Annotated in this window: 58 protein-coding genes, 1 tRNA gene and 1 riboswitch (2 of these 60 cut by a window edge); of the genes, 6 read left to right on the plus strand and 53 right to left on the minus strand. The window is 41.5% G+C overall.

From position 1 onward, the window contains the following. From ACPW7N_RS05240 to hpf, 5 genes are all read right to left on the minus strand, one after another. Nucleotides 1-245 carry the 5' portion of a FadR/GntR family transcriptional regulator gene (locus ACPW7N_RS05240; protein WP_425649972.1) on the minus strand. The gene continues 544 nt to the left of window position 1, outside the view, so 245 of the gene's 789 nt are visible here — the first part of the coding sequence; it begins with the start codon at nt 243-245; the stop codon falls past the left edge of the window. Between the two features lie 186 nt (nt 246-431). Beyond that, nucleotides 432-514: transfer RNA gene (locus ACPW7N_RS05245), tRNA-Leu, on the minus strand. 138 nt (nt 515-652) lie between these two features. Continuing rightward, a protein-coding gene (gene prfB / locus ACPW7N_RS05250; RefSeq protein ID WP_425649973.1) for a peptide chain release factor 2 occupies nt 653-1,772 on the minus strand; the annotation gives its coding sequence in 2 pieces (ribosomal slippage) (nt 653-1,690 and nt 1,692-1,772; 1,119 coding nt in all). A gap of 168 nt (nt 1,773-1,940) precedes the next feature. Continuing rightward, nucleotides 1,941-4,466, minus strand: a complete 2,526-nt coding sequence (gene secA, locus ACPW7N_RS05255) for a preprotein translocase subunit SecA (protein WP_425649974.1) — start codon at nt 4,464-4,466, stop codon at nt 1,941-1,943. A gap of 164 nt (nt 4,467-4,630) precedes the next feature. Then, a complete protein-coding gene (gene hpf, locus ACPW7N_RS05260; RefSeq protein ID WP_425649975.1) occupies nt 4,631-5,179 on the minus strand; it encodes a ribosome hibernation-promoting factor, HPF/YfiA family in 549 nt (182 codons plus the stop codon). A gap of 230 nt (nt 5,180-5,409) precedes the next feature. Between hpf and ACPW7N_RS05265 the strand changes: the two genes are divergently transcribed. Beyond that, nucleotides 5,410-6,504 (plus strand): HD-GYP domain-containing protein, encoded by a 1,095-nt coding sequence (locus tag ACPW7N_RS05265; RefSeq protein ID WP_425649976.1) that lies wholly within the window; start codon nt 5,410-5,412, stop codon nt 6,502-6,504. Nucleotides 6,505-6,585: 81 nt separating this feature from the next. Here ACPW7N_RS05265 and ACPW7N_RS05270 read toward each other — a convergent pair whose 3' ends face one another. The 5 genes from ACPW7N_RS05270 to ACPW7N_RS05290 all read right to left on the minus strand — a co-directional run bounded on the left by ACPW7N_RS05270 (nt 6,586) and on the right by ACPW7N_RS05290 (nt 10,481). Then, complete coding sequence (locus ACPW7N_RS05270) at nt 6,586-6,783, minus strand: cold shock domain-containing protein (RefSeq protein WP_425649977.1); 198 nt, start codon at nt 6,781-6,783, stop codon at nt 6,586-6,588. Between the two features lie 94 nt (nt 6,784-6,877). Continuing rightward, nucleotides 6,878-7,552, minus strand: a complete 675-nt coding sequence (locus ACPW7N_RS05275) for an amino acid ABC transporter permease (RefSeq protein ID WP_425649978.1) — start codon at nt 7,550-7,552, stop codon at nt 6,878-6,880. Between the two features lie 98 nt (nt 7,553-7,650). Beyond that, nucleotides 7,651-8,451 carry a basic amino acid ABC transporter substrate-binding protein gene (locus ACPW7N_RS05280; protein WP_425649979.1) on the minus strand — a complete coding sequence of 267 codons (801 nt, stop codon included), beginning with the start codon at nt 8,449-8,451 and terminating at the stop codon, nt 7,651-7,653. Nucleotides 8,452-8,899: 448 nt separating this feature from the next. Beyond that, nucleotides 8,900-9,661 carry an OmpA/MotB family protein gene (locus ACPW7N_RS05285; protein ID WP_425649981.1) on the minus strand — a complete coding sequence of 254 codons (762 nt, stop codon included), beginning with the start codon at nt 9,659-9,661 and terminating at the stop codon, nt 8,900-8,902. After that, on the minus strand, nt 9,651-10,481 hold the full coding sequence (locus tag ACPW7N_RS05290; RefSeq protein WP_425649982.1) for a motility protein A: 831 nt from the start codon (nt 10,479-10,481) through the stop codon (nt 9,651-9,653). The genes ACPW7N_RS05285 and ACPW7N_RS05290 overlap by 11 nt, the downstream gene beginning before the upstream one ends. 418 nt (nt 10,482-10,899) lie before the next feature. Between ACPW7N_RS05290 and ACPW7N_RS05295 the strand changes: the two genes are divergently transcribed. Beyond that, nucleotides 10,900-11,094, plus strand: a complete 195-nt coding sequence (locus ACPW7N_RS05295; protein ID WP_425649983.1) for a polyribonucleotide nucleotidyltransferase — start codon at nt 10,900-10,902, stop codon at nt 11,092-11,094. Between the two features lie 71 nt (nt 11,095-11,165). Here ACPW7N_RS05295 and ACPW7N_RS05300 read toward each other — a convergent pair whose 3' ends face one another. The 34 genes from ACPW7N_RS05300 to ACPW7N_RS05465 all read right to left on the minus strand — a co-directional run bounded on the left by ACPW7N_RS05300 (nt 11,166) and on the right by ACPW7N_RS05465 (nt 43,365). Beyond that, nucleotides 11,166-12,599 carry a flagellin N-terminal helical domain-containing protein gene (locus ACPW7N_RS05300; protein WP_425649984.1) on the minus strand — a complete coding sequence of 478 codons (1,434 nt, stop codon included), beginning with the start codon at nt 12,597-12,599 and terminating at the stop codon, nt 11,166-11,168. Between the two features lie 130 nt (nt 12,600-12,729). Then, the gene (locus ACPW7N_RS05305; RefSeq protein ID WP_425649985.1) at nt 12,730-13,092 is read right to left on the minus strand and encodes a flagellar protein FliT; all 363 of its coding nucleotides are present in this window, start codon (nt 13,090-13,092) and stop codon (nt 12,730-12,732) included. Nucleotides 13,093-13,158: 66 nt separating this feature from the next. Then, entirely contained in the window at nt 13,159-13,533 is a 375-nt protein-coding gene (gene fliS / locus ACPW7N_RS05310) for a flagellar export chaperone FliS (RefSeq protein ID WP_425649986.1), read from the minus strand. Nucleotides 13,534-13,555: 22 nt separating this feature from the next. Continuing rightward, a complete protein-coding gene (gene fliD, locus ACPW7N_RS05315) occupies nt 13,556-15,079 on the minus strand; it encodes a flagellar filament capping protein FliD (RefSeq protein ID WP_425649987.1) in 1,524 nt (507 codons plus the stop codon). Nucleotides 15,080-15,091: 12 nt separating this feature from the next. Next, nucleotides 15,092-15,466, minus strand: a complete 375-nt coding sequence (gene flaG, locus ACPW7N_RS05320) for a flagellar protein FlaG (RefSeq protein WP_425649988.1) — start codon at nt 15,464-15,466, stop codon at nt 15,092-15,094. A 124-nt stretch (nt 15,467-15,590) separates the two neighbouring features. Then, complete coding sequence (locus tag ACPW7N_RS05325) at nt 15,591-16,295, minus strand: acylneuraminate cytidylyltransferase family protein (protein WP_425649989.1); 705 nt, start codon at nt 16,293-16,295, stop codon at nt 15,591-15,593. Next, complete coding sequence (locus tag ACPW7N_RS05330) at nt 16,292-17,341, minus strand: nucleotidyltransferase family protein (protein WP_425649990.1); 1,050 nt, start codon at nt 17,339-17,341, stop codon at nt 16,292-16,294. Before ACPW7N_RS05330 ends, ACPW7N_RS05325 begins: the two co-directional genes overlap by 4 nt. Before the next feature lie 2 nt (nt 17,342-17,343). After that, a complete protein-coding gene (locus ACPW7N_RS05335; RefSeq protein ID WP_425649991.1) occupies nt 17,344-17,970 on the minus strand; it encodes an acetyltransferase in 627 nt (208 codons plus the stop codon). After that, nucleotides 17,967-19,061: an N-acetylneuraminate synthase gene (gene neuB / locus ACPW7N_RS05340; RefSeq protein WP_425649992.1), complete on the minus strand. Its 1,095-nt coding sequence runs from the start codon at nt 19,059-19,061 to the stop codon at nt 17,967-17,969. Before neuB ends, ACPW7N_RS05335 begins: the two co-directional genes overlap by 4 nt. Before the next feature lie 40 nt (nt 19,062-19,101). Further along, nucleotides 19,102-20,271: a UDP-N-acetylglucosamine 2-epimerase gene (neuC, locus tag ACPW7N_RS05345; RefSeq protein ID WP_425649993.1), complete on the minus strand. Its 1,170-nt coding sequence runs from the start codon at nt 20,269-20,271 to the stop codon at nt 19,102-19,104. Further along, complete coding sequence (locus tag ACPW7N_RS05350; protein ID WP_425649994.1) at nt 20,258-21,442, minus strand: LegC family aminotransferase; 1,185 nt, start codon at nt 21,440-21,442, stop codon at nt 20,258-20,260. Before ACPW7N_RS05350 ends, neuC begins: the two co-directional genes overlap by 14 nt. Next, on the minus strand, nt 21,439-22,446 hold the full coding sequence (locus ACPW7N_RS05355) for an NAD-dependent 4,6-dehydratase LegB (RefSeq protein ID WP_425649995.1): 1,008 nt from the start codon (nt 22,444-22,446) through the stop codon (nt 21,439-21,441). Before ACPW7N_RS05355 ends, ACPW7N_RS05350 begins: the two co-directional genes overlap by 4 nt. Before the next feature lie 31 nt (nt 22,447-22,477). Then, the gene (locus ACPW7N_RS05360; protein ID WP_425649996.1) at nt 22,478-24,181 is read right to left on the minus strand and encodes a motility associated factor glycosyltransferase family protein; all 1,704 of its coding nucleotides are present in this window, start codon (nt 24,179-24,181) and stop codon (nt 22,478-22,480) included. Beyond that, complete coding sequence (locus ACPW7N_RS05365; RefSeq protein WP_425649997.1) at nt 24,181-24,699, minus strand: hypothetical protein; 519 nt, start codon at nt 24,697-24,699, stop codon at nt 24,181-24,183. The genes ACPW7N_RS05360 and ACPW7N_RS05365 overlap by 1 nt, the downstream gene beginning before the upstream one ends. An 86-nt stretch (nt 24,700-24,785) precedes the next feature. Further along, the gene (gene hag, locus ACPW7N_RS05370; RefSeq protein ID WP_425649998.1) at nt 24,786-25,598 is read right to left on the minus strand and encodes a flagellin Hag; all 813 of its coding nucleotides are present in this window, start codon (nt 25,596-25,598) and stop codon (nt 24,786-24,788) included. A gap of 242 nt (nt 25,599-25,840) precedes the next feature. Beyond that, nucleotides 25,841-26,092 carry a carbon storage regulator CsrA gene (csrA, locus tag ACPW7N_RS05375; protein ID WP_425649999.1) on the minus strand — a complete coding sequence of 84 codons (252 nt, stop codon included), beginning with the start codon at nt 26,090-26,092 and terminating at the stop codon, nt 25,841-25,843. A gap of 8 nt (nt 26,093-26,100) precedes the next feature. Further along, nucleotides 26,101-26,517: a flagellar assembly protein FliW gene (locus ACPW7N_RS05380; RefSeq protein WP_425650000.1), complete on the minus strand. Its 417-nt coding sequence runs from the start codon at nt 26,515-26,517 to the stop codon at nt 26,101-26,103. Nucleotides 26,518-26,531: 14 nt separating this feature from the next. Then, a complete protein-coding gene (locus tag ACPW7N_RS05385) occupies nt 26,532-27,113 on the minus strand; it encodes a DUF6470 family protein (RefSeq protein ID WP_425650001.1) in 582 nt (193 codons plus the stop codon). Between the two features lie 40 nt (nt 27,114-27,153). Beyond that, the gene (flgL, locus tag ACPW7N_RS05390) at nt 27,154-28,044 is read right to left on the minus strand and encodes a flagellar hook-associated protein FlgL (RefSeq protein WP_425650002.1); all 891 of its coding nucleotides are present in this window, start codon (nt 28,042-28,044) and stop codon (nt 27,154-27,156) included. Between the two features lie 21 nt (nt 28,045-28,065). Next, nucleotides 28,066-29,649, minus strand: coding sequence for a flagellar hook-associated protein FlgK (flgK, locus tag ACPW7N_RS05395; RefSeq protein ID WP_425650003.1), 1,584 nt, complete (start codon nt 29,647-29,649; stop codon nt 28,066-28,068). A gap of 14 nt (nt 29,650-29,663) precedes the next feature. Beyond that, a complete protein-coding gene (locus tag ACPW7N_RS05400; RefSeq protein WP_425650004.1) occupies nt 29,664-30,167 on the minus strand; it encodes a flagellar protein FlgN in 504 nt (167 codons plus the stop codon). 18 nt (nt 30,168-30,185) lie between these two features. Beyond that, nucleotides 30,186-30,464, minus strand: a complete 279-nt coding sequence (flgM, locus tag ACPW7N_RS05405; RefSeq protein WP_425650005.1) for a flagellar biosynthesis anti-sigma factor FlgM — start codon at nt 30,462-30,464, stop codon at nt 30,186-30,188. Between the two features lie 146 nt (nt 30,465-30,610). Further along, nucleotides 30,611-31,033, minus strand: coding sequence for a TIGR03826 family flagellar region protein (locus ACPW7N_RS05410; protein ID WP_425650006.1), 423 nt, complete (start codon nt 31,031-31,033; stop codon nt 30,611-30,613). A gap of 99 nt (nt 31,034-31,132) precedes the next feature. After that, nucleotides 31,133-31,945: a ComF family protein gene (locus ACPW7N_RS05415; RefSeq protein ID WP_425650007.1), complete on the minus strand. Its 813-nt coding sequence runs from the start codon at nt 31,943-31,945 to the stop codon at nt 31,133-31,135. Continuing rightward, a complete protein-coding gene (locus tag ACPW7N_RS05420) occupies nt 31,935-33,767 on the minus strand; it encodes an ATP-dependent helicase ComFA (RefSeq protein ID WP_425650008.1) in 1,833 nt (610 codons plus the stop codon). Before ACPW7N_RS05420 ends, ACPW7N_RS05415 begins: the two co-directional genes overlap by 11 nt. A gap of 111 nt (nt 33,768-33,878) precedes the next feature. After that, nucleotides 33,879-34,232: a glycosyltransferase family protein gene (locus tag ACPW7N_RS05425; protein WP_425650009.1), complete on the minus strand. Its 354-nt coding sequence runs from the start codon at nt 34,230-34,232 to the stop codon at nt 33,879-33,881. Nucleotides 34,233-34,291: 59 nt separating this feature from the next. Then, nucleotides 34,292-34,999 carry a response regulator gene (locus tag ACPW7N_RS05430; protein WP_425650010.1) on the minus strand — a complete coding sequence of 236 codons (708 nt, stop codon included), beginning with the start codon at nt 34,997-34,999 and terminating at the stop codon, nt 34,292-34,294. Nucleotides 35,000-35,045: 46 nt separating this feature from the next. Further along, a complete protein-coding gene (locus ACPW7N_RS05435) occupies nt 35,046-36,188 on the minus strand; it encodes a sensor histidine kinase (protein WP_425650011.1) in 1,143 nt (380 codons plus the stop codon). Between the two features lie 11 nt (nt 36,189-36,199). Next, nucleotides 36,200-37,207, minus strand: coding sequence for a polysaccharide deacetylase family protein (locus ACPW7N_RS05440; protein WP_425650012.1), 1,008 nt, complete (start codon nt 37,205-37,207; stop codon nt 36,200-36,202). Between the two features lie 141 nt (nt 37,208-37,348). After that, nucleotides 37,349-38,560, minus strand: a complete 1,212-nt coding sequence (gene metK / locus ACPW7N_RS05445; protein WP_425650013.1) for a methionine adenosyltransferase — start codon at nt 38,558-38,560, stop codon at nt 37,349-37,351. Nucleotides 38,561-38,686: 126 nt separating this feature from the next. Then, a riboswitch (SAM riboswitch) is annotated at nt 38,687-38,787 on the minus strand. A 121-nt stretch (nt 38,788-38,908) separates the two neighbouring features. Continuing rightward, nucleotides 38,909-39,364: a hypothetical protein gene (locus ACPW7N_RS05450; protein WP_425650014.1), complete on the minus strand. Its 456-nt coding sequence runs from the start codon at nt 39,362-39,364 to the stop codon at nt 38,909-38,911. 20 nt (nt 39,365-39,384) lie between these two features. After that, the gene (locus tag ACPW7N_RS05455; RefSeq protein ID WP_425650015.1) at nt 39,385-41,940 is read right to left on the minus strand and encodes a S8 family peptidase; all 2,556 of its coding nucleotides are present in this window, start codon (nt 41,938-41,940) and stop codon (nt 39,385-39,387) included. A gap of 82 nt (nt 41,941-42,022) precedes the next feature. Beyond that, the gene (locus ACPW7N_RS05460) at nt 42,023-42,922 is read right to left on the minus strand and encodes a hypothetical protein (protein ID WP_425650016.1); all 900 of its coding nucleotides are present in this window, start codon (nt 42,920-42,922) and stop codon (nt 42,023-42,025) included. Nucleotides 42,923-42,969: 47 nt separating this feature from the next. Continuing rightward, nucleotides 42,970-43,365 carry a hypothetical protein gene (locus tag ACPW7N_RS05465; RefSeq protein ID WP_425650017.1) on the minus strand — a complete coding sequence of 132 codons (396 nt, stop codon included), beginning with the start codon at nt 43,363-43,365 and terminating at the stop codon, nt 42,970-42,972. 261 nt (nt 43,366-43,626) lie between these two features. Here ACPW7N_RS05465 and ACPW7N_RS05470 point away from each other — a divergent pair, with 261 nt between their 5' ends. Further along, nucleotides 43,627-45,177 (plus strand): S8 family peptidase, encoded by a 1,551-nt coding sequence (locus ACPW7N_RS05470; protein ID WP_425650018.1) that lies wholly within the window; start codon nt 43,627-43,629, stop codon nt 45,175-45,177. Nucleotides 45,178-45,241: 64 nt separating this feature from the next. Here ACPW7N_RS05470 and ACPW7N_RS05475 read toward each other — a convergent pair whose 3' ends face one another. From ACPW7N_RS05475 to ACPW7N_RS05515, 9 genes are all read right to left on the minus strand, one after another. Further along, nucleotides 45,242-45,937, minus strand: coding sequence for an Ig-like domain-containing domain (locus ACPW7N_RS05475; RefSeq protein WP_425650019.1), 696 nt, complete (start codon nt 45,935-45,937; stop codon nt 45,242-45,244). 1 nt (nt 45,938) lies between these two features. Beyond that, nucleotides 45,939-46,913 (minus strand): SLAP domain-containing protein, encoded by a 975-nt coding sequence (locus ACPW7N_RS05480; RefSeq protein ID WP_425650020.1) that lies wholly within the window; start codon nt 46,911-46,913, stop codon nt 45,939-45,941. Between the two features lie 24 nt (nt 46,914-46,937). Continuing rightward, nucleotides 46,938-47,888: an SLAP domain-containing protein gene (locus ACPW7N_RS05485; protein ID WP_425650021.1), complete on the minus strand. Its 951-nt coding sequence runs from the start codon at nt 47,886-47,888 to the stop codon at nt 46,938-46,940. Nucleotides 47,889-47,959: 71 nt separating this feature from the next. Beyond that, nucleotides 47,960-48,910 (minus strand): accessory Sec system S-layer assembly protein, encoded by a 951-nt coding sequence (locus ACPW7N_RS05490; RefSeq protein ID WP_425650022.1) that lies wholly within the window; start codon nt 48,908-48,910, stop codon nt 47,960-47,962. 101 nt (nt 48,911-49,011) lie between these two features. Then, complete coding sequence (locus ACPW7N_RS05495; RefSeq protein WP_425650023.1) at nt 49,012-49,968, minus strand: NAD-dependent epimerase/dehydratase family protein; 957 nt, start codon at nt 49,966-49,968, stop codon at nt 49,012-49,014. An 88-nt stretch (nt 49,969-50,056) separates the two neighbouring features. Next, nucleotides 50,057-50,638 carry a TetR/AcrR family transcriptional regulator gene (locus ACPW7N_RS05500; protein WP_425650024.1) on the minus strand — a complete coding sequence of 194 codons (582 nt, stop codon included), beginning with the start codon at nt 50,636-50,638 and terminating at the stop codon, nt 50,057-50,059. Between the two features lie 167 nt (nt 50,639-50,805). Next, nucleotides 50,806-51,960: an Ig-like domain-containing protein gene (locus ACPW7N_RS05505; protein ID WP_425650025.1), complete on the minus strand. Its 1,155-nt coding sequence runs from the start codon at nt 51,958-51,960 to the stop codon at nt 50,806-50,808. 138 nt (nt 51,961-52,098) lie between these two features. Next, nucleotides 52,099-54,252 (minus strand): Ig-like domain-containing protein, encoded by a 2,154-nt coding sequence (locus ACPW7N_RS05510; protein ID WP_425650026.1) that lies wholly within the window; start codon nt 54,250-54,252, stop codon nt 52,099-52,101. 194 nt (nt 54,253-54,446) lie between these two features. Then, a complete protein-coding gene (locus tag ACPW7N_RS05515; protein WP_425650027.1) occupies nt 54,447-55,811 on the minus strand; it encodes a hypothetical protein in 1,365 nt (454 codons plus the stop codon). A gap of 197 nt (nt 55,812-56,008) precedes the next feature. Between ACPW7N_RS05515 and ACPW7N_RS05520 the strand changes: the two genes are divergently transcribed. The 3 genes from ACPW7N_RS05520 to ACPW7N_RS05530 all read left to right on the plus strand — a co-directional run. Further along, on the plus strand, nt 56,009-56,134 hold the full coding sequence (locus tag ACPW7N_RS05520) for a hypothetical protein (RefSeq protein ID WP_425650028.1): 126 nt from the start codon (nt 56,009-56,011) through the stop codon (nt 56,132-56,134). An 86-nt stretch (nt 56,135-56,220) separates the two neighbouring features. After that, a complete protein-coding gene (locus ACPW7N_RS05525) occupies nt 56,221-56,817 on the plus strand; it encodes an accessory gene regulator B family protein (protein WP_425650029.1) in 597 nt (198 codons plus the stop codon). A 30-nt stretch (nt 56,818-56,847) separates the two neighbouring features. Next, on the plus strand, nt 56,848-57,671 hold the 5' portion of the coding sequence (locus ACPW7N_RS05530) for a sensor histidine kinase (protein WP_425650030.1). The gene runs 538 nt beyond the window's last position; 824 of the gene's 1,362 nt are visible here — the first part of the coding sequence; its start codon is at nt 56,848-56,850; its stop codon lies beyond the right edge, outside the window.

The raw sequence follows: 57,671 nt of genomic DNA on the forward strand, positions 1-57,671 counted from the left end.
CTCACGGTCGATTGCCCTACTCCAAGTGTTTCACCCAGCTCACGAAGAGAAGGTAAACGGTCTCCTGGTTGATAGACCCCTGAAACAATCTGATTCTTTAAGTATTCTGCTACTTCTTCATATGTCTTGCGAACTTTAAAACGTGGAATCGCTTTCATAAGTACCTCACAAGCTTTCATACTCTTGTGGTCATCAGATGACTTGTTCATGAAGCTATCATACAAGCTGTCGTAGTTTTCTGTCAATAACCTGCTCCCAGCAAAGAGAGAAATCGTCAAGTACAATTCTTGACTGATAACTGAAATGATTGTATCAGATTTGTGACGATCCGGGATGTGATGTTCCTCACTTGCACTAAAAAAATTTTAATATCCATAAAATAACAAAAACCTTCGACTGCACTCAGCAATCAAAGGTTACTTTTTTATGTATGGTGCGGGTGGAGGGACTTGAACCCCCACGGTCGCCCGCCAGATCCTAAGTCTGGTGCGTCTGCCAATTCCGCCACACCCGCTTGGCAGGGTAAGAATACCCTGACGAGTTCTAAGTCTAACAGAAACCTTCACTGGAATCAAGTAATTGATTTGAACATGTCAACAAAAATAATTGAGAGGGAGCACACCTAGTAGCTCCCTCTGTTTATTACGAACACTTATTCACCTGTATTCAAGCGCGAACGCAAATAAGCATCAATAAATGAATCCAGCTCCCCGTCCATCACGGCTTGCACATTACCCACCTCCATGTTGGTCCGATGGTCCTTTACGAGGGAGTACGGGTGAAATACATAGGAGCGAATTTGACTGCCCCAGGCAATGTCCTTTTGTTCCCCTTGAATGGCTTGCAGTGTCTTCTCCTGTTCCTCTCGTTTGCGCTCAAACAGTTTTGCCGCAAGCATCTTCATGGCCCGCTCACGGTTTTTAATCTGAGAACGTTCTGTTTGACATGTTACCACAATTCCGGATGGCAGATGTGTAATGCGTACAGCGGAGTCTGTGGTGTTGATGTGCTGTCCCCCCGCTCCACTTGAACGGTACGTATCAATCTTCAGATCCTCTGTACGGATATCGACATCGAGGTCGTCTTCGATTTCAGGCAGTACGTTGCAGGATACGAAAGAAGTATGCCTTCTACCCGAGGCGTCAAACGGCGAGATGCGCACCAGACGATGAACGCCTTTCTCTGCTTTCAAATAACCGTATGCGTTATGGCCTTTGATTAAAAGCGTAACACTCTTTACACCCGCTTCATCCCCAGGCAAATAGTCGAGAGTCTCCACCTTGAAGCCCTTCTTTTCTGCCCAACGTGTATACATTCTGAGAAGCATCTCAGCCCAGTCTTGTGATTCGGTACCGCCTGCGCCAGGATGCAATTCTAGGATTGCGTTATTTTTGTCATACTGATCACTTAGCAAGAGCTCCAGTTCAAAACTCTCAAAGCTCTTCTTTAGTTCCTGCGTCCCTTCGTACAACTCAGGGATAAGGGAATCCTCACCTTCTTCGATTGCTAGCTCCAGCATCACTTGCAAATCTTCGTATGCGGTATCAAGCTTCCCCATCGTTTCTACGAGGCCCTTGAGCACATTCAACTCGCTAATCGTCTTTTGTGCTGCATCGTTATCATCCCAGAAATCTGGGGCGATCATCCGCTCTTCTAATTCTCCAATTCGTTCTTGCTTCACAGGCAGGTCAAAGAGACCCCCTGATATCCGCTAATCGTTTAGCCATGGTGCTCATTTCCTGTTTGACATCTGCCACGTCAATCAGAGCCATTTTCCAAAACCACCTCTGCATATGATATGAAAAACGTGATGGCGTTTTTCTTAACCTTTTTTTGCTATTGTTTTATTGTATCTGATTTTAAGGGGAGTGCAACCAGTTGAATCACAAAACACCATCTTCCTTTGCGGACCGATGGTGCTTTGCTTTCAAATCCCTATTTTAACGACGTTTATCCTGACGGCGTTTCTCTTGCTCCGCAGCACGTCTTTGCGCACGGTTCAACGGCTCAGAGTCAGCATCTCCCGAAGTGGAGCTGACTGGACGCTCGGATGGCCCTGATGTCTTCAGTTGCTCTTGATGAGCTGCCTGGCCTTTGATTACTTCCTGGCGCTCGAGATTCTGGCTAACTTCAGCCTTCATGATGTACATCGCAACTTCTTCCTCGATGTTGGCAATCATCGCCTGGAACATCTCATACCCCTCGAATTGATACTCACGGAGAGGATCATTTTGTGCATAAGCACGTAAATGAATACCTTGACGCAATTGTTCCATCGCATCGATGTGATCCATCCACTTGCTGTCCACTGCACGCAGAACAACCACTTTCTCAAATTCACGCATCATTTCGCCAATCTCTTCTTCACGTTTTGCGTATTGACGGTCTACTTCAGCGGTCAGGAACTCAGCAATCTCTTCGGCTTCTTTTCCTTTGAGATCTTTCAATTGTACAGCTTCATCATTTATGAAAATGTTATTAGCAGAGTCCAGCAGTCCTTGCAAATCCCATTCTTCCGGAACTTCCTCTTTTGGACAATAGGCTTCCACTGTACGTTCGATGACGCTGTAGATCATCTTGATAGCAATATCCTGCAAGTCTTCTTTTTCAAGAATATCACGACGTTGTTTGTAGATAACTTCACGCTGTTGATTCATCACGTCGTCGTATTGGAGAACTACTTTACGAGCATCGAAGTTGGAGCCCTCAACTCGTTTTTGTGCAGATTCTACCGCACGAGTAACGAGACGGCTCTCAATTGGCATGTCTTCTTCCATGCCCAAACGATCCATCATATTCATGATGTTCTCCGCACCAAAACGACGCATGAGCTCATCTTGCAACGACAAGAAGAATTGCGAAGAACCCGGGTCCCCTTGACGACCAGAACGACCACGCAACTGGTTATCGATACGACGGCTCTCATGGCGCTCGGTACCGATGATGTGAAGTCCACCTACGTCAGGAACTCTCTCTCCCAGTTGAATGTCAGTACCACGACCTGCCATGTTTGTTGCAATAGTTACAGCAGCATATTGACCAGCACGAGCAACAATCTCGGCCTCACGAGCGTGTTGTTTCGCATTGAGGACGTTATGTGGTACTCCTTTTTGCTTCAACATCTTCGAAAGACGCTCAGAGTTTTCAATGGAAATCGTACCAACCAGTACAGGTTGCCCTTCTTTGTGCTTTTCTACGATTTCATTTACAACTGCACGGTATTTGGCGGCTTCCGTCTTGAAGATCAGGTCCGGATTGTCTTTACGAATTACTGGACGATTGGTCGGAATCACTACAACATCCAAGCCATAGATGTTTTTGAACTCTTCTTCTTCCGTTTTCGCTGTACCAGTCATACCAGCAAGCTTTTGGTACATACGGAAGTAGTTTTGCAACGTAATGGTCGCAAGCGTCATGCTCTCACTTTGAACACGGAGGCCTTCTTTCGCCTCAATCGCCTGATGCAATCCATCGCTGTAACGACGACCCACCATGAGACGACCAGTGAATTCGTCTACGATAACAACTTCGCCCTCTTGAACTACATAGTCTACATCTCGTTTGAAAAGCACTTGAGCCTTCAATGAAGATGTAATGTGATGGTTCAGCATCATGTGGTTTGTATCGTAGAGATTGTCGATGTTGAAGGCTTTCTCAACCTTCTCAACACCCTCATCGGTAAGGCTGACGATTTTTAACTTCTCATCAATAGTAAAATCTTCCTCTTCTTTGAGGCGTTTCACAAAATGAGCACAAATATGATACAGCTCAGTGGACTTATTGGCTGAACCCGAAATAATCAACGGCGTACGTGCTTCGTCGATCAAGATACTGTCAACCTCGTCAATAATTGCATAAAACAGTGGGCGCTGTACCATCTGCTCTTTGTACAGAACCATGTTGTCACGCAAGTAATCGAAGCCAAATTCATTATTTGTACCATAAGTAATATCGCAATGATAAGCTTCGCGTTTTTCTTCGGCACTTAAACCGTTTTTGTTGATTCCAACAGTCAAGCCAAGGAAGTTATACAGCTTACCCATCGTCGTCGAGTCACGTTCTGCCAAGTACTCGTTCACTGTTACAACGTGGACGCCCTTGCCCTGAAGTGCGTTTAGGTAGGTTGCCAGAGTCGCAACGAGGGTTTTCCCTTCCCCTGTCTTCATTTCGGCAATACGTCCCTCTTGCAGGACCATACCACCAATTAACTGTACATCAAAATGACGCATGCCCAGTACACGCCAAGACGCTTCACGTACTACAGCGAAAGCTTCGTTAAGAATATGATCGAGCTTTTCACCGTTTTGCAGGCGTTGTTTGAACTCGGCCGTTTTTTGTTTCAACTGCTCATCAGATAACGCTTTGACCTCGGTTTCCAGAGCATTGATTTTCTCCACTCGTTTAAACATCTTTTTGACTTCACGTTCGCTTGTATCACCGAACAGTTTTTTCACAAGCCCTAGCATAGGGACACCCCTTCCACGGTTCCCCTACCCGGGAAAGCCGCCTCTATCTCAAAGTAAAGTTCATTCATCTAAAAACTAATTGTAGCAAAAGAGAACGAACAAACACAAGTAAAGGGAGTAGCCAATTAGCTACTCCCTGTGTCGATTTTTGAAAGTTACTTCAATTATTTCGGTTCAATCAACCCGAAACGTCCATCATTCCGACGATACACAACGTTTACCTCATTGGTAGAGCTGTTTTGGAATACGAAGAAGTTATGTCCCAAAAGATCCATTTGGAGTACTGCTTCCTCAGCGTCCATCGGTTTAAGATTAAAGCGTTTGGTACGAACGATATCAATATCAATATCTTCTTCATAATCCAGAGTTGCTACGGGAGCTGCCTCACGGAAAAACACTTTATTATCAGCATCATGTCGTAATTTGCGATTCACTTTTGTTTTATGCTTACGAATTTGGCGTTCCAATTTTTCACTAATCAAATCAATTGCTGCGTACATGTCTGTGTGCGTTTCTTCAGCGCGAAGGATTACGCCAGTCATCGGAATTGTAACCTCAATTGTAGATTCACCACGAATGACTCTCATCGTTACATTCACATCAGTTTTTTGTTCTGTGTCGAAATAACGGTCCAAACGACCAACTTTTTTCTCCACATAATCTCGGAGGGCCTCAGTAACAGGGATATTTTCACCACGAATATTAAAGTTCATTTGCCCTTACCTCCTTACCTTTCTATGTATTATATATTCCTTACACATTGTTAAAATCCTTCTATTTACCTTAATTATTTTTTTAGTCATTTTTTACAAATTCACAAAATAACACGAAAAATCTTAATAAAATATGCACAATTTGACAAAAAAGAATGTTGATTTTTGTTATAATAATCCTATTCAGATACATTTTTCCTAAAACTAACCGACCAACGGAGGTCCAAAGCATGCCTCACTCAAAAGTAGACTTATCTTTAGTAGGAAAATTACTTGCTGATGACGTCTATAATCGCAATGGCTTATTGCTTCTATCCCGCGGTAGCTTGTTGAATCATTCTGATGTTTTCTTACTTCAAGCTCACGGAATTGATGAGGTTAGTCTCGATGTGATTACGGAACTCAAAGTTCTCGGACCCGTTGGAAATGAATCCTTAGACGAACCATTTCATGTACAAATCAAAAAACTGTTAGCCCACACACCAGAAGCATCTCAACGCTACAGTGAGGCAATGGAGCGGACCAAGTCCCTTTTTGGAAAGATTACAGAAGTGTATATTCCGCCGCTGGAACAGTTTACAGATGCCTTCTTTCCCCTGCTTGACCAAGTTTTGAAGCAAACCGGAATCTTTCATCCGCTTTACCTTGTAGAGGGGTCAGAAGATTATACTTACCGCCATTCCATCAATGTAGGAATCTTGTGTGCGCTGATCGCCAAGCTAATGAAAAGAACTCGTGATGAGATCATTTTGTTGGGACAGGCTGGGCTCCTCCACGATGTTGGTAAAATGCTAATACCCCAGGAGATACTGATGAAACCTGGAAAGCTTACGGAGGAAGAATTCAATCTGATGAAACTCCATACAACTTACGGCTTTAAGCTGCTTCAACAGATGGAAGGGACCCACGATTTATTGGCACAGGTTGCCTTGTTGCACCATGAACGCCGTGATGGGTCTGGCTATCCGGAAGGACGCTCTGGGGTATTCATCCCCATTGAAGCACAGATTGTTGCCGTAGCAGACACTTTTGACGCTATCTGTTCGGACCGTATATACAAGACACGCAGGTCACCGTACGAGGCTGCCCAAATTCTTTGGAAAGCGACTTGCCGTGGACAGCTTAATGTTGAAATTGTCACTCGGTTTATTAATTACATCGCTCTCCTATACGTGGGTCGCCGTGCAATACTTAGCAATGGAGACATTGTAGAAGTGGTGTTGATTCATACCGATGAGCCGATGAGACCACTTGTGCGTAAAAACGAGCAGTACATTGATCTGAGGAAGTATCGTGGAGTTTCCATAGAGAAGATGATCGGATAATCGATGCATAGGCTAGATAAAGTAAAACCCCCTGATGATTCAGGGGGGTTGTTGGCATTATTAGGGAAATCGTTTTCAGGCTTACAGCTTTGTTACGTTAGCTGCTTGAGGACCACGATCGCCTTCAACGATATCAAATTCAACAGCTTGACCTTCTTCAAGTGTTTTGAAACCTTCAGATTTGATTGCGGAGAAGTGTACAAATACGTCGCCACCGTCTTCACGCTCGAGGAAACCATAACCTTTTTCTGCATTAAACCATTTTACTTTACCTTGCATGTAAAACATTCCTTTCTGTTTGAAAACTAATATGAGTGTTATGTCTCACTTTTCGAATATATCACTTGCAATCTGGTGAAGTCAAATTGCGAACTTAGCGCGGTGTGTAGCGCTTTTCCAACCCTCTAACCACTACTCTGGACAAGAATAATGTCATAATTAAATAGCATGCCGCAGCCGTTAAATAGGCAGGGTAACGCTCGAATGTATTTTTGGCGACATTGCTTGCAGCATAGGTTAATTCAGTGGCAGCAATTGATGCTACCAAGGAAGAATCTTTTAACAAGGCAATAAATTCATTACCAAGTGCTGGAAGCATTCTTGTAAAAGCCTGAGGGACAATAATTAGACGCATGGCCATACTTCTGGTCATCCCCAAACTGCGTGCAGCTTCCATCTGACCGGGATCGATGGATTGAATACCCGCACGGAATATTTCTGCAATATAAGCTGCTGCGTTTAGTGATAACGCTACAAAGCCGGAGAAGAGAGCCTCAGGAGGAACATCATTTGGGAAAAAGGTCTTCCAGATAGAAGGAATGACTGCAAAATGAATAATTAAAATCTGCACATATAAAGGTGTTCCTCGAAACAGTTCAACAAAGATAGCACTTGGAACCTTAAAAATTTTGTTGTCTGACATCTTCCCTAATCCGATAAACAGCCCCAGGAAGGTCCCGATTAAGGTTGCGACACTGGTCAGAATAATTGTATAGAAAATACCTCTAATAAACAGCTCTCTGTAATCGTAAATAACGCTCCAATCCATGAGCCCTTCCCTCCTTCTAGCCAGTTAATGTCCAAACAATTTGCAGAAAAAATGGGTACGCCACGAGACGCACCCACCTCTACGCTTCTGCAGATTACCTATTCGTTAAAGTATTTTTTGTGAATTTCCTGGAGCTTGCCATTTTCTTTGATTGTTTTGAGACCTTGGTTGATTTTGTTCAAGAGATCCGTGTTCCCCTTTTTCACCATAATTCCGTAGTGCTCTGCTTCAAATGAATCATCTTTGACGAGTTTGAACTTCTTGCCTTCAATCTTGTTTGCAAAGTAAGCTACTACACCATTGTCTGCTACCACGGCATCAACACGGCCATTGAAGAAATCGTCAACTGCAGATGGTGTATCATCATAGCCTTTGATTCCTTCATAGGTATCGCCGAAAGCCTTTTTCACAACTTCTTCACCTGTTGTCGCTGTTTGCACACCAATCTTTTTGCCTTTCAATTCTGCTAATTTTGTAACTGTAGAATCTTCAGGTAAAAGAATCAGTTGGTTTGCATCGAAATACGGATCAGAGAAATCGTATGACTGTTTGCGTTTCTCAGTAATTGTAATAGAAGAGATTCCTGCATCAACAGTACCTTTATCGACTCCGTCAAACAGCGGGTCCCAACCAGTATTTTTGACTTCAATTTTAAATCCGGCGGCATCTGCAACAGCCTGAATCACATCAATACTAAATCCAGTGATTTTGTCCGCTTCCATCTTCTCGAATGGAGGGTATGCTGCGTCAGTACCAATCACATATACCTTGTCTGCCGCACCGCCAGTTTGGCCACCACCAGCCTGTGGCTGTCCGCCTCCACAGCCAACCGCAAGTAGGCTTACACTTGCAGCCAACGCAAGCGTTGCAAGCCATTTCTTACCAATTCCGATCTTCATACAGATTGCCCCCTTCTTTTCTTTCCATCTTCTCTTTACGTATTTTTTCTGCTTTTCAGTTTTTCCCCATACCTGTCCACATGAAAAGGTTCTTTATTTAGCCTTTCCACAGACTTATCCACATTATCCACAATGAGTTGTGCACAACATTAACTATGGGGGAAAACCATGTCTCTACAAGTATACCAAAACCTCTTCTTGAATTCTCTAATTTTACAGAAAATCCTGCAAATTCAAAATTATTTTATCGAACAATTATATTTATTTGTAATTTTGTTTATTTATGCATTATTGTTAATCATACAACAATCAGATAATTCAAGCAATCATCGGATTCTTTGAAGAAAAATATTGTTTAATCAACACGGATTAAAACTTATATTTATTGTATTCCTAAATAAAAAAAACAGACTCCCTCGATGAGGAAGCCTGTATTGTGAATGGATTATTATTCCTGTTCAGCAAGGATCAGCATTTCGACTCGACGGTTCATCGCCCGATTCTCTGCATTCGCATTGTCAACAATCGGATGATACTCACCCCATCCGGCAACCATGAATCGGGAAGCAGGTAAACCATTCGAATCAACTAACTCTCGCATAACTGAAATGGCTCGTGCTGAGGATAATTCCCAGTTGGAGCGAAATTGGCTGTTGGAAATCGGCACATCGTCTGTATAGCCTTCAATCCGTACTTTATAGGTAAAACGCTGCAGGACTTTGGCGACGTTTGTTACGGCTTGCTTTCCTTTGTCACTTAAATCCGCAGATCCACTTGCGTACATCACTTTTTCCGGAAAGCGAATCATTAACCCTTCGGAGGTCTCTTCGAAATGTACATTCATCTCTTGCAGGGCTACCGCAAGCTGCGCTTTGGCCGTCTCCCAATTCGGGTCGGCAATTTTCTCGTCCGCTTTCATTTCTCGAATGTTCTCAACCAACGATTTGCGTTTTCCTTCAAGCTGGGCAATTTCCCGTTGCAGCTCAAGCTTTTGAATTTGCAGAATATCACGGCTTTTGGCTGCTTCCTGAATGGATTGTTTTTCTGCTTCCTCCGCTTTTTTGGATTGCTCAATTTTTGACTGGATCTGGGAAGAAGAAGATGCCGCTACGATGATAATGATGACGAACAGGAGAGTAAACAAATCACTGTAACTTATGAGCCAGCTTTTCTCTAGTTCTTTTTCGTCGTAAAGGCGCTCATCCTGCATGGCTGGCCTGCCTTTCAATCGTTCCTCTGTTACTTCCCGGCTGCTTGACCAGGACGAGCTTCTGATCACCTGGGAGGAACGAATTCAATTTCTCAAACAGCACACGAGGGGTCTCCATACGCTGCAAGCTGATCATTCCCTCGATATAGAGCCGCTTCTCAAACATCTCCCGATCATGGATATCCATCAGACGATAGTAGCATGGCAGGGCAAACAGGTTGGCAAGCAGCGCACCATACAAAGTGGCCACTACAGCAGCGCTCAGGCTGTGCCCCGTCTTACCGAAGTCAGAGATATTCTCCAGTACTCCTGTCATCCCAAACAGCGTCCCCACCAGTCCCATTCCAGGCGCAAGCAAGCCGATCAGACGAAACATACCGCCTGTCTGTAAATAACGGTATTGCTCCCCTTTCAGCTCATTTTCCAAAATGATCCGCAGTTCCTCCTCGGGAACCCCTTCAATCGCTAAAATACTTCCACGGCGAACAAATGAGTCCGGTTCTTTCTGCAATTCTTTCTCGAGCAGCATATAGCCTTGTTCCTTTTGAACCAGAGCATAATAGTAGAAACGCTTGATCGTCTCTTCCAAATTCCCTTCCCGCCCGTGAATCAGCAAACGCAATAATGGACGGATTTGAATATGTTTTCGTTTGATCGCAAAGGAAACGATCACAGCCAGTGCAACAAGCTCAATCGCTGTCGGATTAATCAATTCTTTGATGTTGCCATTCAAATAGACGACATGCACAAGAATCAGCATGATTGCCCCTATTAACACAAGCGATCGGCGTTTCGTAGAAATTAACAACCGGTTCAACATCGTCACCCACCTAAACCCTCTAGTATTTACGGCTCGATTGGAATCCACCCAACAGCCACATTCTCAACTACTCCCTTATTTCATCGGAATAAATTGTCATTTTATACAGTGTCATGGCGAAACTGGTCGATTTTATTATAGCAGAGATAGAGTAGAGGGGGAGTAGGGGAATTGGAGGGAGAAAATATAGGGGGAAGAAAATAAGAGACCCCACCCCTGAAAGGAGAAGTTTTCAAGCGGTTAAGCAAGAAAACGTAGCAGGCGGGGCGGAGTCATAATTTGTATATTCTGCAAGAATTGAGGAAATCCTCTATAATATCTCTTATTATAATAAAATTTTTTGTTTTTAAAAAGAAAATAGCACTTTTTGTCGATAATCATTAAAGAAGACTACTTCATGCAGAGAGGAGAGATAGAGATGGAACTGAATAGTATGATGGGCCAACAACTAGCTGCCTTGCGACAAACAGTGAGTCTTAGTGTGATGAATATGGCTCAGACAACTGGAGCTGCACAAGCTACAGTTATGCTGAACGATTTTTCAAAAGCTCAGGAAACCGCCAAATCAGCACCGCATCCAACATTAGGGAAAATAGTGGATTTGCGGGGGTAGCTCCATTGAAAAAAGGTACCTCGTAAGTAGTAACACTACTTGCGAGGTACCTTTTCCATATTCTATCGATATTATTTTAACAATTGAAGAATCGATTGTGTGATGTGATTTGCTTGAGCAAGCATTGCCTGAGACGATTCCAGTACTATTTTATTACTTGCTAATTTTGCAGTTTCTTTTGGTATATCGGCATCTCTTATCTGTGATTCAGTAGCAGTAAGATTACTATTATAATTCAATACATTATTAGAAATATGTTCTAACGCATTTTGATACGCACCGAATTTAGATCGCTCGGATGAGACTTTTTCAAGAGCCTGATCCACTTTTTCTATCGCCGCTTCCGCTTTATCTATTGGATCAACAACTATATCATCAATTCCGAGATTTTTTGTCCTAGCATCAAACAATTGAACGGTAAATAAATCTCCACTATTCGGTCCAACCTGCAGATGAAGTGGTTGCATAGGTAGTTCTACCTGACCAAAACCTGAATCCTTTACAATGGCATCTGATAGCCCAGGTGAAATATTAGAAGCAATGTCTGATGCTGTCGCCGGAATAAAAATCTTTTGTGCAAATTCATCGTACGCACTTGAATAGGAAAAGGTATTGGATGAGCCTTGTAAATCAATTCCAAATACATAGGAATATATATTATCAGCATCTAAAGCAGCCTTTACATTCGATTCCGTTACACCGACGCTCTCATTATTTGTATCTGTCAGGACGACAAATATCTTTTTTGAACCGGGATCATACCCAAGTGTTGATCCTTGTGATCCGCTGGGAGCGTAATCAATGATATGTTGATACGGAGTTGATCCACCAGGAGTAGCCATGTGTACAGTGGATAGATGATTCTGGATCGCAGCGATGTCATTCGTAAGTGGAAGATTTCGGCCGGGATGTACTGTGCTTACGGTACCTACCCTCACGTCCCCGTATGATGATAAAGTGCTTACAAAGTTTGAAATACCCGCTGTCACTTCATCTATCTCTTCTTGCATCGTCCCCGAATCGTCAATCAAGAAAATAATGTCAGCTTTTTGCCCGCTTGAAGAGCCACCGCTCCCCTCGATGGATGGTGGCACCAATAACTTTATTTCATTAAATTCGGTATTATTTGCTATGTCGTTAATACTATTCTTGATTTGATCAATTTCTTTCTGAATTGCTTGTCTGTCACCAGGGGTTAAGGTTCCATTTGCAGCCTGTATTGTTAATTCTCTCATTCTTTGTAGCAATGGATTTTCGATTTGAGCTAATCCACCCTCAGCCGTTTGTAATAAAGAAATCCCATCCTGTACATTTCTCTCCGCTTGTTCCAGTCCGCGAATCTGGGCCCTCATTTTTTCAGAGATTCCCAGTCCTGCTGCATTATCAGCTGCCTGATTAATTGCTAGCCCTGATGACAGTTTTTTGGTTGAACTAGCAATTTCTTTATTATTATTTTTCATACTGTTGTATGTATTCAGTGCGGAAATGTTATGATTAATCCTCATACTCGACACCTCTTATTAACACTATAGATATTTAATTCGATTTTGTTAATAATTAGTCCTGTTACTCAAAAGAAAGAAAAGAACAAAAAACGACCAATTACAGAAGTAATTAGTCGCTTTTTAACAATAACTATTTTTTTGTGTCAAAAAAGGCTCCATACGCCGTATATCCAGAAGATCCATACTGTCTATTCATGTTTTTCGTCTGGTTTAGCTTCTGAATATTCTTTTCCAATACTTGTTTTTTGTGATCCATTGATTGTTTAATTTCTGATTCTAATTGTAATATCTTTTCCCCGAATAGGTTTCTAAGAGTAGGTTCTAGGTGATTGTCTTTATCGAGTAAACTTTGAATTTTGTTCATAATTTCCTGTCGTTGTTGAAGAATCTCTAACCAATCTTCAGGCTCTGTATCATCCTGCGTTACTTTCTCTTTTAATAAATTGGTGATCAGCAGTAGTTCTTCCAGTAATGTTTCTATTACTGTTTTCATAGTGTACCTACCTTTATTATGACTACTTCATTAAAAAGTAAAGGTCTATGATACTAGTGAAGACTTTTACATATTTTTTGCTATCAACATAGCCTCTTTCCAAGTGTCACGAAACTGGACAAACAATCCTTCGACTTCCTCAAGAATAACAATATCCTTTTTAACATTTGCCTCAATCATTCGTCTTAGCATATATTCATATAAACTCAGAAATTGCTCTGCAATCGGATAATTATGATCTAAAGTAACAATTAATTCGTTTAGTATGGACTGTACTCGTAGATTAAATTGGCTAGCCTTGTCAAAATTTTTCTCTTGAATTGCTGTCCTCGTTTGCTTAATGAATTTTATCGCACCACTGTACAACATCAATATTAACTCTTGAGGAGACGCTGTATTTACCTGGTTGTTTTGATATGTTTGCGCAGCATTATTTATCACACAAAATCACCTCTAATTTACGTTAGCCAGCAAATTGTTGAGTAAGCCATGCGGATTGAGAATTAGCCTGATTAATCGCTCTTTCCATAGCAGCGAATTGTCTATAATAGCGGCTTTCAATGTCTTCAAGCCGATCCTCTAAACGTCCAATTTGCTTATTCATATTTCGAGTCATTCTTCCAAAATAGTAATAATCTGCGGTATCAGAATCGTAAGCGGAGCCTGCCTTATCAGTTAACTTTTCAATTGAATCGTTTAACCGATCATACATACGTTTCGCAATACCTGTTTCACCAAATTCAGACCCACCGTCTGAACTGTCGTACGAATGAGTGAAAATCTTCATGACATCTTCTGGGTTGCTTCGAATTTTTTCCCTTAATTTAGTTTCATCAATGTATAGTTTCCCATTTTCTCTGTAGTTAAAAGAAGCCATTTTATCACTTGCTTGGGCGGTTGTAATACCAATTTCAGAAAGTGTATCTAATTTGGAATTAACATCTGGCCCCTGAATTGCAGAGTATGAATCCAATCGCAATCCAGACATCACGCCTGACAAGATAGTGTCTCTTCTAATAAGCCCACTTTTTGCTTTCTCTTCCCATAACTCGATTTGTTTTTCTGACATATCCTTTTTCTCTTCATCCAGCAGTGGCTGGTAATTCCGATTATACGTCTCACTCAATTTACCATTCACTGTCTCAATCAAGCTGTTATACTTGTCAACAAATTTCTTTATTGTCTCAAAAACCGCGTCCTCATCCGGTTTCACCTTTACATTAACCGTTGTTGCCGATACTTGTTTGGCTGTAAAAGTAATATTATCAAAAGAAAATGTATTACTGTCAAATTCATAGGATTGTCCGTTAATATCTACTTTTAGTTTTTGACCATCAGTACCGTTTTGGGTTGAAAGAATTGTACCATCTGTACCAATCCCAAGATTATTAGCTCCAGTTGACCATACCTTAATCGAACTGGATGTCCCTTTTGCAGTCGAAGTAAAGGTAATTTGTCCATTCGTATATGCAGCAGTAGCCCCTGAAGCAGATGAGACATCATTTATTTTCGTTATCATCGATTTAATCGTGTCTGTTGCCAAAACATCAACTGTCTTCGTTCCAGTACCTGTTTGAATATTTAACGTAAAAGCAGTACCAACCTCTGTATTCTCATTAGCAAGTGCATTATTGAATATTACTGTAGAGGGGTTAGAAGGTGTCGCCAATCCTGTAACCTTTATATTGTAATCAGACAAATTGGCATTTCCCGTACTAACAACGGATACAATTGAATCCATGTCAGAAACTGCCTTTTCTTTTAGAAATGTCCCCTGAAGACGCATTGAGCTGAGAACATTATCACGAAAGTCGAGCAATTGACGGTTCATTTCCCGATAAGCGTCGCGTCTCCACATTTCCTGCTGTCTATTACGTAGTAATTTATCCAATGGGGCTCTTTGGGCTTTCATTAAGTCTTTTACCATTGTGTCTGTATCCATACCAGACGCCAAACCAGATATGCGCATACTATTGATGGTTGTCATTTCACTCAACTCCTACCTTTTTTCGTCAATTAGAATCCCGATCATTTCATGCATTTTTGCAACCATATCCATCATCTTCTTGGAGGGAATCTCCCTAATCACTTGGTTCGTTTGGTCGTCGACAACAGCAACATAATATTCATTTAGTTTCTCATGCAATTGGAACTTCAAATGGGTGGTACCCGATTGCAGCCATTTGTTCAAGCCTTCCATTTCTTTCTCCAATTCCTTGCGATCCAGGTCCTTACGGTCGACTTTTGATTCTATTGGTGCTACTTGATTACTGGTGCTTGTAGCCGTTTGCACGCTCTTTGCTGTGTCTGGAGATAAATTTTTTTCGTAAGAGGTCGTAATCCTACTGACATTTCCAACAGATTTCAAGTCCAAGGCAATCTCCTCCAATACTTTTTGTCCGTACTTCATTTGTCTATTATTAGTATCGGTGATTGGAATAGAAATGTTTAACAGAATAAAGATAAGGCTAAGGAACTATAACGAATTCTCCCTTAACCTACTCTTTCTTTATTCTTTTATTTAAAATTGTTTCTGCTACGTAAAAGTCTAACTCTTCGTCTAAATCAAAAGACCGCTCTCTCGGCATAACATAAGCGATAGTATGCTCCGTAAGAAAAGAACCTGATTCTTTAATTTTTTCCACTTTTGCAACGTAAACTGCACCGTTCAACGAGAAAACATCAGGTAGGTTTTGACGACGTGTTGTGTTGATTTTATCATCAAGTTGAATCGTCTTCTTCATGCGATTAACCTGATCCAACTCATACATCCAGTAAGGACTTTTATCTTGCTTAACTACTGACACACAGTAACCCTCAATACTATCTGCGCAACATTCAATTGCCAGGTCGATATCCTCCACTATTCGTAATGGAGAAGTTGGTTGCAATAATACAACATAGTCAAACCCCGGAAGCAATTCCAATGCATGTAATACAGGTTCAATCCCGGGTGTTGTATCAAGTGCTAATTCCTTTGGTCGTACAAAAGGGACATCACATCCCCATTCCCTAGAAACTGCGATTATTTCTTGATCATCAGAAGATAGAATCAGGCGGTCAATATATTTTGATTTCTTCGCTTCTTCAATTGTCCAAGCAATGAGCGGCTTGCCACACAGTTCTCGAATATTTTTGCGCGGTACACCTTTTGATCCACCACGAGCTGGTATGATAGCTAATACTTTTTTATCTTGGATCATCCGAAAACCTCTGGGAATTCGCCATTAGCTTTCTCGAAATCAGACATACGTCCAATGTCTAGCCAGTATTCACGAATAGGAAATACAGAGACATTCTTCTGGTTATCCACCAGTTTCTCAAAAAGTTTCGGCATGTCGTAGAATGAATCTTTTGGAATATCTTGAATACTGTCCGGATTCAACACATATATACCCGCATTGACAAAGTAGCTTACAAGCGGCTTCTCTTCGATACGTAACAGTCGATGCTTGTCAATTTTCACTACTCCATACGGCACTTGGAAGTCGTATTCTCTGACACACATCGTTGCTACTGCATGATGTGTAGTATGAAAGTCCAAGAGTTGCTCAAAGTTGACCTTTGTTAACAGATCTCCATTCATTACGATTAATGGCAGCTGGGGTACCTCTGGCAATAACGTTAACGCTCCCGCTGTTCCCATCCGTTTTGACTCGTGAATATATCGAATTTCTACACCCCAACGACTGCCATCTCCAAAATAGTCTGTAATCATATCGGAGCGGTAATTTACCGAAATGTAAAAATGATGAAAACCTTGCTCGATAAAATTAAGCATAATTGTTTCCAACAAGGGTTTATTCCCAACTTTAAGTAAAGGTTTTGGACAATCATCCGTAAGAGGAGCTAGTCTAGTCCCTAATCCTCCTGCCATGAGAACAACCCAATTCTCTTTTTTCTTAGGTTGTAGTAAATCGTCCAATATTTCTACTCGAATGATAGTACCTTCATCATCAACAATAGGAATCTGACGTAAATGCTTGATCTTCATGAGTGCAAGAATGTTTTCTCTAGAATCAAATGGCGTAGCTACACTAGGATAAGGATTCATCACAGTAGAAACAGGGTCTGTTAATTGCCTTCCTTTTAGCAGTCCTCGTCTGATATCTCCATCAGTTACTGTTCCAAGTAATCGACCATCCTGATCTGCAACAAGTACAATTTGAAGCCCACTTGAATCAATCATTTGAATAGCATCAAAAACTGATGTTGATGGCAAAGCTAGAATGTTCTTCCAATTTATCATCGTCAAACCTCCCTTGCTGGAACTCCAATTACTGTTGCCCCATCAGGAACATCTCGCACAACAACCGCTCCTGCACCTACCACACAATCATTCCCTATGTTAATTCCCTGAATGACAGTTGCACCAGTTCCAATATGAACCATATCACCGACATGAACATTCCCCGAAAGTACAACACCAGGTGCCAGATGAACATGATTTCCAATCACACAATCATGATCAATCGATGCCCTGGTATTAACAATTACGTTTTCTCCCATGAATACATCAGTTTGTACAATAGCACCTGCCATTATCTGAATCCCTTCCTGATGTGATAATGTGCTTGAAATAATTGCTGATGGATGAATGATATCGGCGAATGAGTAACCTCTTTCTTTAAAAAAGTGAAAAAGTTGACGTCTTTTTAATGGTTGAGATACAGAACCAATTCCATTTACCAAAAGTATTTCATCAGGAGGATAATCGAACACTGCTTCATCTGAATTGAAAATGCAAATATGGCCCAATTTTGAAATTGTAGCTTTAGGATCAACAATACCTATTACTTTCTGATTTTGTAATCGTAGCACTTCCAATAGAACTTTCGAATGGCCTCCACCAGCAAGTATCAAAATTGGCTTAGTCATTCTTCGATCACATCATCTTGATCATAGTCTTTCTGTGCTTCCCTGCCTAAATAATCCCAATAATTTATTGGAGATATTCCTCTAGTTGTGCGTTTCGAAGTAAGATTCTCTTCCGAAAACCTTTCTCCTTTTTTTATTGACCTAGCCGCCACTAGATACTTTCGAACAACATCCTTATTTTTCTTTTCTGATTCTGTAGGGAATTTTACATAAGTACCTAGTGCTTGTTCTACTTGCCTAATTGAGTCAATCATTTGTTTAAGATTATCCGGCTCTAATGATGCCTGATGATCGGGACCAGGCAGTGTGCGGTCGAGAGTAAAGTGCTTTTCAATAATAGCTGCACCCCTAGCCACAGCAGCAATTGGTACGCATATCCCTTCTGTATGATCGGATAGCCCTACAGGCAATTGGAATGCATAGCGCAAAGTATCCATCACTTGTAAATTAACTTCATTGTATGGAGTTGGATATTCTGAAGTACAGTGCAAAAGATTAACGTATTCTTTCAAAGCTGCTTGTCCCTCGAAAGAACTATATGCACTTTGAAACTCGTCAAAGGAAGGGGGTTTTCCGCTATCTGCTTGAATCAAACCATATGCAATGACTCCCAATGCTAACTCGATATCAGCTAATGTGCTCATCCCGGTAGATAATATCATCTTTTTTTTTCTTCTTGCTATTTGTAACAACAGAGGTGCGTTGGTGATTTCTCCAGAAGGTATTTTTATTATCGGAATATTCAATGATTCTATAAGTAATTCAGCACTTTCCATATCGAACGGTGTGGATAGAAACTGTATTCCAACACGTTTACAATGTTCAATCAATAAATTATGAGCATTTTGATCCAATTCAAAGTTTTTTAGCATTTCATACTGAGTTTGCTCTGATTGGGTGGTTTTTAGTTGATATTCCGCCTTAAAAGCATTTTTTGTAACTAACTCTTTTGCTTTAAAGGTTTGAAATTTGACTGCATCTGCACCAGCTTTTTTAGCAGCATCGATCAGTTGAAAAGCCATATCTATTGATCCATTATGGTTGACGCCTGCTTCTGCAATAATGTAGGTTCTCTTTGTTTTATTTCTCATATACTTTCTCCTAACAAAAATTCCTTATCTTTATTGCGATTTAAGTATTCGTATTATCATAGAATGTTTTCATTAAGATATTGTCTAATTTTACTGTTTTCAAGGTTTCCTTCATTTTTCGAGAAACATTTCCAGTACCGTATAGGGAAGCAGTACTTTTCAATTTTTCTTGAAATGCTGGTGAAAGAGCGTATTTTATAGATTTCGTTATTTCTTCTTCTATTTCAACCGTATCAATAACTGAGGATGCTTTCAGCCGTCCCTTTTGACGATCACCAATATTAACTGTGGGTTTCTTAAAAAATGGCGCTTCAATAATACCACTAGAAGAATTACCTATTACAACATCACAATATTTGATTGTGCTTAGATATCGCATTTGTCCTAATGAAACAAAGACTTTGGAGCGTTCATTATGTCTTTTAACAAAATTGTGTACCATTTGTGCAATTATTTTCCCGTTAGTATCTGAATTCGGCATTGTAAAGATTATATTACTATCAGTAAATCTTTCAAGAGAAAGTAATAGGGACTCCATTCCCTGTTCTGTTGGCTCATTGCTTAGAGTTACCGGGTGATAAGTGACAAGGAATGTGGGTCTATCAAAAGAGATACCCAACTCTGCTTCTAATTCCTCTTTTCTTAGAAGAGATAGTTTATTTATATTTTCAATTCCGGGTGCTCCGAAACAATACACCCGGGAAGGATGCTCTCCTAGTTGAATGACTCTATTCCTATATACATCTGCAGCCACAAAATGGATCTGAGACATTTTCGTGATGGAATGTCTGATCGCTTCATCAATTGCCCCTTCAGTAGTCTCTCCACCATGAATGTGTGCAACAGGTATTTTGGCCACAAGTGCAGCTTGAACTGCTGCCAAAATTTCATAGCGATCACCAAGTACAACCATAATATCCGGACGTAATCGATTCAAAGCATCCGCAAATCCGATAGTAGCTAAACCTATTGATTTTGTAATACCAACAGGAGTATCGCTAGCGAGTAGCATTTCCACCTTTTCATTAATAACATACCCATCCTGTTCAATTATTTGATATGTTAGCCCGTGATCAGGCGATAAATGCATTCCTGTAACTATTATTTGTAACTCTAATTCAGTATCTATTTGAATCTCTTTCATTAACCAGTATAACAATCCATATTCAGCACGAGTTCCTGTCACAATACAGATTTTACGTTTTGACATTAAATTCACCTAATTTCGCGCTGCTTGGGATGTTTATCAGTCTTTCAGCCAAGTCTATTGCCTTACTGACATCCATTCTCGGAGAATGCTGGTACATGGTAAGAGTGTGCAATAAATTCCATACCGGTCGTGTCATTATTCCTATTTCATTGGTCTTCTCTAGTATTGACTCACGGAGATGTTTGTACTCTGAATCGAGAAGTAATGCATTTAGCCAGTAATTGCTTTTAGCAAAATCAGGCTCTTTAATTACCTTTACACCCTTTATTAGAGCAAATTCCTGAATATACTGTTCCGCAAGTAACCTTTTATTTTCGATAAATCTAGGGAGATCTTCCAACTGTGCGCACCCAAGTGCAGCATTCAGATTTGGTAAACGATAATTGTACCCGATCTGATCATGTTCAAAGGCCCAACTATGCTTTATCTTAGCCGTTGTGGTCAAATGTTTAGCCATTTTCCCTAAAGCTTCGTCATTGGTTAGAATCGCCCCACCACCACCAGTAGTGACGATCTTATTCCCATTAAAACTAAGTGTAGCAACTTTCCCGAAATTTCCAGTGTGAACCCCTTTATAGTATGAGCCAAGTGATTCGGCTGCATCTTCTACTAACTCAAGCCGAAACCTCTCACAGATATCCCTAAGTGGATCAATATTTACAGGATGCCCGAATGTATGCATTGGCACAATCGCTTTTATTCTTCTTCCTGTGAGTTTGTTAAAACATTCACCACTTCTTATTTCAGTTATTTCCCCTAGATAACTCGACAGTTTATTCGGATCTACGCCGATTGTTTTCTCTTCACTATCTACAAAATGAGGAATCGATCCACAGTACGCTACTGCATTGGCTGTGGCAATAAACGTTAGGGTTGGTATCAAAACCTCATCATCTTGTCGCACCCCAACAAGTTGAAGACATATATGCAGGGCTGCAGTGCCATTAACAACGGCAACAGCTTTTTTAGCTCCTGTAATCTCTTCTAATTGCTTTTCAAAAAGATCGACATATTTACCAACAGATGAAACCCATCCCGAATCCAGGCATTCTTTTACATATATCCACGCTTTTTCTGAAAACTCCGGCTCATGTAAAGGAACAAATTCATTTTGTCTATTTACAACATGAGAAAGTGTCTGGACAATTTGCTCAATAATATGCTTGCTCATATGTTATACACGCCCGATTTGTATTGTTTCAGATTCTCTGGATTAGTAAACCATTCAATTGTTTTAAACAATCCTCTCCGAAGCCCTTCTCTACCTCCAAATTGAGGAGCCCAACCAAGTAATTCCTTTGCTTTAGCATTATCTGCCCATAAACGGTCAACTTCACTTTTTTCTGGACGGAGCCTTTCTTGATCCATCTCGATTTCAATTTGTGTGCCCATGATATCAGCAATCAAATTGACAGTATCTGCAATAGATACCTCATAATTACTTCCGATATTGATGACTTTCCCTACTGAACGATCGGATTCTGCTATAGAAATAAACCCATTTACAGTATCCGAAATATAATTAAAATCCCTGGTAGGATGTAAAGCCCCTAATTTCACTCGTCTTTGACCGCTGGCTATTTGGGAAATAATTGTTGGAATGACCGCTCTTGCTGATTGGCGAGGACCATAGGTATTAAAAGGACGGATGATGGAAACAGGGGTATCAAACGACGTAAAAAAAGACATCGCAATTTGATCGGCACCTATCTTGCTAGCTGAATAAGGAGATTGCCCTTGTAATGGATGTTCTTCCGAAATCGGTACATACTGTGCTGTTCCATACACTTCACTGGTAGATGTGTGTACTATCTTGTGAACATTCAATTCACGTGCTGCTTGAACAACATTCAGCGTTCCTTTGATATTGGTATCTACATAGGTTTCTGGTGAATGATAGGAGTAAGGAATAGCAATTAATGCTGCCAAATGCATAACAACATCACAGCCCTTCATAGCCTCCTTTACTCCATACGGATCTCGAATGTCACCCGAAAAGACTTCTAAATTCTCCTTGATATCTTTCGGACTATGATCCAGCCATCCCCATGAGTTGAATGAATTGTAATATACAAATGCTTTTACGTCGTGACCTTGACGAATTAATTCCTCCGTTAAATGGGAGCCAATGAATCCATCAGCACCAGTAACCAAGATTTTTCCTTTTAATTGCATCCTGCTTCTCCTTTATAATACAGTTCAATTATTAGGATTGCTTTATATTATCGTGGATTCGATTTTGCACTTCTATTATTCTCATATCTTGCATAATAGATTCCAGAAAAATATCGATAATTTGAAAGAGCTTCTTTATCTCTGTAACCATCTCTAATCTATCTTCGCTTGTATAGGATGGTTTCTCTAATTTATATTGGAAAATATTTGAAATCCTCTGAATGACAAAAGAGAACTGAGGTGTAACTACATCTTCAAATATGGTGTGATTACGTGTTCTCGAAAAAAGTCTTATCACTCTTTTCATATCAGTAACTGACACAACATTTGGATTTAGGCGATCCAGATCTTTCTTGGATTTTTCCAAGTCTTTTTTAAACGATTTTATTTCTTCAAGAATATTATCAGTGATCGTAAGCCCATTTATGCTACTAACCTTTGGATTAACAGAAAAGTGAATCTCTTTTCTTTCCTCTAAAAATACTACTTTATCTTCCTCAATATATGGAGCACCATCGATTTTTGCACCGTGCTTAGACAGGTTAAATATTTTCGTTTTCGACTTATCAATTATTTTGATTAATTCTACAAACGAATGTAAAAATGGATACAGTCCGTAGGTTGTTGGTACTTGATCTCCACTGTTACTTTCAACCAAAAGCTCCGCCTTTTGATTTATACTACCTTTATGCTCCTTAACTCCTTCAGAATAATACTTACCGTTCACTAATGCCAAATCTTGGCCTACTAAATAAATCTCACTAAACCCTAAATATTGTAAGATTTGCAGACCAAACACAGCAACTGAAGGAACCGATTTGAAATGCATTAATTCTGGCAACGCTCTTTTGGTTATGTGGTCTCCTGATAATCTGGCTACGATCGTTGGACCTTTATGGTATTTTAGAATGTCATTGTTCACTATGCTGCCTACGAATAAGGGACCGGAATACTTGGTATCCTTAAAATGTGCTTCAAAGTTAATTTGACTTGAGTCAAAACTAGCTGCAAAATCTGGGACTATATCATGATGAAGCAAGCCATTAATCGCTGAGCCAGCAGCAAGTACATAGGCACTTTTTTGAGCATTCTTAACAAATGGAATTAACTCCTTCATCGATGGACCTGATGCAACTAGAATAGCCTTTTCTCCAATAAATAAATCTTTTAACTCTTGAAGGGGAGTAAGCTCAGCATTATACTCCAAATTTAGTAATGGTTCAATAATCCATTCTTTCCGTAAATTTTCTTGTGTATTTTGATTAACTCTTGCCAAACGTATCGTTTGTGTTAATTCCATAATAATTTTGTGCAAAAGGTTTGATTCAGTTCGATCATAATTAGGATGGATTAATAATTCCGTTTCCACACTATTGAAGTCCTGAATGAACTCCAGAAATGTAAGGTGAGACATTGATTCATATTGAAAAAAAGTAACATTTTCCTTATCCGAGAAAAGTTCAGTGTCTAGGAAAATTCCCTTAAACGGTTCAATCACCAATAGATGGATAAACTTTTCTGTCGAGTCTAAAAGCTTACGAATAACCGCTCCATTTCCTGACCCGATTAGAATAATTACTTTATTGTGTATCTCAACCTTACGTAAAAATTTTTCAGCTTCTTTTTCTGGAGAATATAGAGAATTAAGTGGGACATTCTTTTGATTACTTACATCTTGATAGACATAAACACTATCCCCTGAATCTGCCAATTGAGATATGATATTGTATGTCATTAATTAATTTTCCTTTCCACAAGATGCTTTTCCATCAATTGAATACTTGGGAGTATCTCGTATTCCAGTAGATCTCTCAGATATTCCTCATTCCCCTGTTCCATTTGTGGAAGTGCCTTTTGAGAAAGAGTTTGAATTTTTATTGCAGTAATTGCATCTATCGAAAAGTATGTTGAAACTTTCTCCAATTCAAGAAGAGCCTCTAATATTGTTACAAATGATTGAGAAAGATTAGAATCATTATTTTCTTCGATATTCTCTATAATCCATGATCTCACTTTTTTTACATAAGCTAATGTCTCATCAATTGTTTCCTGTTCTAAATTACTTATCGTTTTTGTGTAAAAAACAACATCGTTATTATTTTCAAGTTGTTCATTCACTTGACTTTCTGAAAGTGGTGTTCCTATCTCATCTACAATTATTAAATTATTGATGCGAAGATATTCCAGTATAGTATTCAAAGTTTCTTTTAGTGTTTCTTTCTTGTTAAATGTATACTCTCCAACTTTTATCATGGTCATCACCCTTATAAAAATGATAGATAGCTACAAGAGCTATCTATCATTTTACATGTAATAATGTATTTCTGGCTTAGTAATTATTAGCGAAGAAGTTGGAGTACACCTTGTGGTTGTTGGTTAGCTTGAGCCAACATTGCTTGAGCAGCTTGGGTCAAGATGTTGTTTTTCGTGAAGTCCATCATTTCTTTCGCCATGTCTACATCACGGATACGAGATTCGGATGCAGTCAAGTTCTCAGAAGCAGTACCTAAGTTGTTAACAGTATGCTCCAAGCGGTTTTGAATCGCACCAAGAGATGCACGTTGAGCAGATACACGAGAGATTGCAGCATCGAGTGCAGTAATTGCAGCAGAAGCGCCAGCTCTTGTAGCAACTGTTTCAGCGTTAATTCCCAATGCAGTAGCGTCCATATCAGCAATAGTGATTGTCAAACTTTGACCAGCATTTGCACCGATGTGGATGTATTTTGCACTGAAAGTACCATCCAACAGTTTTTGTGTATTGAACTCAGTGTTATTAGAAATACGGTCAACTTCTTTGATCAATTCCGCAACCTCTTTTTGAAGTTCGCTACGGTCAGCATTTGTATTCGTATCGTTGTTGGACTGAACAGCCAACTCACGCATACGTTGGAGAATGCTGTGTGTTTCGTTTAATGCACCCTCATCTGTTTGGATCAGAGAGATACCGTCTTGTGCGTTTTTGGAAGCCATTTCCAAACCACGGATCTGACCACGCATTTTTTCAGAGATCGCAAGACCTGCTGCGTCATCACCTGCACGGTTGATACGAAGACCTGAAGACAATTTTTCCAAAGATTTTCCGCTAGCACCAGTGTTAGCAGTTAAAGCACGGTGTGTGTTCAATGCAGAAATATTGTGGTTAATACGCATGATTATTTCCTCCTTGAATGTAACCTCCACGTCCTTGTGGATGGTTGATTATAGTTTGAAACAAGCTGATTCAATCGCGCGCTTGAACCTCTTGTCCCTTACATTAGTTATATCGGTAGATCATCTACGTTTGTTAAGCGTTTTTTCTTTTTTTGCAAGTCAAAATCAAAAAATATTTAACTGCTACTATTTAAAATAAAAAACTTAACCCTTTACCTCCAGGTTAAGTCTATGTATCAACACTATTGGTTATCCGCTTGGTCACCTTTTGGTATCGGTACCAAAGGTCTTACCGAAGACAAATCAATTTTCGTCTGTGCGGCAAGTTGATTTTCTTCCTTGATGGCAATATAAACTTCTTTCCGGTGGACATTTATATCGCGTGGAGCGTCTATCCCAATACGGACAAGATCACCTTCTATCCCGATAATCTTTATTTCAATATTGTCACCAATTATGATGGATTCATGGTTTTTTCGTGATAGGACTAGCATTGGCTCACCTACTCACTTGCCGCAATGGCTTGTAATTGAAATAACGGATGACGAATATCATACTTTTCGTCATTTAAAATAATCTGTTTAGCCTTCTGTTGATCACAATTAATGACAATTGGTGCTTTTAAGTTGACTGTTACCAGTCTATCCTGACGCAATGTGATCAGATTCAAAATAGCAATTGTTGAATCCTCTTCAATCCGTAGTAACGATTTGGCCTGATCAGAAAGGGTAAATTCATAGTCTTGGAAAAAGACAAACGGATCGATCGCCCAGAACTCGACTTCCTCTTCTTCTGATTTAAGGACATAAAACGAGCTGTTGGACTCTTCATTCGCAAGATGAAAGAAACGGAGATTATGGAACCCTGGAAGACCCTCTTCAAAATATAGTTTACCAATTCCAAGCTTGCCCATGTTCATTTTCTTTCCCCTCTCTACAGCGATTGATCCACGTGTAATCCAACATAATCAATAGATAATCTGTTCCACTGCCTAATATAGCCTTCCACTTTCCCCGGTGTATAATTATGGATAGGCTTATGAATGACAGGGTCCATGCTTTTACCTCTCACTTGCACATTGATCTCCGGTTTGCGTGCTTCAAAACGAATCTCAATACCATCCCCAACAATTGAGCCAGCCGCAATGATTTCATTACTTTGATAAATCGCACTTTCTTCAAAAGCAATATCAGCGATAGGATTCGAGCCCTTATTTTCAATGGCCGCAAGTCTGTCTCCTGACTGACTCTTAAATTCAATCGCTTCCATTACCATTTTGTAACCGTACTCAGCATTATCACGACTTCTCCGAAGAGGACCCCGAAGATCAATATTTTCTTGTGCCTCACTGGAGTCAATTGTTAGTTCACCTTTTGGTTGCTTAATATCCATAATAGCCGGCTCTTGTTTAAGGTTGAGTTCTGCTCTTGGCTGTTGTATTTCCTGGACAGGCTTGTTAATGCGTAATCCCAACAAAGCTGGGGTTTGCTGCATCCTGATTTGTGGAAGCTGCATGGTTGGCTCCTCCCTTTAGATGCAAATAATCAATATTTAATTAGCGTAGAAAATCTAAAAGAGTTGGCTGAATCACGCGAGAACCAGCACCCAATGCAGCCCGATGAACGTTCTCCTGCATTTTAAGCTCCGTAATAACCTCAGCAGTATCGACATCTTCATTGTCTGACATCAGTTTCGTTACATTGACTTCCTCATTGGAAAGTCGATCTTTGATTAGCTCAATCCGATTAATACGAGCCCCTAGTGAAGATCGTTCTGCAAGCAAATTATCAATTTGTTTATCCAGACTACCTATTTGCCCGGTTGCTTGCTTTCCTGAGCTCAGATCAGCAACAATATTGTCTAACACTTGAAAAATATTATTGCCATCTGGTTTATAACTAAAGATATCTTGTCCATTAACATTTATTGGCAAGAAAATTTGTTTGTTCATTTCCAGGCGGATCTCCGCACCGTTCGTGCTCGTAAATTGCTTCTTCTCATAATCATAGGGTGGATTCTTTGTATCCGTTCCAGCAAAAATATATCGACCACCAACTGTTTGATTTGCTATGTTGCCCAAATGATCTTTTATCTGCTGAACTTCTACAGAAATAGCATCCAGAGAGGACTCTTCCAATGCTCCATCTCCTGATTGAACCAGTAGTTCACGTACACGCTGCATGATCGTGGTTGCTTCATCTAATGATTTATCCGAAAGCTCCATCCATGATTGCGCCTCATTCACATTACGTTGAAACTGTTCATTTTCAATCAGTGAAGAACGATAAAACATACCACGTGTTGCGACAACAGGGTCGTCAGAGGGTCTGGAAATTTTACGTCCTGAAGAAAGTTGTTCTTGAAGCTTATCCATATTGCGCATGGAGTTGTTCAAATTGCGCATCATGTTATTGTTCAGCATAGTTTGAGTGACACGTACTCCCATCGACAGTTACTCCTTCCCGTATTATAACCCTACTCTACCCATTCCATTAATTACCTTATCCAACACTTCATCCATACTAGTCATCACACGAGCGGCTGCACTAAACGCATGCTGGTATTTCACCATCTCAGCCATTTCTTCATCAATAGAAACCCCGGAAATCGATTGTCGTTGATTATCTACTTGACCAACCAATATTTCTGAGTTTTTCTCCATCCGCAATGCTTCCTGGCTATCTACCCCGAGATTTGCAATGGTGTAACGATAGTAATCATCCAAGGTTGTTGTAGCATCCAAATCTCCAGATCCCGTTCCAGCCAAAATTGTCTTGAACTTGATCGATGCAATGTCTCTAGCGTTACGTCCATCCCCCTCAAAAGAGGTCCCGGCCGAGCTTCCTACAGCTTCAACCTGTGCTGCAGCAATCGCATTCAAACTGCCGAGGATTGCCGGATTAATCGTAATCTTGCGTGCACCTGTTGGGTAGGTTTTGGTATTCGGGTCTTTGGCAGCAGCATCTGCATCAACAAAGAACGGCAAATCCTGAAGTGGTGCATTACTGTTTCCTTTTTTGTTTTGAATATCAAAAATATTCATACCTTTGCGGTGAATATCATTAATCTCTTTGGTAAGATTGATTGCCAACAAATCGAGACGCTTGAGGATATCCGGTACAGGTCCACTATACGTAACAACTTGCTGCTCTGTTCCGTCTTCCCCAATTACCGTTTTGACTTCAGCATTTCCACGAGCCTCAAATGTACCTGCAAAGCTGCCTGTTTTCGGAATAAACTCTGTACCGCCAAGCTGAATTTCTACAAATCCCGTAACCTCGTTTTTGGTTGCTGTCATGGGAACAGAGGTATTCCCAAGGACCAAGTCTCTTCCTTCGATTCGAATATTGACCATTCCTTTGTCAGCTTGGGTCACTTGAATCTCAGACATCTTGGACAGCTTGTCAATCAGGAGATCACGCTGGTCATAAAGATCATTTGGCTGATATCCATGGGGAACAACGTCACCAATCTGTTTGTTAAGATTTGCAATCTGTTGGGCAATCGAGTTGATTTCAATTGCTTTTACTTGTACCACACTGTCGAGGTCGCGCTGTAATTCACTCAGTGATGTTGTAACAGAAGAAAATGTCTCAGCAACAGCGATCGCCCGTTGTCGAACTACAGCACGGGCAGACAAGCTCTCTGGTTCCTTTGCAAGGTCTTGCCACGATTTCCACAGCTCATCCATTACCTTTTGCAAACCAGTGTCAGATGGTTCGTTCATGATAACCTCAATCTTTTCCAAACCATCCCGTCTTGCTTCCCAGTAACCAAAGTGTTTGTTCTCCGTGCGGAATTGCGTATCGAGGAAGCTTTCGCGAATGCGCTGCAATTGCGTCACTTCTACACCAGTACCAATTTGTCCAGGGGCTGTATCCATGTTCATTCCTGGAGCAGGAATACCTCTCGTCGCTTGCATATTCGCACGCTGTCTGGTATACCCTTCTGTATTCGCATTGGCAATGTTATGACTGGTTGTATTAAGTGCTGATTGTTGGGCAAATATCCCTCGTTTACTTACTTCTATACCGTGAAAGGTTGAGCGCATTTTCTAGCTCCTCTCTACGCTTTTTTATTAATGAACGAACGATTGGGCTGATACATAGCTTGATTCCCAATTGGTTTTCTATAAATAAAATCGTCTTCCGGGGTATCCGTAAAGAGATCTAGTGAATGATTGACAAAAGAAAGGGATTGCTCCAGCAACTGCTGATTCAGTTCATTGGCTTCACGCAGCTCTGAGACAATCCGTATTAATTCCTCTCGGTACTTGGTTAATCGTGATTTCTGATCAACATTGGTCAATGCCTTAGTCAGACCAAGAAGTGTATGCTCAGCTAATGGGAGCCCCTTTTCGGCAAAAATCTCATTAATTACCTGGATTCGGGAAGCTTCTGTCGTTGTTATGGCTTTAATCAGCTTCTGCTCTTGCTGAGTCATTTGAACAAGTGCATCCATATCACCTTTGATGAGGACGTCCTTTTTTTGAACTGCCAATGTATAGAGAGCCCGATTCAGATTAAGCAAGTTATCTAGTACATCATACAACGAATCGATTTGTGCCATATCTCTCACTCGCTTCGACTAAGGTTTCTTCCAGAAGGAAAGAAACTTCTCAGCAATTTTTTCACTCGAAACGTGATAAGTTCCTTGTTCAATTTGAGACTTAAGCTCACTCAATCTTGCTTTATCAACAGAGGAAGTATCCTTAACCTCGCCTTGTTTCAGCAGTTCCAATGCTTGATTGGAGATTTGAACTTCGTCTTTTCCAAAAGGTTTTTTGTCATTCTTCGTTGCGTATGCCTTGTTGGCTTTGTTATAGGCATTTATCATACCCGTACGATTGGGTTCGTTGATTCTCATACTACTCACCTCGAAGTGAAGATAATAAAATACCGATGACTACTCTTAGTAGTATCATCGGCATTTTTGGAAAAAAAGATTAGATTTTTCTTTCGGCAAATTTATTACATGTCTTGTCGAATATAAAATATTGCTCGGATTCCGGCTTAATAGTCTCCCAGCTTTCTTTGGTATCCTATGCCTTTATGACGCTTGGCATCCTCTTCCAAACGCTTGTCCACATCAAGCTGTTGGGAAATTTCCCTCTTCAAACTTGCTGCACAGCTTTCACAAATCGCGCCCTGACGAATCAAAACCCCACAATTCTCACACGGATAGCCCATGTTCGGGTTCCCTTCAATCGAAATGCGGCCTTCTTTTACAAACCGGGTAATTTGCTTGATGCTTACGCCCGTAGCCTCACTTACCTGATGGATAGTCGATCCGCGATTCTCACGCTTACGCAGAAATTTGGAGCAAAGATCATATTCTTTTTCAACCTCTAGATGGCATTTCGGACAGACGTCACGAGTTGCTTTTAGAAACAACACATCACAACGTGCGCAATTAGACAATTGACCTAAGGCCATGAAAACACACTCCTTTTGCACGCACATAGATTACTACTATTCATAATAACTCAACCTGATTCGATTGCATATGACAAAAACTTCAACTTTCAATCTCTTTTATCTGCACACTGTCAAGCCTACAATCTGTGAGAAGGCGAATGTCGGGATCGCTTGTATTGCTTCAGCGCAAGATTGCATCGTAGATCCTGTTGTATATATATCGTCTATCAACAAGATTGGCTTCATAGTTCTTTGGATTCGATTTTCTGGATCACGGTACGCAGAGAAGGTATTCTTCATACTGCGCAAGCGTGCTTGTTTATTTGATTGATGACTCTGTTTTTCTGTCTCCTTGCTTCGGATCAGTAGAGGTATAACCGGAATATTGGTGTATTGACTAAAATGCTTGGCAATGAGTTCTACCTGGTTGAACCCTCTCTCCTCTTCCCGATTCTGATGGAGAGGAACGTATGTAACTAACTGAAACGACATCGAACTCACGTATCGATAATAACAAGCCAAAAGCAAGACAGCAAAAATAGTAGCAAGCCGTTCCTCTCCCCGATATTTGTAAATAGCCATAGTCTCCTTGGCCCACGAGTTATAGCGAATCACACTTCTGTTACATTGAAGGAGTTTGTTTTTATTATCCAAACAGTCACTGCAAAGAAGCTTGTATATGGTGGCTTTAATGATTGGTTCTCGATGAATCGGGTTATCCATCCTCTTGCCGCAGTACTCACAGATGTCATTCTCTATAAAGGGAATCTCCAAAAGGCAACTCGCACATAGAGGTAGTGCACGAATACTTCTAAAGATTTTGGGATAAAATTTCGAATCAACCAGTCGCAGGACAAGTTGGCGAATCACGACATCTCGTTCTCTTGCAGCTACGTAACGCTTGCAAATCAAGCAATCGTCATATTCCACAAGTTTCTCTCACTTTCACTTTTAACTCTTGACCTAATTTATTCATCTGCTTTATTTGGCTGATCGCCGATTTCGGCTGCTTGGAGCGTGATGTCACCACAAACAGTACCTTCCCATCCGGAGAATCTGCCGACCGACCAACTCTGCCTGCTATTTGTACAAGTGATGCTTCATCGAAAATTTCGCAATCCGCTCCCAGAATCACTACATCACTTCTTGGAATCGTAACCCCTCTCTCCAGAATCGTGGTAGTAACCAGCAGACGAAGTAGGTTTTGACGAAACAGAAGTACCTTTTCATCCCTTGCTTTATCGCTGGAATATACCCCTTCCAACTTCTCACCATACTCCGGCAAGTATTTTCGTAAATAGGACAAGACAGGATCGACGTCAGCAATGCGTGGCACAAATACAAATACCCGACGCTCCCGGTCTAAAGAGTCCTTGACTGATTCCAGCAACGATTTCATTGGCAAGCTTCTGGCTATCTTTTGTTCCCATTTCGGCATAAGCAGCCAGTCAGGTACAGGAATCGGATATCCGTGAAATCGGGATGGAATCAGTGAATGGGTATCTGAATAATAAGCAAAGGTATCTTGTCCAACCAATCGTAGTCGCAAATAATCACGCGGTGTAGCAGAGAGATAAAGAATCTTTCCGTCTATTGCCTTTGCACGCTCAACTGCACGATACAGCATCGGGTTATTGTGATAAGGAAATGCATCGACTTCATCTAAAATAACCAACTCAAATGCTTGATACATACGTAAAACTTGATGTGTGGTCGAGATGATCAATTGACCTTCCTCCCACTTCTCTTCACTTGACCCGTGTACAGAACAAATTGCTACACTAGGAAATGCTTTTTTCAGCCTGGGCGTCAACTCAAGGACAACATCCTTGCGGGGAGTAGCTAGTAAAACCCTGCCACCCCTCGAAAGAACTTCATTGATAACCGGAAAGACTAGCTCAGTTTTCCCTGCTCCGCAAACAGCCCAGATAAGAAATTCTGAAGTTATTTTGTCCCTGACAAACGCAACGGCCCTCCTTGCAGCTTCCTCCTGTAATGGAGAGAACGTCCCCTTCCATTGGAGAAGCGGTGACACAGGCAAGGGAGTCACTATCTTATCCTTTGGCATACAAATATACGGCGTACAGCATGTGCTACGCCCCATCTCCAAGCAACGAGAGCAATACCTGCCTGCAACCCCACAGCCACGGCAGCATGAAGATACCTGTATAGCTTCATCCGCTGCTCCACACCGCTGACACATAAAGATCAGATGATGCTTGATCCAGCCTTTCTTTACTTGCAGCGTGATCCCTGGCTGCCAATTGGCCCGTCCCATTAATACAAGCCAATGGATACTCCAAACAAGATTGATTCGTGAGACTTTGCTGATATATTCAATCTCTTCAAGCAAGAGAGCCCTGCCTGCCATGTGTTTGATCAGATCATTGGCACATCTTTCTGTTTCGATTAGCGATATTGGTTCAGAAGTTTTAGTGAGTTCAGGAGATGAGATCAGTGGAAAAAAAGTAAATGGGGCATAATGCTGAATTTCTTGCATGGTCTTTTGAATGCTTGTACGGATTTTCAGCAAAATCGCATCTGAAAGGACTTGCGGAGACCGGTCTACCAAGAGTTGATTGACGACATTCCTCAACAAAAAAATCAGTGACAACGAACTGCTTTTGCCCAGCAGGTGCAGTTGGTTACCATCCTGCTGTTTCCAATACATTTTATCTAGTGCAAAGCATGGAGTTATCATCGATTTGGCGCCTGATCTCGATTCCTTGATATACAACAAGTACTCCCTCATCTGAACCACCCCGCAAATAACTGATAAGACCAGTGTGGGTAAAGACAAAGGCAACTGCAAGAAAACCCGCAAAAACAAACAGGAGAGCCACAAAGTGCGCTCCCCTACGTTCTACGTCTTTTTTAAATCAATCAAAATTGTTTTTCTATGCAACGCATTGTCAGCAGATTCTAACAGATACTCATTCTGTCGAGATAACACTTGTGCTACCTGAGATGTGTCGTCAGTAGAACCATAATCAACAAAAGAAATACGTATAGGCTTACCCTCTAACGTGGAATGTAGAAGTAACCGCCTGATGATTCCTTCCAGCACGTTGGCAGAGTTATAAAGGTGAAGTTGATAATGCGTGAAGCCCTCTTGCGTTGGCAGGATCGGTGTCCATCGTAACTTGTTTAAACATACAACCATGAGGGAGGCAAACCCATACGCCGTGAGCAAGAGCGTCATTACATCAACAATCATGGTCATCCCCTCCTATTACAAGGGTATGCCAGACAGCTTGGTTAGGTACTCATAAATACTTAGAGCTTTACCCAACCATTTTTGATTGAGATCACAACAGCTTGTGTACGATCCTGAACATCAAGCTTTTGCAGGATGCTGCTTACGTGGTTTTTAACGGTTTTCTCACTGATGTAGAGAAAATCACCAATCATCCGGTTGCTTTTTCCTTCTGCCATCAATTGAAGTACTTCTCGTTCACGTCTGGTTAGCGACTCAATGATCGCTGAATTCATCATCGAAGAGTTCTCTATAGAGACTGGTCTTTCCATCAACTCTTCTTGTTCACTTAAACGTCTGAATTCATCGATGAGTTTGCCAGTAACCTTTGGATGGATGTAAGCCCCACCACGTGCAACAACACGAACAGCCTCAACAAGATCAGCGGTTTCCATTTCCTTGAGAAGGTATCCAGAGGCTCCACTGCGCAATGTGCGATAAACATATCCCTCGTCGTCATGAATGGAGAGAATGATCACTCGTGTTTTGGGGCTCACAGCGATTACTTCTTCTGCTGCAGTTGCGCCGTTTACATTCGGCATGTTAATGTCCATCAAAACGATATCAGGAGCCAGTTCTTCAGCCAGACGGGGAGCATCTTCTCCATCTGCTCCTTCTCCTACTACAGTCAAACCTTCTTCCATTTCGAGGATACGTTTTACGCCCTCACGAAACAATTGATGGTCATCCACCAATACAATTGAGATTTCTTCTTTCTTTTTCCCCATGAATCTCTTCCTCCTAGGACGGTTTTTTCTCCCTATTTTTCATCCACTAATTTTTCAACGGAATCTGAAACACGATTTTGGTTCCTTGATTCGGTGCAGCAACTATCTCCATTTTTCCCTGAAGAAGCTGCGTGCGCTCCTTCATTCCCATAATACCAAATGATTGTCCTCGTCTTTTCAGTTCTTCCATTTCAAAGCCTATTCCATCGTCTTTTACTACCAAATATATCATATGTGATTGGAATTCCACTTTCACCTGAACAGATCTAGCTTGTGCATGTTTGGCTACATTGTTTAAGCATTCCTGAACAAGTCGGAACAATGCAGCTTTATAAGAACTTTCCAACGGCATTTCCTTACCGAAAATAACCAGATCTACATTTATCTTCGTTCGGTCTTCAAATGTTTGAATATATTTCTGTAATGTTGGTACCAAGCCTAAATCATCCAAAGCCATTGGTCGTAAATCAAAGATGATTCGACGTACATCAGCTAAACTGATCCGAACCATGTCTTTCAACTCATTTAACTCCATCATCGCGGCTGTCATGTTGTTATTGCCAAGCATCTTCTCAACGATCTCCGTACGCAACACGACATTAGCCATAGACTGTGCCGGTCCATCATGAATCTCTCGAGAGACACGCTTGCGCTCTTCTTCTTGTGCTTGGATAATCCGAATGCCCATTAGCTGATGCTGCTTGGCAGTCTCTAGCGCATGTTCGATCTGGCTTAAGTCTCCAGAAAGATATCCCATCACCACTCCCATTTGGGTGATCAAACCCTCTGCTTTCATTACAGTCTCGTCGATATTACGCAATCGCCTCTCCAAATCATCACGACGTCGTCGCAAGTAGGTTTCTTTTTCTCTTGCTAACGATAGATCGATTTGCGTTTGATTCGCTTCTTCATAGGCTAAACGAATATCATCTTCCGAAAAGGTTTTGAAGTTGCGACTGACTTGTGCCAACCGATTTCTCATCTGACGGTATTTTACTTCTAATGAATCTACCAAATCAATTACTGAATTAATTGATTTGCGTGTTTCCTCAATTTCATTCTGAAGAGTCTTTTTCTCCAGCCGAGCACTCTCTGCAATCTCAAAGATCTGCTCTTTGCTCATTTCAACTGCTAGAATGGTCTTGGTGATTACACCATCTAACAAGCTTACATCAAATTCAGTCTCCATAAAAGTTCCTCTCATTGTTTTAATTTGGCATCCATAAACAGTTGGCGTAATTTGGTGACGTCTTTCAACTCTGAACCAACACCAAATCGCGGAATATCTAAAGAGCTAACCCCGGGCTTTACAATAGCAGGACGAGAATTAAAGATATAATCGTACCCTGCTTCCTTGGCGGTCTCGATTACCTGTTGATTTTGGTAGCCATGTGGCAATGAGATAACATCTATTGGTTTTTTGATCAAATCAGCAAGCGCAACTCGTGACATGGTAAAATCAACAAACAGCCGATTTCGGTACTCCTGATCCTCTTCAATCCGTCGGAGATCTTCAAGGAATACAGGTGCGGTCTTTGATTCCAGGTCCAACGCTCCCCACTCTTCCTTCTCCGCTTGATCATGCAGGCTGTAGGTATGGGAAGCAATATCCACCAAACCAGATGACTGCATTTCGCTAATCTGTTCAACGGTGAGCGGTGTGGTCATATTTTCCCGTTTTCGTTCTAACGTATCACGTAACCTTCCTGCAATAACAAAGTTAACAGATGGAAAATTGTACTTCTTCATCACAGGATAGGCTTCCGTATAATAACTTTCATAACCATCATCAAATGTGAGTAAAACAGCATTGTTGGTAGGTAATACACCCGTATCTACAAACCGCAAAAATTCCGCTAACGTTATAGGATGAATATCATTCTCATGTAAAAATTTCATATGCTCTGCAAACAGTTGCGGGGAAATGGAAAAACGTTTATCTGTCTTGTCAGATATGTGATGGTACATCAGTACAAGAACTTGGTCCTTATACCACTCTTGCTTTGTTACTACCTCTTCAACAGATATGTCAGTATCAATTGATTCTGAACTACTATTGCTTTGTATCATAGACGTTGGTGGAGGGGTATTTTGTTGCAGAGGCTGTAATTTTTTTTGCGCTTCTGGCTCACGCATGAGCAAGCCACCTAGAACAACACCCACGAAGACAACGCTGAATGCGATCAAGATTTGCTGCCAATTCTTCATGAACAAACCCCCATTATACTCCCTTAATCTTTTCGACAAAGACAGTTAATCTCCTTTATGTATTACCCACCAGTACTACCACCTTTGCCCAATCAAAATAAAAACGCCCAACCACGAAGGCTAGGCGTCTGTAATCAATTCCTATTTTACTAATTCAGCAGCATCTTTTTTCAATGCTTCTGCTTTGTCAGTTTGCTCCCAAGGAACATTCAGATCGTTACGTCCGAAGTGTCCGTAAGCAGCCGTTTGTTTGTACATTGGACGACGAAGGTCCAATTGCTTAATGATACCAGCAGGACGAAGATCGAAGTGTTTACGGATCAATGTAACCAAATCTTCTTCAGCAACTTTACCAGTACCGAATGTATCCACGCTGATAGAAACTGGGTGTGCTACCCCAATTGCATACGCAACTTGTACTTCACACTTGTCAGCAAGACCAGCAGCAACGATGTTTTTCGCAACGTAACGAGCAGCATATGCGCCGGAACGGTCAACTTTGGTTGGATCTTTACCGGAGAAAGCTCCACCGCCGTGGCGAGCATATCCACCGTAAGTATCAACGATGATTTTACGACCAGTCAAACCAGCATCCCCTTGAGGTCCACCGATTACGAAACGGCCAGTTGGGTTAATGAAGTATTTTGTCTCAGCATCCAGGAATTGAGCTGGAACTACAGGTTTGATAACTTGTTCAGTCAAATCAGCCTTGATTTGTTCCAATGTAACTTCTGGAGCGTGTTGAGTAGAGATTACGATTGTATCGATACGAACTGGTTTGTCACCATCGTATTCAACTGTCACTTGTGTTTTACCGTCCGGACGGAGGTATTCAAGTGTTCCGTTTTTACGAACTTCTGTCAGACGGCGAGCCAATTGGTGTGCCATGCTGATTGGAAGCGGCATTAATTCAGGCGTTTCATTGCAAGCAAAACCAAACATAAGACCTTGGTCACCTGCACCGATTGCATCGATTTCAGCATCGGTCATTTTGCCTTCTTTTGCTTCTAACGCTTGGTCTACACCAAGAGCGATGTCTGCAGATTGCTCGCCGATTGCAGTGATTACACCGCAAGTGTCAGCATCGAAACCGAACTTCGCGCGATCATAACCGATTTCACGAATGGTTTCACGTACGAGTTTTTGAATATCAACATACGTGTTAGTAGTGATTTCACCTGCAACAAGAACCAAACCAGTTGTAACCGATGTTTCGCAAGCTACGCGTGCATTTGGATCCTTGGAAAGAATCGCATCAAGTACTGAATCTGAAATTTGGTCGCAAATCTTGTCAGGATGTCCTTCCGTAACTGACTCAGAAGTGAACAAACGACGTCCTTTTTGTAAAGACATGAGCCTACCTCCTTCTTTATGCTTAAAGAATAGTGTGGGTAGCCGAATCGGGTTTCTTTCACGGCCAAAAAATAAACCTTTTCCCAGAAACTGAGGAAAAGGTGCTTTTTGTATGCGTTCCCTAACCTCTTATCGGCCAGAATGGTGTTCCATTCTGCTGGTTAGCACCGTTTCAACGGTTGCCGGGCTTCATCGGGCCAGTCCCTCTTGCCTGCTCTGGATAAGAGTATCCATTACGCACTATAGAATAATCTTTTTTGCATATCCTGTCAACGATTTGTTTGTCATTATTTGAGGATTTTTTTTGTATATTATAGGATGAGCATTTGCCTCTTCATTTATGCTCGGTTAACGTATCTCGAATTTGCCTCGCACCATGATGTGAGCTGTCCCTTTATACCCTGGATCAAGGCGGAGTCCCCTTGAATCCGAGCGAGCAATCAGCAACAAATGATTAGGTGCAACAGGTGCTCCTGCCTTCAAATCGGCTCCGGCTGTAATATCTGTCAGACCGTCGCCATTTACCCCCGGTACAGATACCACTTTTCCCGTTCGGACAATAAACTCTGTCCCTTCGAATCCGTAGATCGTCTTGCCTGGCTTCAATTCTGCAACTACTAATTTTGAGCCACCTGTGCCAAGCACCTGCTGTATTTTTTGATCGACATAGCTTTTGGTCACAACAGGATCATCGGATGAACCCGGAACGCCAGGGGCTCCTACCCCATCTGCCCACACTTGTCCTACAAAAATAGTCATACCGAGGATAGTTGCCATCAAAATACTTTTTTTATTCAGTCTCATGTGTTTTTCCTCTGCCTCTCCTACAAGCTAAACGCTTTTCTTAATAAAACGACGATCTCAGCACGACTTGCGTATCCTTGAGGGCGATATCTCGAATCCTCATAGCCTTGTATCCAACGTCTGGCATACAATGCTTCGACAGCCGGGGAAGCCCAATGGTTTGCTGATACGTCAACGAAGGACGAATAAGTATGTTTGTAGGTATAAAGGTTACGTGCTCTCGTAACCATCACTGCCATTTCTGCACGAGTAATATATTGATCTGGCTTAATTCGTTTATTCGGGTAACCCTGCAAAATTCCAAGCTTGTACGCTTTAGACATAGCATCAAATGACCAGTGTGTACGTTTCAAATCAACAAAAGGATTCGTTGCCGCTCGAGATGGATACGTTCCTTTTTGGTTGATGGAACGAATTAACATGGAGGCAAACTGTGCACGGGTAATCGGTTGATTCGGCCTGAAAGCATAGTCATCAAAGCCTTTTACAATTCCCAATCGACTTAAATAGGAGATATCTGAACGCGCCCAGTGAGAACTGATATCCCGATAGCCGTTGTACAATATTTCCCTTGTCACTGTTATCCGATAGGTATCATATTTAAAGCCAGTTGCAGATGTAAGTCGGATATAGTACGTTCCTCGCTGTAATTTCATTTTGCCAATCGGCTTTTTCTTTGCCGACAACTCTGCTACTTCATTTTCATTAAATAAAGCATAGTTGAAATTCTGGTCATTATACAGACTGATTTGTACACCTGATCGAACCGGAATCCATGGTGCAGTAATGGTTATATACGACTCAGAAGGTACCTGGAATTGAAACCAGTCACTATCTGTTCGGGAAGGAATCGTCCCCGTCAACAAGGCACTGTTACCCAGGCGAGTAGCTTGACGGTAATTGTCATTCGGTTCATTCGTGTCCTTACGCTCCGGCGTATAGGCAACATCCAGCTTGTATTGGCCCGCGATTGCGTTTCCATAAAAATCATTGACCCGAATAAAATACTTGCCTGGTGATACATCCAGATTAACCCGTTCAGTTGGATTTGTTCGTTCACCATAATCAAACTTGCCGATCCCCTGGTTTCCTTTCGTCACATATACGACAGGGTCCGCACGCAAGTTATCAACTGACACCGTAATATTCATTTTCCCGTTGTCTCTGACATAGTATGAAAACCAATCCAGATCATTCGGTTTATGGAGATTCCCAGTAACACTCACCCGATTACCCACTGGAAGTGGACGAGCCTTTTTCTGATCGTCATTCGTTTCGTAGCGGTCAGCCGACACCATGAATCTGCTGGTGATTGTGTAACTAAAATCACCCATGCCGCCGCTTCGCACCATTTTAATGTAATATCTTCCCGGTTTCACTGTGACCGTAGTCGTTCCGCTATCCCCCAGATAATAAGTAACAGGCACATCACTTTCACGGTAAAACGTTGCAGCCAATGGAGAAACCGAGCCTGTTGATACTTGTGTATCAAACGTTAATCTTCCTTCATAAGCGATATCCGTATAGTACCAATCGACTGAATCTCTTGAATTGATAACTGCCCGGATTTGGGATTCAATCGGGAATGCCTTTGCCATTGATTTCGTATTATTGGGCTCAAGGAAGTCAGAAGGTGCAGAAGTCCGAACAGCCGTATCCACATTTAACAAGCCATAACCTGTTTTTGCATCCCAGCCTTTTGTCCCAAGGTTAATTGCAGAATAATATAGTACCTGCCGAACATCCAGTGGGCTATAGTATGGATTCTCCGCCAGAATCATGGCCGCAGCGGCAGCAACCTGTGGAGCCGCTGCAGAGGTCCCCTTCATGGATCCGTATTTCCCGCCTGCTTTCGTTGTGTAAACTCCCCAACCTGGTGCCATAATATCCAATTCATTTCCATTATTGGACTGATAAATCGGAGTGTTCTGTTCGTTCACAGCTCCAACTGCAATAACAGTTGGGTAAGCTGCTGGATAGGCGACACGACTCGATTCATTACCTGTTGCTGCTATCAGTACAACTCCCTTGGACTCCGCATATCTCACTGCGTCTTCCAATGCCTTGGAGGGATTCAGGTTACTGACAGACATCACGATAATTTTCGCTTTGTGATCGATTGCTGTTCGAATTCCCCTTGCAAGGATATCAGCGTTTTCTGCCTTACCTTCATGATCAAGAACTTTAATTGGTAAAATTTTGGCACTCCAAAGCACCCCAGAGACACCGATTCCATTATTCCCTTGGGCAGCCAGGATACCAGCAACCATCGTTCCATGTCCATTATCATCTTCAGCCGTTCTCCCCGGATTAACCAGATTAATCCCCGGCAACAGGTTGTTTTTAAGATCAGGGTGGTCTGTATCTACCCCGGAATCCAGCACAGCTATGGTTATGGCTCGGTTACCCGTAACTACACTCCATGCACGGTCTGCCCTGATTTGTTTTAAGTGTGTCTGATTGTTGATATAGTAATCATTCGTTATTGCTGCGGATGCGACTTGTGATTGTAGCGGAAGCAGACACAGTGCAACAACTGCGGTAAGCATGATCCTACTGAGAAACGATAGCCTCATTCATCTGCCTCCTTTCTCCCTATGGTATAACCAGCCAAGCAAGGCGAATGGCACCTGGTTCAAGCAAGGTGCCACGCAAGGTCTATTTTCGTAATCGGGAAGACCAATCTTCTACCTCATCAAGCAAATTATTCTCGTACCTTTGCGGATTTTTGTCATTTTTATCAAAATTATCCCCTGTTAATTTCTTGATTACTTCTACCAACGTTTCCCGAGCATCCTCTTCATAATCTCTGAAGTCATCCAGATCATCTTCATCAGAGCTGCGAATCCAGTCTTTCAGTGCATCAATGGCCTTTTCTTTTTTGCGAACAGCTTCATCGATATCATCAATAATATCTTTCATCCTTCTTTTTTCAGAAGAGCCAATTTGTCTTCCCAGCTCATCAGCCAGTGCATACATCCGATCTTCCATAACCTCAAAAGGCATACTGCGATAAATCAACCGTTGCTGCAACAGGTTGATATCCGGATCTTTATTAAAATTGAGTTTTGCGTAGACAACTGTGTCCATATCCTTGGATGTATCCATCAATGCCCGAGCAAGAGTACCCAGATTAATAATGTCCTGCCTCATCATACCGGAATGGTAATCATCCGCTTCGTAAGGAATACCCGACATAAGGCCAGAAGTAAGTGCTGATTTTACTGTCAGTTTGTTCGCAGAAGTACTATTGTTCCCGGATGATGAGTCATTGACAGTTGACGATCCACCACCACCGAAGAACAAATATGCCTGATACTTTTCAGGGTCATAGTAGTAAGCGGCCTTGTTGCGGTCACGCAGTACATCAATTGGCACATAGAGCTTACCGTCAATGATAGCGCCCTTCTCCACAACCTGATTTTTCTCGACAACGATTTCAACTTTGTCGTATTCACCAAACTTACCAAACGGACTTCCTTCTGCTGCCCAAACCGTTGCAGCAACACTACCCAACAACAAACTTGCCCCCAGCATAGGCACTAGTACTTTCTTCATTTCTGACACTCCTTACGCATGCGAGTTTGAACACTCTATCTAAAAAATTAACGAATATACTCTACTTCAGGTGGTTCCATATCCAGTGATTGATCAATCTCAATTGTGCTTCCATCTATAAGACGTGTATAAACAGGTTTTAGTTTCGCAAGATCGATCGGATAAAACGCATTTTCCCAATCTTCTGCATCAACCATTTCCTGAATTGTAGCCATTTTTCCGTTAGAAATATAATAAATACTTTTCAGTTCTGTCTGATCAATGTAAGTCATAACTCGATCTGTATCTTCTATTATATCAGTCATTGAAGCATAAACAGGTTTAGTAGTATTAAAATACAACCCTTCCTGCACTTCAGCATAAACTGTTTGATTACTTGTAATTACAAACATAAATAAGACGAGGACGACAATTGACGACAAGGCACTAAGTTTAGTGTACACAAACTCATCCTCCTATCATTACTCTATTCCTCTTAGCATAGCCGATTTTGCAGGAAGACGACAATCATTCATTCCTCCCAAATTGTTCCTATTTCTATATAAAACGTCTCGATGTTTTTCATAAATAAGTGGATCTAGCCGCTTGCGGATACCAAGCGGTCAAAACCGCTTTGGTACTATATACTATATCGGTAGGAAAGGAAGATTTGTTTTGATAAAATAAGATAAACTATTTCAAATAGGGGAGGATCGCATACAGTTATGAATCTTCACAGCATACGAAATCCAATTCCTCTTCTCGGGGTTACTTTACTCATCTCCTCGCTAGTGATAAGCAGTCCAATCACGGCAGAAGAGGCACCACAGCCCTCTCTTTATGAACAGGAAAAGGCGAAGGAGCCAGAACATCAGGTAGACAATCAACTATTAATCGTGTGGAATACATCCTCTTCAAAAAAACAGACAGGTGTCTTGTCCATCCTACAAGGTAGATCAGCACCCGTCATTTCGCAAAACAAGCAGATCACTCCCGAAGTCAGTTTAATTACATTGCAACCCGAAACAGACACTGAAAGAGTGATGAAGGAGCTTGCCAAAAACCCGGAAATCCAATCAGTCGAGCCGAACCAGACCATACGAGCCTTACTCCCAAGACCAGGCGGGCCAAGAGTAAATCTCGCCAAAGCAGATGTGGTGGGGCGGTATGTACGCTCAACAACAGCAACTGATCCATTGCTGGAGAATCAATGGGCTCATCCCTTGTTGCACGTTCAGGAAAGCTGGGAACTCCTGCAGCCTTCACAAAAAAGTGTAACGGTAGCCGTAATCGATACGGGTGCGGACCTATCCCACCCTGATCTGGCAGATATTCTGTTACCTGGCAAAGATTATATCGATAAGGATGATACACCACTTGATTTGCACGGCCACGGAACACATGTGAGCGGAATTATAGCCGCCATTTCGGATAACTCAGTGGGTATTACAGGCCTTACCGGTAAAGCAGATGTCAAAATCCTGCCAATGAAAGTACTTGATTCGAACGGGGAAGGCACGGTTGCTTCCGAGGTTCAGGCAATTTACGATGCTGTAGCAATGGGGGCAAATGTCATTAATCTAAGCTTGGGATCTGATGAATACTCTCAAGCAGAGCGCAATGCTGTCCGCTATGCCGTCCAACAAGGCGTGATGGTCGTCGCAGCCACCGGGAATGAATACGCTTCAGTAGGTTATCCGGCTGCATATGCAGAGGCTGTGGCTGTTGGAGCGACCAATCAATCAGATAACGTACCGGATTTTTCTAATTTTGGATCTCAAGTGGACTTGGTGGCACCAGGCGTTGATATTCTGAGCACCGTTCCTCGTGAAATCAACAAGTCAGGATACGATTATTCAACAGGCACATCGATGGCAACACCTCACGTAGCTGCACTGGCTGCTCTGCTCATGACACAGCTCCCTGACGCAACAAGCAGCGAGATCGAACAAATCATGAAGGATACAGCAGTAGATCTGGGCACAAAAGGAAAAGACAAATATGCTGGGTACGGACGTATTGATTTTCTTGCCGCTATCCAAAAGGCAAAAGAGGCAGCGCAACCACCAGCCAAGACCTACACACTATCAGAGTTGCAGGCTGATCCTTCGCTCTTTCATCAACTGCTTGCATCTTACCCTAGCAGTCAAATAACCGTAAAAGCTGCTGATGGAAGTACCTACCTATGGAAAGACCTGGTTTCGCAATCAGCTACCATGGCATCCATTTTCAAGCAGGATCCTGCTCTGGTCGAGATCACCTTTTCATCTCAATAACCCAATAACGAAACAAAACCCCTGATGCCGTGATGTAAGCTGGCTCAGGGGTATTTTGTGTTTCCTATTGGTGGACCGTGCGAAACGGTTGTATCACAGGAGTTCCTAATCCAACCTGACTGCTGGACTGGGTGTCACCAGAAATTTTGAGGAAATACATCCGTCCTGCTTCAAAGTTGGTAACAGGATCAATGGTTGCGGTCTTTTTGTCAGCCGACAGCCTAAGTGCGGCTTCCACTTTCTCGCCACGATCATTCTCAACCCAAAGCGTTTCATCGGTCAAGCTGTCAGCGTCCATCGGCTTTGTAAAGCCAATCTCAAATGTTTTGTCCAGAGGAACACTTCGCTTCACTGCCAATTTCCGCTTGAAACCGGCTGTGGAAACGGGATTCTCGGGTGAGACGGTAAAAGAAGCAAGTGGAATGCTGTCCATATAGATCAGTCGATACTGCTGACCAACCTTTAAAGCTGAATCAGCATCGACAAAAAATGTTGAACCTTTGATTTTTCCCACTCGCACTCCACTAACCTTTTGGCCCTTGGAGTCAATCAGTTTCACATATTTCGTAAGATCGGCACTACGTATCTCGACGTCGGTAGTAACCGTCATGGAAACATAGGGATTCACATCAGTCGTTCCCCAAGCTGGGCTTACTTGTCGGATAAATCCGTTATTCTCTGTGCTCGCAAAAGATGACTGGGTGATGAAAACGGCAAAAAGAAGCGACAAGATGACAATGCTATCCTTTAGTTTCTTCATGCTATTGAATCAAACCTTTCCCGCCTTCACCAAAATCACGGGGATTCTCGGGTCTCGCTTTCGGAATCACTGCCTTGCATTCTTCAGGCTTTACATTTGCCTTGCGCATGTTCTCTTTCGGTACATGGAACCCCCACAAACGGCTTGTATTCGGAGCCACTTGCAAATTCTTCAAACCGTAGTGAACACGAGCAATTTCTTCACCTTGAAGTGTTTGGATAATAATTGGCACTTCCGTAAATTCCAGGCTCTTATCCAATCCGTTCTGGAAAAGAACAACGACACGCAATCCTCCCTCGTCTGCTTGATCAATCCCAAGCACACGAAGTTCTACATCACCATTGATGGTAATTTGCTCTTGCGCAATTTTTTCATACTTCTTCTTCTCTACTTCTGTTAAGCCGTCACGAAGATCAAATGCTGACTGCTCAGCACCTTTCAGCGGTCGATTGAATGTCAAACGAAGAGGTACTTCCTCTTTCGGAATATGAGAGAATTCTTCCCAGCGGAATAAAAATTCGCAAGGACGGCTGCAGTTGTCCCCAATACCACCAAAAGTAATCATGTCAAAGGTTTTACTTGCAACCACATTACCCTCTGGATCAACCAGGGAAAGCGGCAATTTATTAAAAGTAATATCCTTGTTGCTAGCATTGCGAACAAAAGTTAACACCAAATAGCCTTCATTGAGCACATTCGTAAAAAAAGGAATGATTCCAACTTCGTCACGCACGATTGGCGGCAACGCATCATGAATGAATTGCAGCAACTCGATCTCAGGCTCCTGCATACGATGTTCCCAGTCACCATGTAAGGATAAGAACAGCTCTTTGGCAGGAACTCGATTCGAAGATTGTTCCGGGTTTTCAATTCCTGACACACCGATATACGATTCTGCTTGCAAATGGGTGTGTACGTCATCCTTTACTTCATCTATATTTTCCTTGCCAAACATATTTTCCAACAACCAACTCATGCCAAAACCCCCCTGATCCTACACTTATTCCGTCACATTAAGCAGCCACTTGCCTGGTTCGAAGTCAGGCTTCTTCACACGATCTGCTGGGAAAACAACTAACCATGGTCGGCTCGTGCCCGGACGTACTTTTATATTACTTGCATCAATGGTTCCTGATGCAATCAATTCACCCTCGTAAGTTGTTACACGCAAAGTAAGTTTTTGCGGATTATACACTTGATGTGAAGCATTACGGAACAAAAGTCCTATCACCAGTTTACCATCTGGAGTCTTTCCAATATCAAAACCATTAATATCTATTTGATTTTCTTCCAATGCTGGCAGTCGATCAACAATGTCATACAAACGCTCTTTTTGCGTCTTTGTCATGCGTTCTTCCATCGCAGGGTCTAAATCAAGATGCTTTGGCCATACAATGGTTCGCTCACCAAAATCCATCACGATTTTCCAACGATCGAATAGCATATTTGGTTTCTCGTATGTTTCCAACGGGAAGAATACCTCCCATGGACGGCTTGTATACGGTGGAATGGCTCCAAGTTCGGACAAGTCAAAACGACCCCGTGCGATTACCTCGTTCCCTCCGTAAATCGTTAAGCCGATGTTTTCGAAACGTAAAGGCATATTCGTTGCATTGCGGAAAAATACCGTAGCAGTTACACCAGCATCGCTTGGAACAAGGCTGAAACCGGTAATCCCAATCGTTCCTTCGTCCATGTCAGGAAGTTCTGCTTGCAAGAAACGAAGTGTATATTTTTTCTCTGAGTCCAGATGTCTCTCCCAGCCCTCATGCAGCGACAACTCGGTATGGACTTTCTTTGTTTCAATCACCCGTTGATTCTGCTGGTTATTCCCGTCAGTCTGAGAGCTCGAATCTGTGACTGACTCTTCCTGGATATCACCTTTAATATCTTCCATCGAGCGCATATTCTCTTGATCTTTCGAAAACCAGTTTTTCAAAAAGCTAAACATACCAAACACACCTCGCGATTCGTCAAGTCCTAGAAGACCTGTATCTATATTATAGTTTTTGTGAAAATGGGTCAAATCTGTGGTACTATTACCTTCCAGCGAGTAAAATCAGGGTTTTCCTTTACAATTCTCTCCTGTGGGAAAGTGAACAACCAAGGTTTGCTTGCACCAGCAGAGACTGTCAGACCATCTAGTTCAAACAGACCTTCTGCAACCTTTTCATCTTGTGCATCTAATAAGATCAAAGGAAAGTTCTCAAACGACAACGACTGATCAGAGCCATTGCGAATCAGTAACAGGCAACGAATTGATTGGTCCTCCGATTTGCTCAACTGTACACTCTGCACATTGACTTCCCCTGGTTGTAGAGGCGGAAGCTCCTGCGCCAAAGTAATCAGCGACTGCTTCTGCTGATCGGACAATGCCTTGATCCACGATTCTTCGAGTTCAAGTTGTTGTGGCAAAACCAGTTTCTTCTGAGCCAATTCAAATGCAAGCTTCCAGCTGGCAAGCATGACATCCTTTTGCAAGAAGTTTTCTTTCTTGAATACAAAGCTCCATGGTCTTGCACTAAAAGCAGGAATCTCTCCGACTTCAGAAAGATCAAACGACTGGCGTGCAAAAAGTTCATTTTCTTTAATAAGAATAAGAAGATTCATCGTCTCAAAACGAATTGGACGTGGCAAGCCGTTGCGAATAAATGCCGTAATTTCCACTCCATCTTCGTGTGGGAAAATTTTTATACCAGCCAACGAAACATTCCCTGTTTCAATCGGCGGTAAATCGCTGAGTAAGAAGGAAAGTGCATATCTTTGAGAAGAATCAAGTCGCTCTTCCCATGATTCATGTAGAGATAGCCCCGTATCGTGCAATTCCTTGTTTGCTGACTGACCTTGGGCACTTGCCTGTTCAACTGTTGTAGATGGACCATCTGAAACAGGAAGGACAGATTCTTCCTTGATTTCTTCCTTTTCCTCTGCTGATGAATCTTTTTTTAACCAATTTTTCAAGAATGATAGCATAAATAAACGCTCCCTGTTCTAGCACATTTACGAAAATGTTTCTCCTCACTATAGCATAACATAATTGATTTTCCAAAGAAGATGGACGGCTACCTTCCTATTTATTTCACATTTTGCATACTCGTCTGTAAAGAGCGAATTGTCTCACCAATTCCTTGCAGGTACGGGGTTTGCGGAATAGGACCTATCTCTCTTTCATACTTCTCCCCGCTTAAGATGAGCGGCTCTTCTGTCAGGTACATCATCTCGTGAAGCTCTTTCATAAACGGACTGAACAGCTTTAACAGTCCAATCATTCCTTTGGTTATCGTCATAATGCGAGCAGTTTTTTTCGTAATTTCATTCCCGATACGAAGAATCTCTTTTCCTGTAATCACGCCAGCCCCCGGAACATTCCAATTCTGTCCGTAGCTTGTGTCCCTTGAGGCGATCTCAGCAATTGCCCGTGCAGCATCAGGCAAATATATATACTCTCGTGCAATCGACTGATCCCCAACGAAACCCCCAAACCGATTTGAAGCAATTGCTTGCAAGGTGACATTCAACATCGTATTAGCTCCAGTCGGGCCATAAAAATCAGGCAAATGAACATGAAGACTGGGAATGCCCTGTTTGTTGGAATCAAGGATCATCTGTTCTACTTTCAATCGGAGTTTACCTTTACATGTATGCGGGTTCTTTGGATGCTGTTCGGCAATGCGTGATGCTTGTCTTCGCCCGTATGCATAAATATTGTCTATGATTACGACCTTGCATCCGTTGGCTTTGGCCGCCTCAAGAATGTTACGAGCGACCCGCTCCAATTTTTCCGTCCATTCAGGATAGGGAATACTGACGCAGTGAAAAATCGTATCAACTCCACGAGAGGCTTCCATTACATCTGCTGCATGAAGAGCATCTCCTGTCCATGTCTCGACTCGCGGATTTCCACCGTACAGGTTTTGCAACGTATCCTTCGATCGGGCAAAGGCAATTACCGAAATTCCTCTTCCAACGAATTCTTCTACCAACGGTTGCCCGATTCCACCTGTTGCACCTAAAACCAATACCTTTTTCATAAAAAACCCTCCCATTTTTCTTGTTATTAACCACCGGTCAATTTATTACGAAAATGAAGGCTTCTATTTCTAGAAGCCACGGTACAAACTAAAATAATCCCTTGCAAATAAACTTGATATGTTCCTTTGCCAGATGCTCAACCTCATCGAAACTCATCTTGGCATGCAGATAATGTGCAACAAAGCCTTGCAGCGAAAGTAACGTCAACCACGGAATGATGATCCGCTTATCTGGTGCAAGTAATTTTCCGCAAGCCTCTACTATTACTGATGAGAACTGGCTATAACTTGACTCCTTGATTGGCTGTGCGTACTGCTGCAATTCTGGATCATTAATCAAAAACATGATTTCGTAATGATGAGGATAATCCAACCCGAAACGGATAAATTCAAGCATTACCTTCTCAACTCGACTATGTAAATCCAGGATGTCCTCTGTCAGTACATCCTGAAGTCTTTGCTTCAATTGATAGAAATCATGTTCAACCAGTGTATTGAACAATTCAGCCTTGTCTTTGAAATGGTAGTAAATCGCTCCATGACTGTATCCAAGCACCTGGGCAATTCCTCGCATCGAAACCTCACGATACCCTTTGGTTACAAATAGCTCTCTTGCCGCCTGCAGTATTTGATCTCGATTCAATTCTTTCGCAACAGCTTTTCTACCCACGTAGCGGACACCTCATTGTTGTCACTTAATTAACCACCGTTCAATTAACTCTCATTTTATATGTTTTGCTAATGTAAGTCAACGCAGAATTACTGTTAAGACAAAAGGAAAGGCAAATGACTCGATCGAGAATCATTTGCCTTTTCTGAACTGCTGGTTATGAATACTTATTTTCCAAAAGTACCCTTGTATGTCTCTTGAACTCCATCTTTCTCTGCAATCAAAGTGAAATCCTTGATTCCACCTTTAGCCGAACCTGTAAATTTAAATTCACCTTTGCTGTCAACTTCTACCTCAGTTTTCTTGCCGTTGAAGTCAACCGAGAGCTCACTTCCTGTGGCAACTTTACCGGTAATCGTATATTTCGAGATAATTCCGCCAATGATTACCTGCTCTTTGGCGCTAATTGACTGACGATCAATCAATTCACTAGATGCAACCGTTACAGTAATCTTCACTTCTTTATCAGCATACTTCGCTGTTGCCTTGGCTACACCTGCTTTTTTGCCTACAAGTTTACCATTCACTACTGCGACAATATCAGCCTTATCTACTTTCCAATAAACCTTACTTGTCACATCTTCTGTCTTCTTGTCTGTATATTGAACAGTAATTTTGACATCCGCTTCCTGATCAACACTGATTGTTACCTTGGACTTGGAAGCTGTTAGCTTGCTAATTTTTTTGTCGGAGATTACCTGTACAGCAAAGTCAACTGATTTTCCCTTATAAGTAGCAGTAACGGTAGCCGTCCCTTCTGCTTTTCCTGTTACTTCACCCTTTGAAATCGTAGCAATTTCTTCATCATCGATTTTCCACTCAACGTCCTTCGTCACATCGACTGCTTTGTTGTCAGCTTGTCTTGCCTTCACTGTAACTTTTTGCTTTTTCGATACGTTGACGAAAACAGTTGGTACTGGATCAAGCGAGACGATTGCTGTTTTGGAAACTGTTACCGGGATTTCAAGCGTAAGATCTTTGTAGGTAACTGTTATTTTCGTTTCACCTGATTTTGAGGTTGCCGTGGCCTTCCCTTGGTCAACCGTAATCAGAGAAGTTTTCCCTGATTCGTATTCTGTTTCTTCATTTTTGGTAATGTCCAGTTTTTCTTCCTTGTCTCCATCCTTGGATACAGCGTACACCTGGAATTCCACTGATTTCTTCGGAGCAAGAACAATTTCAGTTACTGATGCTTCGAGGTGGTCAAGTGTGGCTTCCTGCTCAACTGCACTTTCCTGAGAAGCAGCAATAACCGGGTTTAAAACGGTAGAAAAAATCATTACAAATGCAAATAACGACAACAGTAATCTACTAATTCTCATTTTCCCTCACCTATTCTATGTCGAAATATCTTACTAGATTAAGAATAAAACTTTCTCACTAGTGGCACAATACCAAATTCGGAAAAAAGAGGCGCACTTACCTTTCAGAGGAAGCACGCCGTTTGTTATGGTCTTTTTCTATTTAACAGTAATCGATATTGTAGCTGTTTTGTTGCTAATTTTTGCTGTTATTGTTGTTGTTCCTTTTCCAATTGCTTTTACCAATCCTTTGGACTCGTCATTATCGACAGAGGCAATTGTATCACGTTTGGAAGCCCACTCAGTATCTTTGGTAACATCAGCCTTGGTACCATCTTTATAAGTTGCAATCACCTTCGCTTGATAAGTGCCACCAACAGACAAGGTTTTTGTTTTGGGGGTAATTGTCAGGGTCTTAATTTCTTTTCCAGCAGTAACCTCAACCAAAACTTTTACCTCAAACTCCTCATATGACGCAACAATTTCTGTTTTACCAACTCCAACTGCGGTAATAACTCCATCCTCAACTGTAGCAACGCTTGTTTTCTTGGAACGCCAAGTAATATCATCATTTAATTCTCTTGTATTACCATCTTCGTATTTGGCATAGATTTTCACTTCTGCTTCTTTCCCAACTTCCAGCTTCAGTGACTTTTCGTTTGCCTCTATGCCAATAATTTCAGAGTCTCCAATAACTTCAACGTTAACAGCGACCTCTTGTCCACCGTATCTGGCATAAACAGTAGTGAAACCTTGACCGACAGCTATTATCTCACCTTTATTAACTTCCGCCACAGTGTCATCCTCGGTAAGCCATTTGGCATCTTCCGTTACATTTTTGTCAGAACCATCCGTGTAGAATGCTGTCAACTCCACTTGGTGAACCTCACCTGCAGTCAATGTCACATTTTCAGTGGATAGTTCTAGAGATTCCACTTCTGCTTTAGTAACCTCTACTGGAATATCAAGTTTTTTGCCTTGATAAGAAATCGTAATGGTTGCAGTGCCTACTTTATTTTGCGCTTGAACAACACCTTTGGTTACTTTAACAATGCTGTTGGAACTGCTTCGATATGTTGTTGATCTGTCCTTTGTGATATCCTTTTCTTCACCATTGGTATAGATCGCATAGACCTCTAGATCAAGTGTCTCTTTGGGAGCAAGTATAATACTGGACTCACTTGCTTCCAAATGATCCAATGTACCAGTCCCACCACCAGAGCTAGTTACAGTTACGGTTATGGTGGATTTCTTGTCTTTGAATGAAACATTTACAGTTGTAGATCCTTCTTTCACACCAGTGATTTTCCCTGTAGCTGCCGTTGCAATTGCCATGTTAGCGGATACCCAATTAGTAGAGGAATTAGCTGTCACATCTTCTTTCGTACCATCAGAATAAACAGCCGTTGCCTTTATATTCACTGATTCGTCAACCTTCAATGTCGCTGTTGTTTGGGAAAGGCTTAAGCTTGTCACTGTTTTCGTCGGTGTCGTTGCCGGACCATTCAAATATAGTCCAAATTCTTCACTTCCAGTAGAAGAATAGCCATTCGTTACTTTAATATAGTATTTCTTGCCACCTTTAAGAAACTTGGTCAAGTCAAATGATTGATTGCCGGAGTAAACACTACCAGATGTTAGATAGGCATACCCACTACTATATGCTTCAGCATCGTACAAGTAATAATACTTTGAGTCAGTGCTATTCTTACTATTTGATAAGAGAAGTTGAACTGATTCACCGGTCTTTGGTGGTGCAGTTAAGGTGTACCAGGCTGCTTTTGTTTCTGCATCAATCTTTCCAATCACATCTGTGTTATAAGTCAACAGTTCCGCTGATCCTCGAAACGCGTTAGTGCTCCCGTATGGTGGAGTACTCATGTAGTAACTGTATGCGTCTCCAGCCGCACTCGTAAATTTCAAATAATATCGTTTCCCCGGTTTGAGATAGGTACTAATATCCCAATAAGTAGTTTCGGTCACATATGTACTGGCAAGCCCCGACCAGTTACCTGTATTTGATTCGTCATACAAATTGACATACATATAAGTATTTGAATATGAGATCTTTTTCAACAGAAATTCGACTACAGAGCCACTCTCTGGTGCGGTGAAATAATACCAGTCCTCACTTGTCCTGGAATTGATTTCAGAAGTAACCGTCTCATTTGCCAGCAGTTCCTTTGCATTCCCTATAAACCCGTTATCTTCTCCTGATTCAGGAGCTGCCAGTGCAGTGGCCGGAGCTACAAGTTGAACAAGAAGAATAAAGGCCAACATAAATAATCGAAATGATTTCAATTGCAATGACATTTGACCCACCTCTCTTTTCCGAAATATTTAGTAAAATATTCACAGGACAATAGTCCTTGCTCTTTATTAAATATTACCATTATGAATATCCATCGTCTATATAAAAAAGTAGCAACTAACGAAACATACCTGGAGTTTGGAAAGGGTGTTCTGGAAACAGAAAAAACACCGCTATCAAGCGGTGTTTTAGCCCGTTACTCAGGTATTTCGATCATTGCATAGAACTTTCCTGTTTTCTCCGTTCTACTGTAAATATTATCAAAATCTGTTTCAGAACAAACATCTCTGTACATGTAGTTGGTGATTCTAATGGAGTACTTTCCAGGCTTGTATTTGTTCTTCTTGATAATTTCTTTCAGATCGATCGCAGATACACCCTCATTTTCTCGATCTGTAGAGAAAGTAGCCAGCTTTTCAGTACTATTGAAGAAGATTTCAACAACATTTCTGGAGCCTATTCTTGCATCTTCATAATAATGGTCTTCTCCAAAACCAACCTGTTCATATTTCCATGCCGTTGTCGGAAGCCAGTACTTCCAGCCATCTTTCTTAATCTTTTTCAAACCGGTTTTGACCGCATGATCGGCTAGTAATGTAACCTCAGTGAATTGGTTAAGATCTGATCTATTTTCAATCTTCTTGATACTATTGTGACCAATCTGTGTTCCATCCTTCATTACCAGTTTCATCGAATTGACTGGCATTGCTGCCCCTGTTTCACCTGACGTACAATAATCATTCAAGCTTAGGGCCGAATTGCTTAAACGAACCCTTCGAGACCAAACCACCTTCGAATCAACATTAGATATATACTGCACATCATAATATCCAGCACCAAAACGAGATAATTGCAAGGCTGTCTGATCCCAGTTCAAATACGATTTGTCTACAATCACTTTATTAACTGCCCATACGCCTGATCCTTCTTCCGCATCATAGCGATTGCCATAGCGGAAATGATTGGCACTCGTAGTCAACCAGATGTCATAAATGGGTGCCTGAAACACAGTAATCAGATCGTTGCTGGATTCCAGATCACTTTGTTCGATTTGATAGGAAGAATCCGAGTTCCCTCTTGCAACGATATCAATTTTTGCCTTTGATTGATCATTAATAGGCAATCCAGGGTTTGGGTTAGGTTTTGGTTGAGGGCTAGGATTTGGCGGCACTTCAATTTGTACAACATACTTGTTACTCTCGCCAGCATCATTGGGAGTATAGGTTAGGGTTAGAATATATCCCGCATAATCTGTTGGAATCGTGGCAGTAAAACTTTGCGTATTTTTGGCAGATTGTTGAGTTCCAGATAATACCCAACTTCCCATCGCACTTGCATAAAAAGTGATGGGTTCATTCGTCGCCTGCACCACAATTTTTTCACCGGTATTTATTTTTTGCCCTGAGGCATTGATTCCACGATACAGTTCGGGTTTTGGAACCGTTGGTGTCGCTGCGGGAGTTGGATTGGTTTCCCCATGAACAGGCGTAATGGCAGTAGTGGTTGCCACGGTAGTGATTACCATCGCTGAAGCCAACAATCCCATAAGATATTTCTTCATTTTGTCCCTTCCTTCTCCTGTTCTTTCTTAATTTACTCTTTATCTATCCCAATAATTATATGTTACTTAAGACAAATAGACAAAAGAAAAGAGTTGGATAAATAATTTACAAATAATTGTAAAAATATGTTGATTATTGCCAATTTTATCTATACTATGAAAGTGTACAAATTAATAGATTCAAAGGAGGCATTGGAATGAAACACAAAGTAATGAATGCAATTGGTGCTCTTGCTGCGGTTATTTCATCTATGCATGCTGTAGGAATCCTTTGTACATTACACATTTACGAACCAACTCCACCACATCTTCGAGAAGAATAATCACTGAAGTGAGTCTGCGAGACGATCGCGGGCTCCTTTTTCATACTACTCGCTAATCTTGCAAATAAGGATGGAGGTTACTACTGATGAGTATTATTGAGAATCTGTCTATTCGCATCGCAAGACAAGTAAAAGCTAACGGAAGTCCTCACTCGGTTGGAGTTATTTCACACGGCATTGAAATTATGATGTTAAATACGTTGAACACCCTGCTTCTTCTAATATTGGCATTATTCATGGGGTGCTTTACAACCGTGGCATTCGCCTCTGTCAGTTATACACTTCTTCGGAATTTTACTGGTGGTGTACATTTTAAAAATCCTTGGTCTTGTATGATTTTCGGCAATATTCTATTATTTTCAATAGGTTGGTTAACTTCTTCTTTCGCAATTCAAAACGGGTTATACTTATACTTAGTAACATTTGCATTATTTCTTACATCGTTTCTCATAAATCGTAAACATGCCCCAGCCAAACACACCTATTTTGAATTTGAACCGGAACAGATACGACAAAATCGACGTAAAGCATTTATCATACTCGGGTTTTGTGCAGGTATTGCCTTTGTATTAGGAGCAATTGGATATTCCCCTATTATGTTGGTTATGGGACTGGCTGTTCTGTTGCAAGCTTTATTACTCCATCCTCTCACTTTCAAACTAATTCAAAAAATGGGCTGGTAGTGCTGTTGGGAATGAAAGCAGGAATAGGGAATGGATTCATTGACTCAGTTTTTTTTGATGAATGTACCTGAAGCTTTTGTAATTTTAGTAGTAGGCTTGACATTATTTAATCAACCTCTACAGGGTAGATGGCGTCAAGTTACCATTTTTGCCCTGAGCTACGCTTTTTCTGTTTTTCTATTCGATTTTTTTGGCGTAATCTACGAGATTAAAGTTGTTACATTATTTGTGATCATGAATCTGCTTATTCGGTACCTTTTCAATTTCCCTTTTCTAACGACTGGTTTAATCAGTGCAAGCTCCTTTGTAATGCTTGTTGCAATCGAATTTATGGTTCTTCTGCTATTTCAATTTCTCCATATTGGAATTAATGAAATCATGGCTAATCCACTCTACTTGTATTCTGCCATGTGGAGCATTTTTGCTCTTAGTCTTGTTTTCTCCTGGATACTAAGGCGTTTCAATTTAAATTTGATTCGCCTCTTTTCCTTTTCCAAGCTTAATACTTATCTTTCACTTTTAGTTGTGTTTATTATGGTGGAGCTACTCGTAATTTTATCAACTGCTACTCACTATTATCTTGCTGATGAAAACAAGCTCGATGTGGTGAAGATACATAACATTCCTATTCTCATCCCGGTCATGCTGATTGTGTTCATTTTGATCGTAATTGTGTTTACCAGATACTTATCGCTTAAGAAGAAAAGTGTAATGATCGAAACAGAAGATCCCTATCTCAAAAGTATTGACGATATGATGCATACGCTCCGCTCGATCCAAAACGAAGAATCCATGCACTATCAAGCAATTCTTGAGCTTCTGAAACAGCAAGAGTACGAAAAGGCAAGCAACTA

The organism is Brevibacillus nigriterrae (assembly GCF_049846925.1).
GTDB lineage: Bacteria > Bacillota > Bacilli > Brevibacillales > Brevibacillaceae > Brevibacillus_H.

Excerpts from the sequence above, each read along its gene's own strand:
- secA (WP_425649974.1), bottom strand. The coding sequence starts at position 4,466 with ATGCTAGGGCTTGTGAAAAAACTGTTCGGTGATACAAGCGAACGTGAA.
- hpf (WP_425649975.1), bottom strand. The coding sequence starts at position 5,179 with ATGAACTTTAATATTCGTGGTGAAAATATCCCTGTTACTGAGGCCCTC.
- ACPW7N_RS05265 (WP_425649976.1), top strand. The coding sequence starts at position 5,410 with ATGCCTCACTCAAAAGTAGACTTATCTTTAGTAGGAAAATTACTTGCT.
- ACPW7N_RS05270 (WP_425649977.1), bottom strand. The coding sequence starts at position 6,783 with ATGCAAGGTAAAGTAAAATGGTTTAATGCAGAAAAAGGTTATGGTTTC.
- ACPW7N_RS05275 (WP_425649978.1), bottom strand. The coding sequence starts at position 7,552 with ATGGATTGGAGCGTTATTTACGATTACAGAGAGCTGTTTATTAGAGGT.
- ACPW7N_RS05280 (WP_425649979.1), bottom strand. The coding sequence starts at position 8,451 with ATGAAGATCGGAATTGGTAAGAAATGGCTTGCAACGCTTGCGTTGGCT.
- ACPW7N_RS05285 (WP_425649981.1), bottom strand. The coding sequence starts at position 9,661 with ATGCAGGATGAGCGCCTTTACGACGAAAAAGAACTAGAGAAAAGCTGG.
- ACPW7N_RS05290 (WP_425649982.1), bottom strand. The coding sequence starts at position 10,481 with ATGTTGAACCGGTTGTTAATTTCTACGAAACGCCGATCGCTTGTGTTA.
- ACPW7N_RS05295 (WP_425649983.1), top strand. The coding sequence starts at position 10,900 with ATGGAACTGAATAGTATGATGGGCCAACAACTAGCTGCCTTGCGACAA.
- ACPW7N_RS05300 (WP_425649984.1), bottom strand. The coding sequence starts at position 12,599 with ATGAGGATTAATCATAACATTTCCGCACTGAATACATACAACAGTATG.
- ACPW7N_RS05305 (WP_425649985.1), bottom strand. The coding sequence starts at position 13,092 with ATGAAAACAGTAATAGAAACATTACTGGAAGAACTACTGCTGATCACC.
- fliD (WP_425649987.1), bottom strand. The coding sequence starts at position 15,079 with ATGACAACCATCAATAGTATGCGCATATCTGGTTTGGCGTCTGGTATG.
- ACPW7N_RS05325 (WP_425649989.1), bottom strand. The coding sequence starts at position 16,295 with ATGATCCAAGATAAAAAAGTATTAGCTATCATACCAGCTCGTGGTGGA.
- ACPW7N_RS05330 (WP_425649990.1), bottom strand. The coding sequence starts at position 17,341 with ATGATAAATTGGAAGAACATTCTAGCTTTGCCATCAACATCAGTTTTT.
- ACPW7N_RS05335 (WP_425649991.1), bottom strand. The coding sequence starts at position 17,970 with ATGACTAAGCCAATTTTGATACTTGCTGGTGGAGGCCATTCGAAAGTT.
- neuB (WP_425649992.1), bottom strand. The coding sequence starts at position 19,061 with ATGAGAAATAAAACAAAGAGAACCTACATTATTGCAGAAGCAGGCGTC.
- neuC (WP_425649993.1), bottom strand. The coding sequence starts at position 20,271 with ATGTCAAAACGTAAAATCTGTATTGTGACAGGAACTCGTGCTGAATAT.
- ACPW7N_RS05350 (WP_425649994.1), bottom strand. The coding sequence starts at position 21,442 with ATGAGCAAGCATATTATTGAGCAAATTGTCCAGACACTTTCTCATGTT.
- ACPW7N_RS05355 (WP_425649995.1), bottom strand. The coding sequence starts at position 22,446 with ATGCAATTAAAAGGAAAAATCTTGGTTACTGGTGCTGATGGATTCATT.
- ACPW7N_RS05360 (WP_425649996.1), bottom strand. The coding sequence starts at position 24,181 with ATGACATACAATATCATATCTCAATTGGCAGATTCAGGGGATAGTGTT.
- ACPW7N_RS05365 (WP_425649997.1), bottom strand. The coding sequence starts at position 24,699 with ATGATAAAAGTTGGAGAGTATACATTTAACAAGAAAGAAACACTAAAA.
- hag (WP_425649998.1), bottom strand. The coding sequence starts at position 25,598 with ATGCGTATTAACCACAATATTTCTGCATTGAACACACACCGTGCTTTA.
- csrA (WP_425649999.1), bottom strand. The coding sequence starts at position 26,092 with ATGCTAGTCCTATCACGAAAAAACCATGAATCCATCATAATTGGTGAC.
- ACPW7N_RS05380 (WP_425650000.1), bottom strand. The coding sequence starts at position 26,517 with ATGAACATGGGCAAGCTTGGAATTGGTAAACTATATTTTGAAGAGGGT.
- ACPW7N_RS05385 (WP_425650001.1), bottom strand. The coding sequence starts at position 27,113 with ATGCAGCTTCCACAAATCAGGATGCAGCAAACCCCAGCTTTGTTGGGA.
- flgL (WP_425650002.1), bottom strand. The coding sequence starts at position 28,044 with ATGGGAGTACGTGTCACTCAAACTATGCTGAACAATAACATGATGCGC.
- flgK (WP_425650003.1), bottom strand. The coding sequence starts at position 29,649 with ATGCGCTCAACCTTTCACGGTATAGAAGTAAGTAAACGAGGGATATTT.
- ACPW7N_RS05400 (WP_425650004.1), bottom strand. The coding sequence starts at position 30,167 with ATGGCACAAATCGATTCGTTGTATGATGTACTAGATAACTTGCTTAAT.
- flgM (WP_425650005.1), bottom strand. The coding sequence starts at position 30,464 with ATGAGAATCAACGAACCCAATCGTACGGGTATGATAAATGCCTATAAC.
- ACPW7N_RS05410 (WP_425650006.1), bottom strand. The coding sequence starts at position 31,033 with ATGGCCTTAGGTCAATTGTCTAATTGCGCACGTTGTGATGTGTTGTTT.
- ACPW7N_RS05420 (WP_425650008.1), bottom strand. The coding sequence starts at position 33,767 with ATGAGGGAGTACTTGTTGTATATCAAGGAATCGAGATCAGGCGCCAAA.
- ACPW7N_RS05425 (WP_425650009.1), bottom strand. The coding sequence starts at position 34,232 with ATGATTGTTGATGTAATGACGCTCTTGCTCACGGCGTATGGGTTTGCC.
- ACPW7N_RS05430 (WP_425650010.1), bottom strand. The coding sequence starts at position 34,999 with ATGGGGAAAAAGAAAGAAGAAATCTCAATTGTATTGGTGGATGACCAT.
- ACPW7N_RS05435 (WP_425650011.1), bottom strand. The coding sequence starts at position 36,188 with ATGGAGACTGAATTTGATGTAAGCTTGTTAGATGGTGTAATCACCAAG.
- ACPW7N_RS05440 (WP_425650012.1), bottom strand. The coding sequence starts at position 37,207 with ATGAAGAATTGGCAGCAAATCTTGATCGCATTCAGCGTTGTCTTCGTG.
- metK (WP_425650013.1), bottom strand. The coding sequence starts at position 38,560 with ATGTCTTTACAAAAAGGACGTCGTTTGTTCACTTCTGAGTCAGTTACG.
- ACPW7N_RS05450 (WP_425650014.1), bottom strand. The coding sequence starts at position 39,364 with ATGAGACTGAATAAAAAAAGTATTTTGATGGCAACTATCCTCGGTATG.
- ACPW7N_RS05455 (WP_425650015.1), bottom strand. The coding sequence starts at position 41,940 with ATGAGGCTATCGTTTCTCAGTAGGATCATGCTTACCGCAGTTGTTGCA.
- ACPW7N_RS05460 (WP_425650016.1), bottom strand. The coding sequence starts at position 42,922 with ATGAAGAAAGTACTAGTGCCTATGCTGGGGGCAAGTTTGTTGTTGGGT.
- ACPW7N_RS05470 (WP_425650018.1), top strand. The coding sequence starts at position 43,627 with ATGAATCTTCACAGCATACGAAATCCAATTCCTCTTCTCGGGGTTACT.
- ACPW7N_RS05475 (WP_425650019.1), bottom strand. The coding sequence starts at position 45,937 with ATGAAGAAACTAAAGGATAGCATTGTCATCTTGTCGCTTCTTTTTGCC.
- ACPW7N_RS05480 (WP_425650020.1), bottom strand. The coding sequence starts at position 46,913 with ATGAGTTGGTTGTTGGAAAATATGTTTGGCAAGGAAAATATAGATGAA.
- ACPW7N_RS05485 (WP_425650021.1), bottom strand. The coding sequence starts at position 47,888 with ATGTTTAGCTTTTTGAAAAACTGGTTTTCGAAAGATCAAGAGAATATG.
- ACPW7N_RS05490 (WP_425650022.1), bottom strand. The coding sequence starts at position 48,910 with ATGCTATCATTCTTGAAAAATTGGTTAAAAAAAGATTCATCAGCAGAG.
- ACPW7N_RS05495 (WP_425650023.1), bottom strand. The coding sequence starts at position 49,968 with ATGAAAAAGGTATTGGTTTTAGGTGCAACAGGTGGAATCGGGCAACCG.
- ACPW7N_RS05505 (WP_425650025.1), bottom strand. The coding sequence starts at position 51,960 with ATGAGAATTAGTAGATTACTGTTGTCGTTATTTGCATTTGTAATGATT.
- ACPW7N_RS05510 (WP_425650026.1), bottom strand. The coding sequence starts at position 54,252 with ATGTCATTGCAATTGAAATCATTTCGATTATTTATGTTGGCCTTTATT.
- ACPW7N_RS05515 (WP_425650027.1), bottom strand. The coding sequence starts at position 55,811 with ATGAAGAAATATCTTATGGGATTGTTGGCTTCAGCGATGGTAATCACT.
- ACPW7N_RS05520 (WP_425650028.1), top strand. The coding sequence starts at position 56,009 with ATGAAACACAAAGTAATGAATGCAATTGGTGCTCTTGCTGCGGTTATT.
- ACPW7N_RS05525 (WP_425650029.1), top strand. The coding sequence starts at position 56,221 with ATGAGTATTATTGAGAATCTGTCTATTCGCATCGCAAGACAAGTAAAA.